The sequence below is a fragment of the Microcoleus sp. PH2017_12_PCY_D_A genome (genome assembly GCF_020738565.1).
Classification (GTDB): Bacteria; Cyanobacteriota; Cyanobacteriia; order Cyanobacteriales; family Microcoleaceae; genus Microcoleus.
Window position 1 is genome coordinate 70,111 of sequence record NZ_JAEQCI010000044.1, and the last position, 50,657, is coordinate 120,767.

At 46.4% G+C, this 50,657-nt stretch carries 34 protein-coding genes and 1 pseudogene; 16 read left to right on the plus strand and 19 right to left on the minus strand.

Going from position 1 to position 50,657, the window contains the following annotated elements; genetic code table 11:
• Positions 1 to 365: 365 nt before the first annotated feature.
• The 7 genes and pseudogenes from JGK39_RS14245 (at position 366) to JGK39_RS14270 (ending at position 13,959) form a co-directional block, all read left to right on the plus strand.
• Positions 366 to 1,370 carry a protochlorophyllide reductase gene (locus tag JGK39_RS14245; RefSeq protein ID WP_293296641.1) on the plus strand — a complete coding sequence of 335 codons (1,005 nt, stop codon included), beginning with the start codon at positions 366 to 368 and terminating at the stop codon, positions 1,368 to 1,370.
• Positions 1,371 to 1,940: 570 nt separating this feature from the next.
• A complete protein-coding gene (locus tag JGK39_RS14250) occupies positions 1,941 to 3,947 on the plus strand; it encodes a ShlB/FhaC/HecB family hemolysin secretion/activation protein (protein ID WP_293245811.1) in 2,007 nt (668 codons plus the stop codon).
• A 111-nt stretch (positions 3,948 to 4,058) separates the two neighbouring features.
• Positions 4,059 to 4,676, plus strand: a complete 618-nt coding sequence (locus JGK39_RS14255) for a Uma2 family endonuclease (protein WP_293245809.1) — start codon at positions 4,059 to 4,061, stop codon at positions 4,674 to 4,676.
• Positions 4,677 to 4,888: 212 nt separating this feature from the next.
• Positions 4,889 to 7,661, plus strand: a pseudogene (locus JGK39_RS14260) (filamentous hemagglutinin N-terminal domain-containing protein); the annotation flags it as partial.
• Positions 7,662 to 8,081: 420 nt separating this feature from the next.
• A complete protein-coding gene (locus JGK39_RS33590) occupies positions 8,082 to 9,059 on the plus strand; it encodes a filamentous hemagglutinin N-terminal domain-containing protein (protein ID WP_366515973.1) in 978 nt (325 codons plus the stop codon).
• 2 nt (positions 9,060 to 9,061) lie between these two features.
• A complete protein-coding gene (locus JGK39_RS14265) occupies positions 9,062 to 10,930 on the plus strand; it encodes a hypothetical protein (RefSeq protein ID WP_366515975.1) in 1,869 nt (622 codons plus the stop codon).
• A 413-nt stretch (positions 10,931 to 11,343) separates the two neighbouring features.
• Positions 11,344 to 13,959, plus strand: coding sequence for a CHAT domain-containing protein (locus JGK39_RS14270; RefSeq protein WP_293245807.1), 2,616 nt, complete (start codon positions 11,344 to 11,346; stop codon positions 13,957 to 13,959).
• Between the two features lie 316 nt (positions 13,960 to 14,275).
• Here JGK39_RS14270 and JGK39_RS14275 read toward each other — a convergent pair whose 3' ends face one another.
• A complete protein-coding gene (locus tag JGK39_RS14275) occupies positions 14,276 to 15,490 on the minus strand; it encodes a transposase (protein WP_293245805.1) in 1,215 nt (404 codons plus the stop codon).
• A 166-nt stretch (positions 15,491 to 15,656) separates the two neighbouring features.
• Between JGK39_RS14275 and cruF the strand changes: the two genes are divergently transcribed.
• Complete coding sequence (gene cruF / locus JGK39_RS14280) at positions 15,657 to 16,595, plus strand: gamma-carotene 1'-hydroxylase CruF (RefSeq protein ID WP_293245803.1); 939 nt, start codon at positions 15,657 to 15,659, stop codon at positions 16,593 to 16,595.
• A gap of 502 nt (positions 16,596 to 17,097) precedes the next feature.
• A complete protein-coding gene (gene cruG, locus JGK39_RS14285) occupies positions 17,098 to 18,297 on the plus strand; it encodes a 2'-O-glycosyltransferase CruG (RefSeq protein WP_293245801.1) in 1,200 nt (399 codons plus the stop codon).
• 177 nt (positions 18,298 to 18,474) lie between these two features.
• Here cruG and JGK39_RS14290 read toward each other — a convergent pair whose 3' ends face one another.
• The 4 genes from JGK39_RS14290 to JGK39_RS14305 form a co-directional block, all read right to left on the minus strand.
• Positions 18,475 to 20,151 (minus strand): hypothetical protein, encoded by a 1,677-nt coding sequence (locus tag JGK39_RS14290; RefSeq protein WP_293296644.1) that lies wholly within the window; start codon positions 20,149 to 20,151, stop codon positions 18,475 to 18,477.
• A gap of 163 nt (positions 20,152 to 20,314) precedes the next feature.
• Entirely contained in the window at positions 20,315 to 21,265 is a 951-nt protein-coding gene (locus tag JGK39_RS14295; RefSeq protein WP_293296646.1) for an ABC transporter ATP-binding protein, read from the minus strand.
• A gap of 309 nt (positions 21,266 to 21,574) precedes the next feature.
• Positions 21,575 to 22,018, minus strand: coding sequence for an MAPEG family protein (locus JGK39_RS14300; protein WP_293308609.1), 444 nt, complete (start codon positions 22,016 to 22,018; stop codon positions 21,575 to 21,577).
• A gap of 74 nt (positions 22,019 to 22,092) precedes the next feature.
• Positions 22,093 to 22,635: a PadR family transcriptional regulator gene (locus JGK39_RS14305; RefSeq protein WP_293245793.1), complete on the minus strand. Its 543-nt coding sequence runs from the start codon at positions 22,633 to 22,635 to the stop codon at positions 22,093 to 22,095.
• A gap of 121 nt (positions 22,636 to 22,756) precedes the next feature.
• Here JGK39_RS14305 and JGK39_RS14310 point away from each other — a divergent pair, with 121 nt between their 5' ends.
• Positions 22,757 to 23,161, plus strand: coding sequence for a DUF4188 domain-containing protein (locus JGK39_RS14310; protein ID WP_293245791.1), 405 nt, complete (start codon positions 22,757 to 22,759; stop codon positions 23,159 to 23,161).
• Positions 23,162 to 23,196: 35 nt separating this feature from the next.
• Here the strand turns inward: JGK39_RS14310 and JGK39_RS14315 are convergent, their stop codons facing one another.
• Positions 23,197 to 24,108: an AraC family transcriptional regulator gene (locus JGK39_RS14315; RefSeq protein WP_293245789.1), complete on the minus strand. Its 912-nt coding sequence runs from the start codon at positions 24,106 to 24,108 to the stop codon at positions 23,197 to 23,199.
• 286 nt (positions 24,109 to 24,394) lie between these two features.
• Here JGK39_RS14315 and JGK39_RS14320 point away from each other — a divergent pair, with 286 nt between their 5' ends.
• On the plus strand, positions 24,395 to 25,252 hold the full coding sequence (locus JGK39_RS14320; RefSeq protein WP_293245787.1) for an RNA methyltransferase: 858 nt from the start codon (positions 24,395 to 24,397) through the stop codon (positions 25,250 to 25,252).
• 217 nt (positions 25,253 to 25,469) lie between these two features.
• Here the strand turns inward: JGK39_RS14320 and JGK39_RS14325 are convergent, their stop codons facing one another.
• Positions 25,470 to 26,609 (minus strand): helix-turn-helix transcriptional regulator, encoded by a 1,140-nt coding sequence (locus JGK39_RS14325; protein WP_293245785.1) that lies wholly within the window; start codon positions 26,607 to 26,609, stop codon positions 25,470 to 25,472.
• 468 nt (positions 26,610 to 27,077) lie between these two features.
• Here JGK39_RS14325 and JGK39_RS14330 point away from each other — a divergent pair, with 468 nt between their 5' ends.
• Positions 27,078 to 30,614, plus strand: a complete 3,537-nt coding sequence (locus JGK39_RS14330; RefSeq protein ID WP_293245783.1) for an NACHT domain-containing protein — start codon at positions 27,078 to 27,080, stop codon at positions 30,612 to 30,614.
• Between the two features lie 347 nt (positions 30,615 to 30,961).
• Here JGK39_RS14330 and JGK39_RS14335 read toward each other — a convergent pair whose 3' ends face one another.
• The 6 genes from JGK39_RS14335 to JGK39_RS14360 form a co-directional block, all read right to left on the minus strand.
• Positions 30,962 to 31,744 (minus strand): calcium-binding protein, encoded by a 783-nt coding sequence (locus tag JGK39_RS14335; RefSeq protein WP_293245777.1) that lies wholly within the window; start codon positions 31,742 to 31,744, stop codon positions 30,962 to 30,964.
• A 466-nt stretch (positions 31,745 to 32,210) separates the two neighbouring features.
• On the minus strand, positions 32,211 to 33,428 hold the full coding sequence (locus JGK39_RS14340) for a Fic family protein (RefSeq protein WP_293245775.1): 1,218 nt from the start codon (positions 33,426 to 33,428) through the stop codon (positions 32,211 to 32,213).
• 145 nt (positions 33,429 to 33,573) lie between these two features.
• Complete coding sequence (locus JGK39_RS14345; protein WP_293145588.1) at positions 33,574 to 33,816, minus strand: helix-turn-helix domain-containing protein; 243 nt, start codon at positions 33,814 to 33,816, stop codon at positions 33,574 to 33,576.
• A gap of 645 nt (positions 33,817 to 34,461) precedes the next feature.
• Positions 34,462 to 35,184 (minus strand): calcium-binding protein, encoded by a 723-nt coding sequence (locus tag JGK39_RS14350; RefSeq protein WP_293245773.1) that lies wholly within the window; start codon positions 35,182 to 35,184, stop codon positions 34,462 to 34,464.
• 87 nt (positions 35,185 to 35,271) lie between these two features.
• Positions 35,272 to 35,403: a hypothetical protein gene (locus JGK39_RS14355; RefSeq protein ID WP_293245771.1), complete on the minus strand. Its 132-nt coding sequence runs from the start codon at positions 35,401 to 35,403 to the stop codon at positions 35,272 to 35,274.
• A gap of 794 nt (positions 35,404 to 36,197) precedes the next feature.
• The gene (locus JGK39_RS14360) at positions 36,198 to 37,418 is read right to left on the minus strand and encodes a calcium-binding protein (RefSeq protein ID WP_293296648.1); all 1,221 of its coding nucleotides are present in this window, start codon (positions 37,416 to 37,418) and stop codon (positions 36,198 to 36,200) included.
• A 723-nt stretch (positions 37,419 to 38,141) separates the two neighbouring features.
• Here JGK39_RS14360 and JGK39_RS14365 point away from each other — a divergent pair.
• Complete coding sequence (locus JGK39_RS14365; protein ID WP_293245767.1) at positions 38,142 to 38,720, plus strand: protein phosphatase; 579 nt, start codon at positions 38,142 to 38,144, stop codon at positions 38,718 to 38,720.
• A 69-nt stretch (positions 38,721 to 38,789) separates the two neighbouring features.
• On the opposite strand, the gene JGK39_RS14370 is transcribed toward JGK39_RS14365, so the two are convergent.
• From JGK39_RS14370 to rnhA, 3 genes are all read right to left on the minus strand, one after another.
• Positions 38,790 to 39,614, minus strand: coding sequence for an alpha/beta hydrolase (locus tag JGK39_RS14370; protein WP_293245765.1), 825 nt, complete (start codon positions 39,612 to 39,614; stop codon positions 38,790 to 38,792).
• 121 nt (positions 39,615 to 39,735) lie between these two features.
• Positions 39,736 to 40,374, minus strand: coding sequence for a pentapeptide repeat-containing protein (locus tag JGK39_RS14375; RefSeq protein WP_293245763.1), 639 nt, complete (start codon positions 40,372 to 40,374; stop codon positions 39,736 to 39,738).
• 182 nt (positions 40,375 to 40,556) lie between these two features.
• Positions 40,557 to 41,462, minus strand: a complete 906-nt coding sequence (rnhA, locus tag JGK39_RS14380) for a ribonuclease HI (RefSeq protein ID WP_293245761.1) — start codon at positions 41,460 to 41,462, stop codon at positions 40,557 to 40,559.
• Positions 41,463 to 41,542: 80 nt separating this feature from the next.
• Here rnhA and JGK39_RS14385 point away from each other — a divergent pair, with 80 nt between their 5' ends.
• Entirely contained in the window at positions 41,543 to 46,714 is a 5,172-nt protein-coding gene (locus JGK39_RS14385; RefSeq protein ID WP_293296650.1) for a CHAT domain-containing protein, read from the plus strand.
• A gap of 218 nt (positions 46,715 to 46,932) precedes the next feature.
• Positions 46,933 to 48,009 (plus strand): acyltransferase family protein, encoded by a 1,077-nt coding sequence (locus tag JGK39_RS14390; protein ID WP_293296652.1) that lies wholly within the window; start codon positions 46,933 to 46,935, stop codon positions 48,007 to 48,009.
• 45 nt (positions 48,010 to 48,054) lie between these two features.
• Here the strand turns inward: JGK39_RS14390 and JGK39_RS14395 are convergent, their stop codons facing one another.
• The 3 genes from JGK39_RS14395 to JGK39_RS14405 are packed head-to-tail and all read right to left on the minus strand — an operon-like array spanning position 48,055 to position 49,516.
• Positions 48,055 to 48,231 (minus strand): hypothetical protein, encoded by a 177-nt coding sequence (locus JGK39_RS14395; protein WP_293296654.1) that lies wholly within the window; start codon positions 48,229 to 48,231, stop codon positions 48,055 to 48,057.
• Positions 48,232 to 48,247: 16 nt separating this feature from the next.
• Positions 48,248 to 49,198, minus strand: a complete 951-nt coding sequence (locus JGK39_RS14400) for a ricin-type beta-trefoil lectin domain protein (RefSeq protein ID WP_293296656.1) — start codon at positions 49,196 to 49,198, stop codon at positions 48,248 to 48,250.
• A 12-nt stretch (positions 49,199 to 49,210) separates the two neighbouring features.
• The gene (locus JGK39_RS14405; RefSeq protein WP_293296658.1) at positions 49,211 to 49,516 is read right to left on the minus strand and encodes a hypothetical protein; all 306 of its coding nucleotides are present in this window, start codon (positions 49,514 to 49,516) and stop codon (positions 49,211 to 49,213) included.
• Positions 49,517 to 50,024: 508 nt separating this feature from the next.
• Here JGK39_RS14405 and JGK39_RS14410 point away from each other — a divergent pair.
• Positions 50,025 to 50,594 carry an ATP-binding protein gene (locus JGK39_RS14410; RefSeq protein ID WP_293296660.1) on the plus strand — a complete coding sequence of 190 codons (570 nt, stop codon included), beginning with the start codon at positions 50,025 to 50,027 and terminating at the stop codon, positions 50,592 to 50,594.
• Positions 50,595 to 50,657 lie beyond the last annotated feature (63 nt).

Below are 50,657 nucleotides of genomic sequence, written 5' to 3' on the forward strand. Positions count from 1 at the left end.
AAAACGGTTTGTAGTGCGGACTTAAGTCCGCAAAAACGGTTTGTAGTGCGGACTTAAGTCCGCAAAAACGGTTTGTAGTGCGGACTTAAGTCCGCAAAATGCACTCCGGCTGCGACTGAAGTCGGCACTACGAAATTTTTTCCCGACTGAAGTCGGCACTACGAAATTTTTTCCCGACTGAAGTCGGCACTACGAACTCATCTCTCGAATTTCGGAAAATGTGCCAAGTATCGGCAATCTAGAAAGTTGAGATCCAGAACATTTGGGCCTATCCTATTAACCTGAAGGGATCTCAAAAAATCCGAGCCACTAGCTCAGCTTTTGAGATGCCCCAAAATAATCAATAGCCAAGCATTTTTAAGAAAATGGCACAAAATCACAAGTCAACGGTTATCATCACCGGCGCATCCTCCGGCGTCGGCTTGTACGGCGCCAAAGCCCTTGCAGACAAAGGATGGCAGGTAGTCATGGCCTGTCGCGACGTGCGTAAGGCCGGAGACGCCGCCCAAGAGTTGGGCATACCTCAAGGCAGTTTCACAATTATGCACATTGACTTGGGCGATTTGGAAAGCGTGCGCCGCTTTGCTCGGGAATTCAAATCAAGCGGCAGGCCTCTAGACGCTTTGGTGTGCAACGCAGCTATCTATATGCCTTTGATTAAGGAACCGCTGCGGAGCCCTGAAGGTTACGAGTTGACGATGACTACCAATCACCTCGGTCATTTTCTGCTGTGCAATCTAATGATGGAGTGCATGAAACCTTCGTATTATCAAGATGCGAGAATCGTGATTTTGGGAACAGTGACTCACAATCCAGACGAGTTGGGCGGGAAGATTCCGCCGCGCCCGGATTTGGGCAAATTTGAGGGTTTTGAAGCGGGTTTCAAAGACCCGGTTTCGATGGTTGACGGCAAGCAGTTTGAACCTGTCAAGGCTTACAAAGATAGCAAAGTTTGCAACGTGCTGACGATGCGGGAATTGCACCGCCGCTTTCACGAATCGACGGGGATTAATTTCACTTCGCTGTATCCGGGATGCGTGGCGGATACGCCGCTTTTCCGCAATCACTATCCTTTATTTCAGAAACTGTTCCCGCTATTTCAGAAGAATATCACCGGCGGTTACGTATCGCAGGAGTTGGCGGGGGAAAGGCTGGCGATGGTGGTTGCGGATCCAGAATACAAGCAATCTGGCGCTTATTGGAGTTGGGGAAACCGCCAGAAAAAAGATGGTAAGTCTTTTGTGCAGAAGGTTTCGCCCCAGGCGCGCGATGATGAGAAAGGTGAGCGGATGTGGGAGTTGAGCGCTAAGTTGGTGGGTTTGGCTGACGGAGCTGCAATGGGTGCTGCGAGTGCAGGGCGTTCTGCATAATTCAAAATCAGGTTCGTAGTGAGGACTTCAGTCCTTCTTCTTGCGGACTAAAGTCCTCACTACAAACCTGTAGTTTGTGGGATGGGCGTCCCGCCCGTCTTTAAAGGACGGGCGGGACGCCCATCCCACAATAATTAAAATTCTAAGTTATTTAATTCGCGCTCCTAAGTTATTTAATTCTCATTCCTTACCAGGAAAAATTGGTTTAAATCCCCAAGCCTTGTAGGGAGAAATTAAAAAAAGACGATTGATTGCTCGACTCCTCTTCCTTTCCGGTAGAGGTCTCCCTCCTTTCGTCAAGTCAACTGTCAACCTGTATGCTGTCAACTGTCAACTGTCAACTGTCAACTGTCAACTGTCAAAGATATTTTTGCGGATCTGCATCCGGTTGCTGCGTAAGTTTTGGCGGATGAACCAAAAGGTCGATCGACTTTTTGGTTTTTAGCCGTTGGGAAATTCTTGGCAGCGCCCGGTGTTGCCTTTTTTTCGGTTAAGATTAATTGTTAGTTTAGGGTGCGCGGGTTCCTTAAAATATTTTCCCCCAATCCAGCGAGATAATAATTATATCCTATGAACTGTCGATCGCAAAAAATATTTTTAATTGCTGGAATCTTTGGCTTAGTTTGGTTGGGAAAACCGGCGAAAACATCCGCGAGCAACGTTGAAATTTTGACTTCAAATGTTGAGAATTTGGCAACAGTCAATAGCGGAGCCGATCGCGCTTTGCGAACCAACGACACGAATCTCGAGACCCCCGAAGACTTGCCCGCCACTGAGTCAGATCGATCGACTTTGGCACCTATTCTACCTGCGGAAACTCCCGAATTGCAGCCAGAAGTTGCCAATAGGGTCGATCGGACATTTGACACAAAAACTCAAGCAACCGAGCTTTCTAACCCGGGTAAAAAGCTAGAAGAAAATACCGGCACAAATCGAGATTCGCAACTGAGCCAACTGCCCAACCCAATTCAACCCAGAGAGCCAGAATTACCTGCACCAACACTCCCGCAACCTCCTCCGCCGTCTCCCCTCCAACCAACTCCCCCAACACCCGTTCCCGGCGATGCCAGACCGGGGATTCCGGGTACAATTAGGGTCTCGCGCTTTGAATTTGAGGGAAACACAGCTTTTAGCGATCGCGAACTCGCAGAAGTTACGCAACAGTTTGCGGGGCGCCCCATCACCTTTGCCGAACTGATCGCAGCAGAAGCGGCAGTGACTCAAAAATACGTAGCAGCAGGATACATCAATTCCGGCGCTGTAATCCCCGCCAACCAAACCTTTCCCAGAGAAGGAGGCGTCGTGAAAATTCGGATTGTCGAAGGCGGATTAGATGAAATTCAGATTAGTGGAAACAGGCGTTTAAATGCAAGTTACGTGCGATCGCGCCTAGAACGTGTCACCAGGCGGCCGCTGAATCGCGATCGCCTGCTAGAAGCCTTGCAAATGCTGCAACTCGACCCCTTAATTGCCAATATTTCCGCCGAATTGCAAGCCGGAAGCCGCCCGGAAAACAGCCGTTTGGAAGTGCGGATCAAAGAAGCAGACAGCCTCAGCGGCGAAGTTTTTCTAGACAACAACCGATCGCCCAGCGTCGGCAGTTTTCGGCGCGGCGTGCGGATAAATCAAGCAGATTTGCTCGGTTTGGGCGACGGATTAGAGCTATCCTACGCTAACACCGACGGCAGCAACGAATTCAACGGCAGCTACACAGTCCCCGTCAACGCGCGCAACGGCACGATTCGGTTTGCTGCGAGTGCTGCGAACACTAATGTCATCGAGGAACCGTTTGATCCTGCCGAAATCGAGGGGAAATCGCGGACTTACGAGTTAACTTACCGCCAGCCGATCGTCGAAAAGCCCGATCGCACTTTAGCTGCGGGAGTAACTATTTCGCGGCAAGAAAGCGACACATTCCTTTTGGGAGAAAGATTTGCGCTGTCAGCGGGAGCAAACGATCGCGGTGAAACGCGGGTTTCGGCGGTGCGGTTTTTTCAGGAATACGTGCAGCGAAATACCCGACAAGTGATCGCAGCGCGATCGCAATTTTCCCTCGGTACCAATTTTTTGGGCGCTACTGCGAACGATAGCGGCCCTGACAGCCGCTTCCTCGCGTGGCGCGGACAAGCGCAGTACGTGCGGCTGCTAGGGCCGGAAACCTTGCTGATAGTGCGTTCCGACATTCAATTCGCCGATCGCCCGCTGCTTTCCCTCGAACAAATCGGGATCGGCGGCGTGCAAAGCGTGCGCGGATACCGGCAAGATTTGCTGTTAACTGATAGCGGTGCGATCGCCAGTGCTGAAGTGCGAATCCCGGTGTGGCGCGTGCCGAAAGTCAATGGATTGTTGCAAGTCGCTCCGTTTGTGGATTTTGGGGTAGGCTGGAACAATTCAGGAGAAAAAGCGAATGCTGATTCTGACAAACTGCTGGGTGCGGGTGTGGGCGTAATTTGGCAAATGGGCGATCGGTTGAATGTGCGTCTCGACTACGGTATTCCTTTGATAAATGCTCGAGGAGGCGATCGAACTTTCCAAGAAAAAGGCCTTTACTTCCGGATTAATTACTTTGCTTTCTAACCATAAAATAAGTTCGTAGTGAGGACTTCAGTCCTCTCCAAATGCGGACTAAAGTCCTCACTACGAACCATGTCTCAAATATCACCTAGTTAATACAAGAGGGCTTGTCTTATGGTTCAGACAAAAACTAAACTAACATTTGCAGACTTTCTGCAAAACTACCCAGACGGATCGGGCATCTACGAACTTGTAAATGGAGAGATTGTCAAAGTCGAATCAACTAGAGCCGATAAAAATGTGTCACGATATCTAGTGCAGTCTTTTTACAGAGAAAGCGATCGTTTGGGACTTGACTATATTGTTGACAAAGATATAGTTATCAGAACCGTAAAAGCTTCAGGACAAGAGCAAGGCAGGAATCCCGATGTAGGCGTAGTTAAGGCGTCAGTATGGAACAGCAATGCACTCGGTTGCGGAGCTCTAATCGAACCTATCCAATTAGCAGTAGAAGTTACCTCAACCAACTGGGAAGACGACTATGTGGACAAGCTAGATGAGTATCAACGGCTCGGCATTGCTGAGTATTGGATTGTGGACTATTTGGCGATCGCTTCTCGGGCGTATCTCGGCAATCCCAAAGTTCCTACAGTTTTTGTTTACTCTTTGGAAAATGACCGCTATGCAGTTCAAAGTTTTAGAAATAATGAACGGATTATCTCTAAAACTTTTCCAGAATTGGAAATTACTGTAGAGCAAATTGTACTCAGCAGCCAAGTTCAAACACTTTAGATGAATTAGATGAGCTGATACCGATAATCTTTATCCTCTCGATTACAATAAAAAAAACAGTTTGTAGTGCGGACTTAAGTCCGCAAAAAGCTGCGGACTTAAGTCCGCTTTTGCAGACGAATCTTATTGGGGTTAATCGAGCGTCGCGCACAAAATCGCTCGCTGTTTGACTGCTTGTGTATTTTCCCACTCAGCTACTTAGGAGTTTTTTTATGCCTCGCTTCCATTCCTCCCTACTGTTTGCCTTTTTGTGGCTTTATCCCGTTAGCGCGATCGCCCAAATCATCCCCGACAGCACTTTAGGCGCCGAAAGTTCGCGCCTTGTACCCGATACAATCAACAACTTACCATCAGATCGAATCACTGGCGGCGCCACTCGCGGCTCAAATCTATTTCACAGTTTCCGAGAATTTAACATCAGTGAAGGCAGAGGAGCATATTTTGTCAACCCTAACGGGATTGCTAATATTTTCACCCGCGTCACGGGCGGACAACCCTCAAATATTTTAGGAACCTTGGGCGTGCAAGGCAATGCCAATTTATTTTTAATCAATCCCAGAGGACTTATTTTTGGTCAGAATGCGCGGTTAGATTTACGCGGTTCATTTATTGGTTCCAGTGCTGACAGTATTGTGTTTAATAATGGTTTTGAATTTAGTGCTGCTAATTCTAATGCAGTCCCATTGTTAGCGATTAACATTCCCGTCGGCCTCAGATTTAGAGACAATCCCGGTACAATTGTCAATCAATCCACAGCTACAGGAACAGTCAATCTCCCAGCAGCAACTCCCGTACCGATTCCGATTACAGAGCGAGTTGGTTTAGCAGTAGACAAGGGTCAAACTTTAGCACTGATTGGCGGCGACATCCAAATTCCCGGCGGCAATTTAACCGCCAGCGGCGGACAAATTTTGCTCGGTAGCACAGCCAGTCCCGGTTTAGTAGATTTGGCACTAACCCCCGGTGTTTCCCAGCCTGGTAATCTTACTTTAAATTATGGCAATATTCAAAACTTTGGAAATATTCAAATATCCAATGGAACGCTGATTAATACCAGTGGAACAGGTGGCGGTAGAGTACAAATTAAAGGTGGAAATGTCGGCCTGGGCGCGGCGCGAATATATGCGCTTACCTTCGGAAATATTGATGGTAAAGGTATCGATATAGACGCCCAAAAGTTGCGAGTGCAAAACGGCACGCAACTATCAACAAATTGTAATTAAATATCTGGTATCGGGAACTACAGACCCGTTTGACCCGCTATTTACGTTCTTTAATGCTAGTGCTGGTGCTGGTTCGGGGGGGAATATGACGATCGACACTCCTACTCTGCTGTTCAATAATGGGGTAGTTGGTAGCGGGATTACTTTTGGCGGTGGTAGGGGCGGAAATTTAATCATTCGCGCCAATACTTTTGAGATGGTGGGTTCTGGAGTCAACAACGGGACTGCAAAAGAAAGTACCGGTGCAGGAGGAAGCATGACTATTGATGTCAATCGATTAATCATGGGCGACGGTTCTCTTCTGGGGACGACAAGCTACAGCAGCGGCCCGTCGGGGAATATTAACGTTAAAGCTGCGGAATCAGTGGAATTATCTAACAGGGGCCCGAGAACAGTTGTATCCACTGGAATTAGCACGCTGAGTATCGGCTCTACCGGCCCTGCGGGAAATATTAATATTGATACGAAGCGGTTGAGTCTTTCTGGGGGTTCTGCGTTTACTTTAGGAACGGGTGTATTGATTGGCAGGCTTTTGTTTTCCCAGGAGGGAGGGCCTGCTGGAAACTTAACGGTTAAAGCTACTGAATCAGTAGAAATTTCAGGCATTTCTCCACTTTTGACCAGCGGAGTTCAGAATGCTAGCGGGCTGACTTCTGGAACTTTGAGCTCTAGTCGGGGCGGGGATATTCGGATTGATACGCCCAGCCTAACTGTGCGGGATGGGGGGATAGTTTCTACGAGTTCTTTGGGTAGGGGAGATGTGGGGAATATTACTGTGAATGCCGATCGCATTTTAGTCAGCGGCAGCGGCAATAACGGTCTGTTTGTCAGTACGATCGATGCTTCGGTTGGCAAGACATTCGGCACTAATCCTAATGCTACAGCAAATGCGGGTTCGTTGAATTTGACGGCGCGCGATCGGCTAACTGTCAGAAATGGAGCTACAGTCACGGTACAGGCTACAGGAACCGGGCGCGCCGGTAATATCAATATTGTCGCAGATGCGATCGCCCTCGACAACAAAGCCAGAATTGACGGCACAACAGTATCGGGTACAGGAGCAAATATTAACCTGCAAGCACAAAACATCCAATTGCGCCGCGGGAGTCGAATTACCACCGATGCAGGCAATTCTGACGGCGGCAATATCAACATCAACAGCGGCATTCTTCTCGCCCTCCCGCAAGAAAACAGCGATATTACTGCCAACGCCCGCACCGCAGCCGGCGGCCGCGTGAATGTGAATGTCCCGAATGTTTTTGGCTTTAGTGCAACTAGCCGCGAACAAGTCAGAAGCAGGTTAAATCTCAGTGACGCGCAATTTGCAGCCCTGCAAGTAAGTCCGACTTCTCTGCTTGAGAGTAGCGACATCGCCGCGATTTCCCAAAGTGGTGGCCCGGCTTTGCAAGGTACTGTTACTTTTAGTTCTTCTGGAGTGAATCCCGCTCAAGGTTTAGTAGAATTGCCGCAAAATGTGGTGAATCCGGCTGCATTAATTGCGGCTAATCCCTGCATCGAAGGGGCCGAAAACGAGTTTACCGTTACTGGTCGAGGGGGAGTGCCGCCCAGCCCCAATGACTCTCTGGCTAGCGCAGAAACACCGTTTCCGTGGATAGAAATAGAAGAGGAAGGAAGAAGGAAGAAGGAAGAAGGAAGAAGGGAAGAGGAAGGAAGAAGGGAAGAAGGGGAAAAAACTACTCGGGAAGTTGTTGCCGCGATCGGTTGGGTGGTGAATGAGAAAGGGGAAGTTACGCTGGTGGCTGCGGAAGCTGCGGGTCAATTTCCACAGCGCACGAGGCGTCCTGATTCTGTTTGTCAGCCTCGATAACCTAAACACAGCTTATGTTTCAAAATTTCTTGCCGAATGTCAGCTAACAAAAGGTTAATTATGCTGTTCCAATATCTCTACTTCGGGCAATTATGTAAGATTAACGAACTCAAAGACCGAGACAAATACTATACTTCAAGAGCGATTTACCTTTGCGATCGTTTCGGGTCGATTACTATAACAAAAACGGTTCGTAGTGCGGACTTTAGTCCGCAGAACAAGAGCGGACTAAAGTCCGCACTACGAACTTTGCTTGTTGCAAAAACGGTTCGTAGTGCGGACTTTAGTCCGCAGAACAAGAGCGGACTAAAGTCCGCACTACGAACCTTGCTTGTTGCGGTAAATCGACCGAACATGATATTATTTTCTATTTTTTACTTGTGTCTGTTTCCCGTTAGTGTACTGGGTCAAATCATCCCCGACAGCACTTTAGGCGCCGAAAGTTCGCGTACAGTTTCCGATACAATCAACAATTTACCCTCAGATAGGATCGCTGGCGGCGCCACTCGCGGCTCTAATCTATTTCACAGTTTTCGAGAATTTAACATCGGTGAAGGGCGAGGAGCTTATTTTGAAAATCCCAGCGCAGTTTCTAACATTTTTACCCGCGTTACTGGCGGCAATCCTTCCAAGATTTTAGGAACCTTGGGAGTGCAAGGCAATGCTAATTTATTTTTAATTAATCCCAGAGGACTTGTGTTTGGTCCCAACGCTCAGTTAGATTTGCGCGGTTCATTTGTCGCTTCAACTGCTGATAGTGTTGTATTTAATAACGGCTTTGAATTCAGCAGCACCACAGGGCAAACAGCCCCGCTGTTAACAGTTAATATTCCCGTCGGTCTCAGATTTAGAGACAATCCCGGTGCAATTGTCAATCAATCCACAGCTACAGGAACAGTCAATCTCCCAGCAGCAACTCCCGTAGCGATTCCAATTACAGAGCGAGTTGGTTTAGCCGTAGACAAGGGTCAAACTTTAGCACTAATTGGCGGCGACATCCAAATTCCCGGCGGCAATTTAACCGCCAGCGGCGGACAAATTTTGCTCGGTAGCACAGCCAGTCCCGGTTTAGTAAATTTGGCACAAACATCGAGTCCACAGCAGGGGAGTTTAAGTTTAAATTATGGCAATATTCAAAATTATGGCAATATTCAAATATCCAATGGCACGCTGATTAACACCAGTGGAACTGGTGGCGGTAGAGTAGAGATAAAAGGTGGAAATGTCGGTCTGGGCGCGGCGCGAATATATGCGCTTACCTTCGGAAATATTGATGGTAAAGGTATCGATATAGACGCCCAAAAGTTGCGAGTGCAAAACGGCACGCAATAGAAATGAGCGGGCTGGGAATTGAGGGCTTTCAACAAATTGTAATTAAATATCTGGCATCGGGACTAATTGACCCATTAAATCCGCAATTTGTCTTGCTTAATGCTACTGCTGGCGCTGGAGCAGCCGGAGACATTAAAATCGATACTGGACGCCTGCTGATGCGGGATGGGGCAGTATTTGGCGGCCTAGCTTTTGGTGCTGGAAATGGTGGAAATTTAAGCATCCGTGCGAATACTTTTGAGATGCAGGGTTCTGGGAGCAACAACGCAACAACGAAAGGGAGTACCGGTGCTGCAGGAAATATCACTGTTGATGTCCAAAGATTGATCCTGCGCGATGGTGCTATTCTCGCCAGCACTAGCTACAACGCTGCCCGATCGGGAAATATAACAATTAAAGCTGCTGAATCGGTACAATTGTCCAACACCATTTCTCGAACTGCTGTCGCAAGCGGGATCAGCACGCTTACCATCGGTTCTAGCGGAAAGGCGGGAGATATCACTATCGATACAAAACGGCTGAGTCTTTCTGGGGGCTCCGCGTTCACATTGGGCAGCGGTGTTTCAGTTGGCGGAGTTATCTTCTCTACCAATGGGGGGCCCGGAGGAAACTTAACTGTTAGGGCTAGCGAATCAGTCGAAATTGCAGGTATTTCTGAAGTTTTGAGCAATGGGAATCAAGTTGCTAGTGCTTTTTCTTCGGGAACAATTAGTTCTAGCCGGGCCGGGGATATCCGCATTGACACGCGAAACCTGATTCTGCGGGATGGGGGCTTCATTTCTTCTAATTCTTCGGGTAAAGGAAACGTGGGGGATATTACGATTAATGCCGATCGCATCGAAATAAATGGTAGTTTAGGTAATCCTCGTTTTAACAGTTCTATTGATGCTTCCGTTGGCAAGGCGACGGGTGATAATCCCAATGCTACGGCAAATGCAGGTTCGGTGAACCTGAATGTCAATAGATTGATTGTCCGCAATGAAGGCAATGTGACGGTGCAAGCTTTGGGAACCGGGCGGGCTGGTAATATTAATGTTGTCGCAAATTCGATCGCCCTTGACAACAAAGCGAGCATTGATGGCAGAAGTGCATCCGGTGTCGGAGCAAATATTAACCTGCAAGCACAAGACATCCAATTGCGTCGCGGGAGCCGAATTACCACCGATGCGGGCAATTCTGAAGGTGGCAATATCAATATTAATAGCAATACTTTGCTCGCCCTCCCGCAAGAAAACAGCGACATCACAGCCAACGCCCGCACCGCAGCCGGCGGCCGCGTCAATGTCAATGTCCCGAATGTCTTGGGCTTTGCAGCAGTCGGCCGCGAACAAGTCAGAAGCCGGTTGAATCTCAGTGACGCGCAATTTGCAGCCCTGCAAGTCAGTCCTACTTCTCTGCTTAAAAGTAGCGATATCGCCGCCATTTCCCAAAGTGGGGGCCCGGCTTTGCAAGGTACTGTTACTTTTCGTTCTTCTGGGGTGAATCCCGCTCAAGGTTTGGTAGAATTGCCGCAAAATGTGGTGAATCCGGCGGCGTTAATTGCGGCTAATCCCTGCATCGAAGGGGCCGAAAACGAGTTTACCGTTACTGGTCGGGGGGGAGTGCCGCCCAGCCCCAATGACTCTCTGGGCACCGCAGAAACGCCGTTTCCGTGGGTGGAAGGCAGTTCGGCAACGGATTCTGGAACGGATTTAACGGATGTAATGGATAGAAGCAAGAGGGATGAAAGGGAAAAAAAAGCTCGGGAAGTTATTCCGGCGCGCGGTTGGGTGGTGAATGCGAATGGGGAGGTGACGCTGGTTGGATACAATCCGGGTAATGCTGCTGACTCTCGCAATCCTCGATCGAATTCTGTTTGTCCGCCGCGCTGAGAAGATATTTTTTACGGCGGATAAAGCCGGATTAATTGGTAATTGGTAATAAGGATCGTTCCTGTCAATAACTTACAATTTTAATGGTTATTGTGGCATGGGCGGGAGAGCCCGTGCAAAAAGGACGGGCTCTCCCGCCCATCCCACTTTCGTTGTGGAAGTTATTAAATTTTCATTCCTAAGTGATGTAAAGTGTACTGAATTTAAATTGTCTATTTTAATGCAATACAATTCAGAGCAGACCGCCCAGAGAGTAAAAGCCATGTGAAAAATAGATTCGGCGATTGCTTTCCTACGGATCGCGAAAGAAGAGCGTTCCTCGCAATGACAATTATCACCCAAGCGTATTGTATTTTAATGCCCTATTTCCCACTCGCCAAATCTTCTCCCTCTCTTCCTACAAGTGCTTTAATATGAAATTTACCCGATCGCTCCGACAAGCAATTCTATTATTTCTGATATCCTGTCTGCTAGCCGTGGCGGTTCCTCCCGCAGTTGCTCAGATGCAGTCACCACAGGGAGTGCAGCTTGTCCGACAAGCTCGAACTCTGTACGCTGCGGAACGTTTTGCGGAAGCTGTACCGCTGTTACAGCAAGCGGCGGCGCAATTTGAGGCAAAAGGTCAAAATCTCGATCGCGCTACGGCTTTGAGCAATTTAGCTGCAACCTACGGGCAATTGGCGCTTTGGGAACCAGCAGAACAAGCTGTGAATTCGAGTTTGTCCGTAGTGCGGGCGCAACCCAAAACTCCCGAACAGCAGCGGATTTGGGCGGAAATTCTCAACATTCAAGGACAGATTAAACTCGAAAGGGGGCAGACTCCTGATGCGATCGACATTTGGACGCAAGCTGCTAAAATCTTCGAGCAAATTGATAGCAAAAAGCAACTTGTGCAAGTTCAAATCAATCAAAGTCGAGCTTGGGAAACTCTCGGACTTTACCCCAGAGCTTGCAAAATTTTGTTAGGTTCTTTGAACCTGGAAAACAAAACTTGCGAAGTTTTGCCCGCAGGTTTGGCAAGCTTGAAAAATCAATCATTTTCTTCGGAAAACATTCGGGTAATTAATGCTTTAGGCAGAGTGCTGCGGGTTTTGGGACAACTCGAACGTTCCAATGAATTGTTATTAACAGGACTGGAAGCGGCCCGCAATTTGGGTCTGAGACAAGAGGAAGCGGCAATTTATCTAAATCTAGGCAATACTCAACGGGCGAAAAGCAATAAACCGGGTTTGAAAACGCCACAGCGGGCTGATTTAGAACGCTCTGCCTTAGAATATTATGCTCGATCGGCAGAGGGGATGCCGGAGAAATCAACTATCGGGATGCAGGCGAAGTTGAATCAGTTGAGTATGTTGGCAGACAGCCAAAATGCTTCGGAAGCCAAGGTTTTGTGGCGTTCTCTTGAACCTCAAGTCGCTCAATTTACCTCCAATCGTGCTGGGCTTTATGCTCAAATTAATCTAGCACAAACTTTGATTAAATTGGATAAATTACTAATCGGTACTCCTGGTTTGAGCGATATCGATAGAATGCTTTCCTTGGCTGTGGAATCGGCAAACCGTTTGGGCGACAAGCGCATACAAGCTTATATTCTAGGAGCTAGGGGCAAGGTTTACGAACTCAAACAACAGTATTCTGTGGCTGAAACTTTGACTGTTGAGGCTTTGAGTTTGGCACCGGCGTTTCAATCTCCCGATATTGCCTATCAATTATTGTGGCAACTCGGACGGATTCGGAAAGCTCAGGGGAATACAGAAGGGGCGATCGCTCAATATACTCAAGCTGTAAATGTACTGTCTTCTCTGCGCGGCGATTTGGTGACAGTCAATCCCGAAGTGCAATTTTCGTTTCGGGAAAGTGCCGAACCGGTTTATCGGGAATTAGTCGGGCTGCTGTTGCAAGATGAATCCCCGAGTCAAGATAAGTTAAAGCTGGCTCGCCAAACGGTGGAATCTTTGCAGTTGGCGGAATTGGATAACTTTTTTCGCGATGCTTGTGCTGATGCTAAACCAAAGTCGATCGAGGAAATCGATCCGGCGGCGGCGGTGATTTATCCAATTATTTTGAGCGATCGTTTGGAGGTAATTTTGTCAATTCCCGGCAAGCCCCTGCGCCGCTATACGACTAAGAAGTCTCAAGCCGAGTTAGAAACTGCCTTCAGAGTAGCCAAAAATACCATCAGACCTTCTGCTTTTGTGCGCGACAGGTTCCCACCTATTCAACAGGTTTACGACTGGTTAATCCGCCCCGCAGAAGCCGATTTGACTGCCAGCGGGATTAAAACGCTGGTATTTGTACTCGACGGTTACTTGCGAAATCTGCCGATGGGGGTGCTCCACGATGGCGAAAAGTTTTTGGTAGAAAAATACAGTATTGCTTTGGCGCCGGGATTGCAATTGCTGGCACCGAAACCGCTGAGTCAAGTAAAGTTAAAAGTGCTGACTGGTGGCTTGTCGGAATCGCGTCAAGGCTTCTCGGCTTTGCCGGGGGTGAAACAGGAACTCGAACAAATTTCAGCCCAGATGCCGGCGAGTGGGCTGCTGAATCAAGATTTTGTCAGCGCGCAGTTGCACGATCGCATTAAAGCTTTGTCTTACCCGATCGTCCATTTGGCAACTCACGGTCAGTTTAGCTCGAATGCGGCGGATACTTTTATTGTGACTTGGGATCAGAAAGTGAATGTTAAGGAGTTCGATCGACTTTTGCGATCGCGCACTGGGGAAAAACAACAGCCGATCGAGCTTTTGGTACTGAGTGCTTGCGAAACTGCTTCCGGCGATAACCGGGCGGCATTGGGTTTAGCAGGCGCCGCAATTCGATCGGGCGCCCGCAGCACAGTCGCCACCCTTTGGCAAGTCAACGACGAATCTACAGCTATTTTTATGACTGAGTTTTACCGGCAGCTTGCTGCTTCTAAAGCCAGCAAAGCTGAAGCCCTCCGCAACGCTCAATTAAGCCTGCTGCAAAACCCAGACTATCAAAATCCCTATTTCTGGGCGCCTTTCGTACTGGTGGGGAATTGGCAATAAGTTGACAATTGACTGTTGACAGTTGACAGGGAAGCAGTCAACTGTCATTGGTTCTTCGCCTGGACACCAGTATCTATAAGCTTTCCCTCGCCTAGGAACAACTTTTCGGACGGGCCGGAAAGCCCGTCCCACAAGCAAGAATAAATCTTGGTGGGATGGGCCGGAAAGCCCGTCCCAAGCAGAAAACACAACCTTTGTGAGATGGGCCGGAAAGCCCGTCCCAATCAATCAGCAACCAGGTTTCTCGGGCTTGGGCGCAAATCTTGGGAAAATGCCGATGCCGAGTTCGTGTTGGTTTTTTTTGACACTCCCCGTCCTATAAGGACGAGGATTCTTTCGTCACGGGGATTCCAACGAATTTACCCTCAGAAAGCATCTTGACCGTATGCCCTACGGCTGCAAGTCCTCTAATTAGAACTACTTGCGCTGCTGCCACATCTCTATCCGTCGTATAGCCGCAACTCGAACACGAGTGAACGCGCTCTGACAATTCTTTTTTACCTGTTTCAACGCCGCAATTAGGGCAAATCTGGCTTGTTTTGTGGGCGCTAACTTTCTGAAAAAATACGCCGTGCTTAAAACAAGCTTGCTCCAATATCGTGAAGAATTGCCCCCATCCCGCATCCAGGCAATGCTTACCTAACATTGCCTTAGATAGCCCAACTAGGTTTAAATCTTCAACAAATATCATGCCTGCGTCTTGGCAAATTTGGTGCGCCAATTTCCAGTGCCAATCCTTTCGGCTATTGGCTATATATTCGTGCAGCTTGGCGACTTTCTTCTGAGCTTTTTTACAATTGTTTGAGCCGAGCTTTTTTCGACTGACGCGCTGTTGCAGCAATTTAAGCTTGCGTTGCGCGTCAATAAAAAATCGCTGGCGTTTGATTAAAAGCCCATTAGAAATCGCAATAAAATTAGTCAACCCAACATCAATTCCCAGCCCTTCACCGTGAGGCAAAATACTTGGGATTGATACGTTCCATTGCAAGGTCAACATCACGCACCAACCGCTAGTTCTGCGAACTACCCTTGCTTGTTTGATGGTTGCACCATCAGGGAGCGGACGTGATTGATGGAATTTAACCACGCCAATTTTAGGAAGCTTTACTGTTTGATTTTGGATGGGGTTAGTCCCCATCTGTGGGAAGACAAACGAGCGCATATTTCCTGCTTTTTTAAAGCGAGGAAAACCGTGATTCTGCTCCCACATACTAACAAAAGCTTTTTCTAATCTTTTTAGTGTCTGCTGCAATACTTGCGATTGTACGGACTGCAACGTCTCGCTAGTTTTTCTATATGCAGTTAGTGCGTTGCACTGACTGGCATAGGTGGGGCGGGGTGTATCGGCGGGGATAATGTATTCAGAACGGATCGAACAAGCGTTAACCTGACAACTACGAGACTTAAACCAGTCTTTGCGCTCTGCCAGCGCGTAGTTATACACGCGACGGCATTGCTCTAGCCAGTTTTCAAATATGGCTAGTTGTTTTGCTGTTGGTTTAAGTTTGTATTCGTAGGTTAGGTTTAACATTTGTTTGCATCCTCCTGTTCCAGTATACAACATCCTTACCAAACGTCAAGACGCTTGTTAAAACAAAAGCCGTCCTATAAGGACGGGGCTTTAGACCCATTTTTTTGTAAAAAATTGTAAACTGTAACGAGTGCTTTCTGCATCTGATATTTTTTCGAGGAGTCCCATGAAGCAACTTTTGATGGCTGAGCGCTTTTGCTTGATAGCCCACGTCTTGTCAATGGCCTTTGGATTGGCAGGGTTGCTGCTGATTTTACCCCGTCCCGAATTGGTGATGAATTTACCGCCCGCCGGACAAACTTTGTTCCAGTGGGGGATGGCTGGGGGTGGAGTAGTTTATATCATTTTTGGCGCAGCGGCGGTTGCTCTCTATGCCTTTCGGACATTGGGCTCGGGTGCAACTCTGGCATTTTTGGTGCCTTCGGTGTTTTTATCTTTGAGTAGCGAGTTGTTGGGGACGAGTACGGGTTTTCCCTTCGGCCACTACCACTATTTGAGCGGTTTGGGCTATAAAGTTGCAGGGCTGGTGCCGTTTACAATTCCCCTGTCGTGGTTTTATCTAGGACTGGTTTCATATATAATTGCTCGCGCTGGAGTGGCGGGCGGTAAAGGCGAACTGAACTGGGTGCGCCAAATAGGCGCGATCGCCCTTGGCGCTTTATTATTGACAGCTTGGGATTTTGTACTAGATCCGGCGATGAGTCAAACTTCTGTGCCTTTTTGGGAGTTTGAGGAACTTGGCGCTTTCTTTGGGATGCCTTACCGCAATTTGGCCGGCTGGATGGGCACGGGGGCTGTGTTTATGTCTGTAGCAGCTTTCTTGTGGAGAAAAACTTCGATTAAATTAGAGCGATCCCAATTGAGTTTGCCGTTAATTGTTTATTTGGTAAACTTTGCTTTCGGAGCGATTATCACTGTCACTTCCTTGGATTCTCGGTTTTGGTTCCCAACATCCCTAGCTGTGCTTCTGGGTGTAGTTCCGGCGATCGTCCTAAGCTCGATCGCTAAACCCGCAGCAGATGACGTAACAGAAGCGATTCCGTCTTTAGAATCTGCTCTCAAAGCTGAAATTCCATCTCAGCGCGTAGGCGCTTTGCGGAAGTAAGCCGTTAATGATGAATCCTATCGTTTGCGATCGATTGACTGCAATAATCTTCGTCCGCAAAAGCGGACTTTAGTCCGCAACAATTGAGCGGACTAAAGTCCGCTTTTGCGGACCGTTTTTGTTGTGGCGATCGAGCGGACACGATATCGCGGCTGATTTGGCAAAAATTTACAGGAAATTTTGAGCTAATTTTAAAACCCGGTTTTGACAATAAACCGGGTTTTTCAGTAACTATATTTTCATGCCAAATTCCTGTAATATGTTTGAGGTCATATCGTGTCCTGTCAATTAACCGCAATAAGTAAGGTTCGTAGTGCGGACTTTAGTCCGCTCAATTGTTGCGGACTAAAGTCCGCTTTTGCGGACGATTTGTGTTGTGGTAATCGACAGGACATGATATCAAAAGTTGATTAAATTTTTTAAATTGACATCAATGGTTATTCCCAATTCTTCAATTTAAAATCTAAAATCTAAAATCTAAAATCTAAAATCTAAAATAGATATGATTTCTCCCAATATTTCAAATCTCCTGACAATCATCATCCCTGCCGCACTTTTGCTGCTACAATTACCCGCCGCCGCCCTTTTAATGTCGCGATTAATCAAAGGCCCCTCGCGCATCCCGCCCCTAGAACCGGATTCGCCGACGCTGGACTTGTTGGGTGCTTGTACTGCGGTGGTACCAACTTTGAACGAAGCAGAGAGAATTGCGCCTTGTTTGGAAGGATTGAGCCGCCAAAGTTACGAGCTCCGAGAAGTTGTGGTTGTTGATAGTTATTCGGTAGACGGAACCGGAGATTTAGTCAAAACTGCCGCCCAAAAAGACCCCCGGTTTCGCTTAATTAACGACGATCCGTTACCTGCTGGTTGGGTGGGGCGTCCGTGGGCGCTGAATTGGGGTTTTTTGGCAAGTTCCGAGAAATGCGAGTGGATTTTGGGCATCGATGCGGATACTCAGCCGCATCCGGGTTTGATCGCAAGTTTGCTCAAAACTGCTGCTGCGGGAAATTACGATTTGATTTCGCTATCGCCGCAGTTTATCCTCAAGTATCCGGGCGAGTTGTGGCTGCAACCTGCGCTGTTAATGACTTTGGTTTATCGCTTCGGCCCCACGGGAACTGGCGGCGATGTGCCGGAACGGGTGATGGCAAACGGTCAGTGTTTCCTCTGCAAGCGCGAGGTTTTGGTGGCTTTAGGGGGCTATGAAGTCGCAAAAGGTTCTTTTTGCGATGATGTGACCTTGGCTCGCTATGCTGCTGCTAAGGGCTTTAAAGTGGGCTTTTTGGACGGGGCGAAAGTGCTGAAGGTGCGGATGTATGAGGGGGCGATCGAGACTTGGAACGAATGGGGACGATCGCTCGATTTGAAAGATGCTGCTTCTAGCGCTCAAATTTGGGGCGATTTGTGGCTGTTATTGGCGGTTCAAGGTTTGCCGGTGCCGATCGTCCTGTGGTATTTGCTATCCGGTTCTGTGCCTGGGGTGGGCGTGTTTCCGCAGTTTGGGCTGTGGGGATTGAATGTATTTTTGGTTGCAGTGCGATCGGCTTTGTGTTTTGCGATCGCTCCGAGTTACGATCGAACTCAAGCATCGGGTAAATGGCTGTTTTGGCTATCACCTTTAGCCGATCCGCTGGCGTTTTTGCGAATTCTCATTTCTGCCTTAAATCAGCCTACCCAGTGGCGCGGCCGCAAGTATAGTTAGCTGATAAGTGCTTCAGAATATCAGAATAAAGGTACGTTGTTGCGCTTGAGCGCTCTTCATAAATATCAGGAAAGAGCGCTCAAGCGCAACAACGTACCTAAGTCTATAACCGAAATTGATATGAAACGTCCGACAATTTCCAAAATAGCAGGCGGTTTCAACCGCCTTTTTATTTTTTCAAGCCTTCAGCAAAGCTTTAGATGCCGATTCCCCTGCGATACGGAGTTGCCGCCTCAATTGCAAATTCAGCAGCACCAACACAGTCCACTGGCCCAGGATCGAGAGCAAAATAGTATGTATTGACTCGCTCAAACCAGATGATCCAAAGATAGGAAATACCACAGACATCCAAATGAAAGGAGCTTTTGCTGGGTAGAGGGAAAGCATAGATAAAATAAGTGGTGGTAAAAAGATAGCGCCTCCGACTGTACAAGTCGCCCAAACTGCCTGATTTCGGATTTTTGCAAACATGAATAGCTGGGTGATTGTGGCGTAAATCAAAATGATATTTACGAACAAAATCATGCAGCGAAAAGCGTTGGGATTCACCAGCAGCCAAGGTGTTAATATGACTGTCGAACTGAGGAGATTGATTGTTATTGCAACTAATGCTGGACTTTTTTCGCTCCAAATCAAATCGAGAATGGGGTATTTGCGCCACAACTTCTGACTCCTAGTGGGAACTATTTGTCTGCGATACCTCGCCCAATCATACAAAGCTTGTCTTTCCGGTGTTAAAGCTGCAATTAAAGCTAAAAACACCATCAAGTTTGGAATTAATAAAAAGGCGATAGTGTCCAGCGAGTACCTATTTGATTGGAGTGCAAATCCTAAAATTATTGACTGATAGCACATCACCAGCAAATAACTTTGCTTTTTGCTCAAAACAGTAGCGGTGGGATTGGGAAAGCGACGCTGCCATCCCTGCCACATCCAGTAGGTTGCCACTGCACAGATCAATAAAGATAAGGCGGTAGAAGACACAAAATTTTTGCCAATCTGCAAATGAAACCATTCCAGGCGATCGAACTCTCCAATTAACCAGTTAAGGTTAGAATGGGATGACTTATTAACTCGATCAATTACCTGTTTCAGGACAGCAGCCGGAGACAAAAATGTTAGTAAATCCGCAGAATTTCCGACTGAAGGTGCATTAAAAGCTGTGGTAATAAAACCCAAAACCGCAACACTAGCCAGCCAAGGTTGAAACCCTCCCAACCAACTGGTTGTTAAGCCAAATAGCATTGCGCCGCTGTAGAATAAAGCACAGCTAGCTAGCATTGCTATGTCGAAACATAAAATATGGTGCAGAGGTATTTGAGCTGCTAATCCGCTGTAAATGTGTAGCGGTAAAGCCAGAATTGCTGCGAGATACAGTAAGATTGGGACTCCGAGAATTTTGCCGAGAAAAATTGTGGTAGCAGATTGGGGGCTGAGGCGAATAAAGTTGAGTGTACCGCGGCGTTCCTCTTTGTCTAAATCGCTCACAAGCATATAAGTGCCGACTGCTAAAAGTGCGATCGCACTAAATAGGCTCAGGTAAGCGAATATTTCTAGCCACCAAGAGGGCCAGTTAATGATGAAATTTCCTGCCGCATCTTGGATGCACTTGGTTCCATCACCTGTGGCATTGCCAGCAAATCCAGTGCAGAATCTGTGATGAGTGGGGTACTTGTACTCACCGACAGGAGGAGCAACGGGTATCTGGCTGCTCCAAGACAAAAACAGCACCAGTTGACTGCTGAGGGAAAGGACGCTGGCGATCGCAATATGCCCAATTTTCAGGCGGCCTTTAAGTTCTCGAAATAACTGGGAATTCCAGTTACCGATTGTGTCTAGCAAGTTGAGAGTCATAGGTAATTGTTTTGAGTTGTGATTGAACAATTGGAACTCAGGAAATTTAATAGTCTGGGACGCATTTTGACCGCAGAAACCGGGTTTTTTGCTGAATCTGGTGGCTCGGATGAAAGATTTTGATAAAAACCAGGTTTCTGACCGCCCGTCCGTCCAGGACTATTTAAGATGCTTGTTTGTGTCCCATCTTCAGGAAGATGGTTTCTAAGTCTTCTTGGGTGCAGTGAAATTCTGTGAGGGGAATGTTGGCGTTGACGAGCGATCGCAGTAAATTCGCCGCATCTTCCCGGTTTCCTGAAAAATGAGCGCATACCTGCTGAGTTTCCGGCAATATTTCCCAACTTTCAACCCAAGGAAAGTTTTTGAGTTCGGATGTCAGCGCTTCTATATTGCCCAAAGTTGCCATGACAATTTGCTGTTTTCCGAGGCGTTTGTAAAGTTCTTGCAAAGGGGCACTTTCGACAAGATAGCCCAATTCCATAATCCCTACCCAGGTGCAAAGTTCCGCTAAATCGCTGAGAACGTGGGATGATATGACTACGGTCATGCCGCCTTGCTGCACAGCTTTGATGATTTCGCGAAATTGCGATCGCGCGATCGGATCTAAACCGGAAACTGGTTCATCTAACAGCAGCAACAGCGGTTCGTGAATAATAGTGCGGCCCAAACTCAGGCGCTGTTTCATCCCCCGCGACAGAGTAGAAATTAAGCTGTTGCGCTTGTTGGTTAATTGCACGAGTTCTAAAACTGCATAGATGCGTTCTCGGCGCTTGGGTTGCCGCAAGTTGTACAATCGGGCAAAGTAATCTAAATAATCCCAAACAGTCAGATCGTCGTAAAGGGGAAAGTCATCGGGAAGAAAGCCGATGTGCTGTTTGAGAGTGGGGTTAGATCGATCGCGCAACAAGGGACTGCCGTTGATGTAAATTTCCCCTGTAGTCGGTTCTTCGGCGGCGGCTAACATTCGCAGCAAGGTAGTTTTGCCGGCACCGTTGGGGCCGATCAGCCCGCAGATTTCCCCGGCGGCGACTTGCAAGTCGATGTCATTGACGGCTATATGGCGATCGAATTGTTTGGTAAGTCCGCGAGTGTCTATTGCTAATTCTTTTGCCATAGTTAAAAGGCGAGTGAAATTGGCTGCGGTTTGTCTCTAGAAAAGGAAGTTTAAGCTTGTAGCTAGCTTAGCCTTTTGATACAGCAGTTGTCAGCGGTATTGCGGAAAATTAACTGTTAAATATTAAAAAGATTACCATTTATGTTAAGAAATCAGCTCGCTCAATATTTAACACATCTGACGCAGGGGTGCCCAGAAAGCGATCGACGGACTTGCAAGGTGCGTCAGATTGAGACTTTGTGCCAACAATTAGAGTTTGCCTCTGACGCACCCTACAATATAATAGGTGCCAATTGCGTGATTCATCAACTACAAAACTGCCATCACAATTAAGGCTACCAAGCAACTTAACTGAATCCCTAAGCTCCATACCCTAAACATGGGATTGAGGCCGGCGATGTGAATCATTGAATGCACCAGCCGAAATACGATGTACGCGACAATCAGCGAATCTACGGCTGTTCCAGAGACGCCCCTAACTGTTAGCAGAAAAACAACTCCCAAATACAAAGGCAGATTTTCTATCAAGTTGGATTGTACTCGAAATAGTCGCCACAGCAAGCTTTCATCGTTTGGTGTGCCGAAATCTTTGGGAGATCCGCCCGCAGATAGATGCCGAATCCTGACTGCGATGAGGGCGATGACAATTGCGATCGTCCACAAAATGAAAATTACTAAACCCCAGAGAGGGAAAGTCATATTTGTCGGTTCAATTTGGATCATCTTTCTAGGTTGCGAAACTGCTGCTAACACTTTAGAAAATTTACCAGTCAGGAATCTAGGAGAAAGTTGCAGAATTTTAGTAAATTATTGCCTTCGCCTTGCACTTATTGCAGCAACAGCAGGATCTCGTCACACCAAGCTAGCCAGCCTGTTTCGTAGTGAATCCCGCGCAGTAACGTCATGTACTGAAATTTTAGGCTGTTTGACAACTTTTGGGGATTTGTAAATTCCTGGGTTTTAATTTGTTGATAAATCGTTAATCGCTGCTGATGTTGCTGGCGGTGCGCTTCGAGTTTTGCCGCGATTATCTGAGGAGACACCAAATACCCAGCATAGAGTTTGACGAGCAACTCATCCTTGATTGCGGCCATCTCTTCCGACTCAGCAATCCATTGACACAACTGCTGTTTGCCCAATCCCGTCACGGTATAGACACGTTTGTCTGGTCGATTTTCCTGCTGTACGGATTCGGCTTGCAGCCACTGCTTTTCTTCCAGGCGGTTCAATTCTCGGTAAATCTGCTGGAAGCTGGCACTCCAAAAAAAACCAACCGATCCTTCCACAGAGGGATTGAAGCGCTTGGCCAGGTCGTAGCCACTGCTGGGGGCGCTTACTAAGACTGACAGAATGGCATAGCTAAGAGACATAAGCTAGGGGTTGACATATTCACTAAATTGAATATACCATAGATTTTATATTCAATTTAGTGAATAGTCATGAGATTGAATAAACCAATTACAGATAGCAAGATTGTCAAGGAGTCTGAAGATGGCAAATGCAAACAGATATTCCATTTACGAGATCGATTTGCCCGATCGCCCGGAAGCAGTGGTGTTTGTCAACGGCTTTGTGGCACGCGATCGCGCGGGGTTTTTCTGGATGTGGAAAAATCTAGTGTGGATCGGCACTTCGACTGCTAAAGCTGAAGGCTGCGTGCAAATGAAAGCAGGAATTTGTGGGCCCAAGGAAGTGATTATGGTGAGTTACTGGCGCTCAGAAGCCGATCTGAAACAGTTTTTCCGAGGTGAAGCCCATCGGCGGATGATGCAGTTTGTGGTGAAAAATCCCGATAGCCTCTGTTTGTATAACGAGACATACACGCCTTCGCAAAGTGGGAAATACAGCCATGAACCGCAAGGGATGGCAACGCTTTATCCGAGTTTTGCCAAATAAACTAATTATCAGATTAATGAAGCTTGCCGCAGGTTTCAACCTTGCAGAAGTTGTTTCGGCGTCACCCCAACAATCCGCTTAAAATATCGAGTCAAATGACTTTGATCGCAAAAACCCACAGCGGCGGCAACTTCTGCAATACTGAGTTCGCTTTGCAGTAAAAGATACTTAGCTTTGGCAATCCGACGCTGCAAAATGTACTGATGCGGTGTCATGCCGAGACTGTTTTTAAACAAACGTAAAAAGTGATACGGACTGATTTGGGCGATCGCAGCAAGCTCAATTAACTTTACTTCTCGATCGAGATTTTCTGCGATATATTCCGTTACCTGTTGCAGCTTTGCTTTGGATAATCCACCCGCGTAGCTTCTGGGCTGCGGTGGCGCGGTGCAATATTTTCGTAACAGGTGAATCGCTAATGTGGTTTTGAGACTGTCAACGAACAAATAACCGCCAATTTTGGCTGATTCTACTTCGCCTCTCAAGGCCGCGATAATACCTTGGAGCAGAGGATCTTGCTCAGTCATATAATGGGGGATGAGTTCAATGCGATCGCGATCGACCAAATCTTGACCGACTTGTTCCAGGAGTGCTGGATCGATCGCCACAATCGTAAACTGAGATAAAATATTCCAGATACAGCGGTGGGAAATACCCGCCGGAACAATCGCAATGTCACCCTCATTCCGCGCTTCTGTTTTCAACTTTCCATCCAACCAGCGATCGCCCGATCGCGATTTTGATGTGCAAAAAGGCGGACAATGAGCAATAACGTGCCAAGTAGCTTGATGTTCGGGAGTGTCAAACTTGGGTTGTTCGTGCAATTCAAAATGGATATTTCCCCATCCCGAACTTTTCAGCAAAGCAGGCTGAGGTAGCAGAAAATCTGATGTCGGTTCTCGGCTAAAATCAATGAGCTTGACTTGCTTTTTCTCTTGTGTTCTCATCTTTAACTAAACAGATTGATATACGAATGGGCATGGGGTCTAGGGCATGGGGTCTAGGGTATGGGGCATACCTCACCACACTTGAGAACTGCTATACCTTTATTCTAAACAAGATTGTATAAATCGCTTTTCTATCCTAAAATTATCTGTTTTTAACAATTTATAGCTGAACTCAGCCCGACGTGTTATAACTAACAAAGTTGAGTTCTACAGAGATATTTCTGTAGCAATTTTATGTCAATTCAAATCTCGGTTGTAGAGAGCCAAATGGCTCCACAGAAGGAGGATGGCTGGAACCTTTAGTACCAGCCCCGCTCGGTCAGAGGTTGAGGCTGCCCTGGCTAGAGTAGAAAGGCTCCAATTCGATCGCACCTACCGCGATCGCCACAGCCTGTTTTATGTCGAAGGCGTTCGGAATTTTGTGCAGGTAATCGATCGCAAATTCGAGATTTCAGCAATTTTGTTCAGCGAAAAATTGCTGATCGCCCCGCTGGCCCGCAAAATGGTACGCAGCGCCCGCCGATGCGGAATTCCCACTATCTCTATCACTCCCGAACAATACCGGCGCGTTTGCAGAACAGATCGCGCTTCGGGTGTGGGCGCGATCGTCCGCCAGCAATGGTCTAAATTGGACGATATCTCGCCCCAAGCCGGCTTGTGCTGGATAGTTGTGGAAAACGTGCGATCGCCAGGTAATTTGGGGACATTGATCCGCACTTCGGAAGCAGTGGGCGGTGCTGGGTTCATATTCGTCGGAGGGCGGGGCGATCCGTTTGATGCGGATGCGGTGCGGGCCTCAATGGGCGCGCTGTTCGCCCAGAAGTTGGTCCGCACGGACTTTCGGGCCTTGGGCTGCTGGATGCGCCGTCACGGCTGCCGCGCCATCGGTGCGTCACCTGACGGAAGTGCGGATTTTCATTCCTTTGATTATCCTCGATCGACTGTACTTTTCCTGGGCGAAGAACGTCAGGGGCTGACTCAGCAGCAGCGGGATTTCTGCCAGGATTTGGTGCGGATTCCGATGCTAGGTGCAGCAGATTCTCTGAATCTCGGCGTAGCAGGAAGTTTATTGATGTATGAAGTTTATCGATCGCATAAATTATGCGGTTCTCCTGACATCTTGAAGACTTACGCACGCGACTAAAGAAACCCGGTTTCTGGCAAAAATATCGCGCTGAAACCTATATTTATTGTTCAGAAACCAGGTTTCTCTAACGTTTAGTCCCGGACGCACCACCATCAAATAAACCGGGTTTTTTACTCTTTATGTGCGCTACAGCGCGTCTTTTCGTAAAAAAACCAGTTTCTGGCAACTATTTTTGCGATTATTTTTGCGATGCCTAAAACTCAGGAGAGACTACTTATCCGATCGCTCCAAGATATTTCAAAGCACATACTACAGCCTCCGCACGAGTTTGTACTCCCAGCTTTGAGTAGATATGTTCTAAATACTTTCTGACAGTACCAATGCTCAGGCTCAGTGTTGCCGCAATTTCTGGATTAGTCTTACCTTGCGTCACCTCAAATAACACTTCTGTTTCCCGCTTTGTTAAGCCTAGCACTTCTAAAGATACGGATGATAGAGTCAAAAAATCCTCTTCTTCAAGCAACAATAGATATTTTTCCAGCGGTTGCTCAGTCAGAAAGCGCACAACTAATTGTTTTCCTGCCTGTTCTAATTTTAGCGGTAAATGAGGAGCAGGAATTTCATCACTGGGAATTACCAGCGATAACTGATATTTAACCCATCGCTGCAAATTATCTGGCAAACATTTGGTTGAAGATTGTGAGTCTTGAAAATAGTGTTTCAGCCAATGGAAAGCTCCTTCGCTCATGAATAAAACTTGCCCATCTCCGTTGAGAGAAATAATTCCCAACGCCTCCAGAGTATGACGCTGCTGTACCCACTCCTGTTCTATCTGGGTAAACTGATTCATGTTTTGTTGGGCTTGTAGCAGATGAGGGTGCAGTAAATTGAATAAATAGCGATCGCGCTCAGTAAAAATCCGGTCTCCCAAAAGAGTAATCGCAATAATATCATCTTGTCCAGAGTAGAGCTTGCTCGCAGATTTAGCAGCCAAAGCCAGAGGTAGTGAAACTGCGATCAGATCCTTGATTCCTCTAGGCTGCATCAGCTTTCCATACAATCCTTCCAAACGATGCAGTTGCTGCTCGTTTAAGAAGTCTGAAACCTTATGCGCTCGATGGTCGCGAGTTCGGAGATAATTACCGACTAGAGGGTTTTCGTAAAAATGCTGGTGTGCAACTTTCTCAAAATTTGCTGTATCAAGGCGATCGAACCCCGGGGCGGGTTTATAGTCGAGGGTGGTAGTCTTGCTGTTCTCGAAGGAGAGGGTGGTGTATGTATAATCTACTGCGGAAATAACCTTCGAGACGATCGCCAGCAGATGAGATGAGAAATCCTCAACACTACAAGTTTTGTATAATTCCTGCAGGCATCCTGAAAAAATTTGAAAATCATTCTGAGTTAAGTGTTGCATTGTCCCTGATAAATTAATCACCAATCATTCGGACTCGATATAGAGTAAGACGAGTTGCGAGGAGAAATAGATGCTTTTGTATCGGTTTCTTAACAATTGACTACGGCAAATGACGGGTTGAATCTGGATTTGAGATATGACAAGCTTTAAAAACAGTTGACAGTTGACAGTTGATAGTTGAGATCGTGTCCGGTCGATTACCAGAAAAAAACGGTTTGTAGTGCGGACTTCAGTCCGCTCCCTTTTGCGGACTCAAGTCCGCACTACGAACGGTTTGTAGTGCGGACTTCAGTCCGCTCCCTTTTGCGGACTCAAGTCCGCACTACAAACGAATCTTACTGTCCGCTCCCTTTTGCGGACTGAAGTCCGCACTACGAACGAACGAACGAATCTTACTGCGGTTAAATGAAACTACGAATGTAACAACAAGTCCTAAGTTCAAGTTGGAATAGTTGAAATAGTTAAGATATGACTAAACTGCCGCAAAAGCGCAAGCGCCGAGGCGTGATTCTATCAGATTGGGGTTTGCAGCGTCTACAGAATACCCAGGAACAATTAGCCATTGCTGAAAATGGCGGTTATGCTTACACATTAGAGCGATTAAGCAATTTGACAGGGCTCAGTGCTCGATCGATCGGACGGTTGCGAAGTGGCAAAGCAGCAGTCGATCGCCAAACCCTAGAAGAGCTATTTCGCGCCTTTAACCTGACTATAACCGAGCAAGACTACATCCAGCCAGAACCCGAAGCCCCACAGCGGCAGCCAGTGAAGTCGATCGCCCAAAATTGGGGAGAAGCCATAGATGTTTCTCGCTTTTACGGGCGCACCGCAGAACTTACCACCCTCACCCAATGGATTCTACAAGATAATTGTCGGTTGGTGGGTATTTTTGGGATTGGCGGTATTGGTAAAACTGCTTTATCTGTCAAATTAGCAGAACAGCTACACAACCAATTTACCTACGTCATTTGGCGAAGCCTCCGCAATGCCCCGTCGCCGGAAATTTTATTAGCAGAATTAGTCTCATTCCTCTCAGGACAACAGGATACAAAAGCAGAAATTAGCAGCTTGATTCAATGTTTGCGGAATCATCGCTGTCTGCTGGCGATCGATAATACCGAAAGCCTGTCACAACCTGGGAATCAGAGCGGACAATATCGTCCCGGTTATGAAGCTTACGGAGAAATGCTCCGCGCGGTGGCCGAAACTCCCCATCAAAGCTGTTTGGTGTTAACCAGCCGGGAAAAATGCTCTCTCTTCGCTCAATTGGAAGGAGGCGAATTAGCAATCCAAAGCTTGTCACTAGGCGGCTGTCCCGAAGCAGCAGCAGCAGCGATCGAAACCACCGGTTTAACTGGATTAGAAAGTCACAAACAGGAATTGTGCGATCGCTATCGGTGCAATCCTTTAGCAGTAAAAATTGTCGCGACTTCAATTCGCGATTTATTTGATGGCGAGATCCAACTGTTTCTGGAACAGGAAACCTTAGTATTTAATGGATTGCGCCGGCTGCTAGACAATCAATTCGATCGGCTCTCTGAATTAGAGCTAAATATCATGTACTGGCTGGCGATAAATCGAGATTGGACGAATATCTCGCAACTCCAAGAAGATATTATCCCCACTGTTTCTAACGCTCAAGTGTTAGAAGCACTAGAAAGATTATCTTGGCGATCGCTCATTGAAAAACGCTCGGGCAATTACACGCAACAGCCCGTAGTAATGGAATACGTAACCGAGCGATTCATTGAGCAAATTGTGACAGAATTGGCAGATGGCAAATTAAATTTGCTCGCCAGCCACGCCTTAACCAAAACCACCGTCAAAAATTATATCTGGGAAACTCAAAACCGACTGATTTTAGAGCAGATAGTTTCCAGATTAATCAATAAATTTGCCACATTCCAACTCTTAGAACAAAATCTGCGAGAACTGCTCGATCGACTGCGCCAAAACTCAGATACTTTCGTTCAATCCTATCGGTATGCTGGAGGAAATCTATTCAATCTGTATCGTTTCCTCAATATCGATCTCGCGGGCTATGACTTCTCAAATTTAGATTTGTGGCACGCTTGTTTGCAGGATCTGAATTTACATCGCGTCAATTTTCAAGGCGCAAACTTGACAAAATCAGTCTTCAATCAAACCTTTGCCCTGGTTTTTGCGGTAGCCTTCAGCCCTGACGGTCAAATTCTGGCAACAGGTGACAGTCACGGTGAAATTCGTTTGTGGCAAACTCACAACCAGCAACTCATCTCTATTTTAAAAGGGCATACCAATTGGATTTTTTCCCTTGCTTGGAGTCCAGACGGACAAACTCTAGCTAGCAGCAGTATCGATCGCACCGTGCGGTTGTGGGATATCAAAAGCGGGCAATGTTTGAACATTTGTCAAGGCCATCTCGACTCAGTTTGGAAGATTGCTTGGCATCCCACAAAACCGATCGTTGCTAGTGCCAGTGCAGATCGAACGATCCGACTTTGGGATACTGCGAGCGGTCAATGTTTGGAGACTTTGAACGGTCATCAAAACTGGATTTGGTCGCTGGCTTGGAGTCCAGACGGAGCATTTTTGGCAAGCGGTAGTGACGATGAAACGATCCGATTGTGGGAAGCGCCTAGCGGTAAGTTTCTGAGGGCGATCGAACTGCCAAACGATCGCATTCGATCGATCTCTTGGCATCCAGACGGCACGAAAATTGCCATTGGCGGCATCAATTTCTATGTCACAATTTGGGATATTGCCAGCAACCAATGCTCGCATATTTTGGCAGGACATCAAGATTGGCTGAGAATGGTTGCTTGGAGTCCCGACGGCAAAATTCTTGCTAGTGCAAGTGACGATCGAACTATTAGATTGTGGGATGTGAATAGCCAGCGTTGTTTAAAAATTCTCCAGGGTCACAGCGGCCCAGTTTGGTCTGTGGCGTGGAATGCAGACGGACGAAAACTGGTCAGCGGCGGTTTCGACAGAACCGTGCGATTTTGGGACACCGATAGCGGTCATTGTCTGAGCGTGCTTCGAGGACACACTCAGTGCATCTGGTCGGTAGCTTGGAGTCCCGACGGACAAACCCTCGCCAGCAGCGACGCTCGAAAAATACGCTTGTGGAATCTCGATCGTACCCAGCCCACCGGCGTGCTTCAAGGCCACAGTGACTGTATCTGGTCAGTAGCTTGGAGTCCGGACGGAAAAACCCTCGCAAGTAGCGGCGCCGATAAAACCCTACGGCTGTGGGATGTTAAAACCGGGCGCTGTTTGAAAGTGCTATCGGGACACCGCCATTGGGTGCGATTTGCAGCCTGGAGTCCCGACGGACAAATTCTCGCAAGTTGCGGTACGGATCTGACGATCGGGCTTTGGGACGCTCAGGGCGGTCAATGTTTGAAGATTTTGTCAGGACATACCGGTTGGGTTTGGTCGGTTGCTTGGAGTCCCGACGGCAAAATCTTAACAAGTTGCAGTACCGATCGAACGATCCGTTTTTGGGATGTCAATAGCGGTGAATGTTTGAATGTTTTGTCAGGACATACAGGTTGGGTTTGGTCAATTGCTTGGAGTCCCGATGGCAAAATCTTAGCAAGTTGCAGCGACGATCGAACCGTGTGTTTGTGGGATGCGATCGGCGGTAAGTGTTGGCAACAATTGACAGGACACGGTGATTCTGTGCGATCGATTTCCTGGAGTCCCGACGGGCAAATGCTTGCCAGCGGGGGAGCGGACAAAACTACGCGCATTTGGGATATTAATAGCAGTCAATGTATCAAGATTTTGCAAGGACATCGCAACTCTATTTGGTCAGTTATTTGGCATCCAAATGGTGAATTGCTTGCCAGTACGGGTGAGGATGAAACGATTAAGATTTGGGATTTCAACACAGGTGAATGTTGGAAAACTCTCAAAGCCGATCGACCCTATGAGGGTATGAATATTGCCGGAGTCACGGGAATTACAGAAGCTCAGAAAGCTACTTTGGAGGTCTTGGGGGCGATCGCAAACAGTTGATAGTTGACACTTGACAGTTAACAGTTGATACCAGAAACCCGGTTTCTTAAAGAAACCGGGTTTCTATGCAGGGCTTGCTGAATAAAGGTAGAAAGCTTACCAGATAAGGGGTTTAAACTTTTTTTGCTTGAAAAAGTGCAAGTTATAGGATTATAGAGACTCAAAACCCTTGCAATGAAAGTTGTTAATTTCTGGCGAAATTTGGAAATGCCAGCAATAAACCTACTATTTTTTAAGCTGTGTAGCCTCGTTTTTCCACTACGTACACTTTTTCAGCAAGTCCTATGTACCTCACGGGTTTCTATGTACCTCGCTTACCACCACACCGGATTTGGGATCGTGGAAAATTAAAATCCTTGAACCGATATAATATTGCCTTGAATCTGGGCGGGCGTTACACCATCAACAAAACCCAACATCTCGCCGGAATTTTTAACTCTGATTAAAGTTCCTGAAGTGACAATGGGCCCAGGATTGAGTATACCTGGCTGAACACTGTTTTTTAAGGCTTGCGGCCCGTCAAACTCCAAGACAATTGTCACATTTGTCAGGCGTTCCAAAACTATATCGCTAGCAGTCAAACCCCCTGCTAATCCAATTCGATCGCCAACTCCTAAAAAAGCGATCGTATCCGCATTATTGAGATTTGAAACTCCTGGTTCTGCTTGCAGGACATACAAGTTGCTGCCGATTTTAGGTAAAGAAAGATTGTCACTCGCGCCCATGAAAAAGTCTCGCCCCAAACCCCCAATTAAAGTATCATACCCGTCACCGCTAATTAAGATATCATTGCCTCTACCGCCCTGTAAAATATCGTTTCCCCCAAAGCCATAAATCAAATCTGTATCCTGTCCTCCGCTGAGATAGTCATTTCCAGCATTTCCACCCAGCATGTCTTTCCCCCTTCCTCCGAATAAGGAATCGTTACCCAAATTTCCCCTGAGAATGTCTTCTCCTTCATTGCCATAAACCAAATTGTTAGCTACTGAGGTGTCTACTGTATCGTCGCCTCCGAGCATTGAAACTCCCAAAGGGAAATTATTGGCATCTGCGATCGACAAAAAAACAGTTTCGGATGTATTGTCACCAATTAAGCGGCGCGGTTCGGATGGATCTGTTTGTAAAGCCATGATGTCTTACCTGATAAAAAGTTGTCATTAAAATGATGAAAATAGAATTGGTTTAACAATAAGTAAAGGTCAAATAATTACAGCGTAGTTAAACCAATAGGTAAGGTAGAATGGAATTTGCAAGCTGACTATTTATAGGTCGCAGTGCCTATAAACAGACTCAAGCTTTTGATTAAAGTTCTGACAAATTTAAACAGTGCTGCGACTTATCAGCACATCAACAAAATAACTCAACTCCCGGAATCATGTCCAGGACAGTTAGCCACTTAAGCTAGCCACTTAAGAAATGCTACTTTACCGTAATTGCTGCTGGGCTAAACCCCCACAGACGACTCAATATAAATTGCCCGTCTGCCGACATGGATTGACTACCGCCGGAGCTGCTGTTTCCCTGGTTGCCTGCTGAGTCAATGGTTAGGCAACTGGTTAGTAGGGAAAAGGACAACTATTCATCAGCTTCGCTCACTCAAGAATTACTGCTTTTATTCGGTAGTTCAGAAGTTCCATCATCCTGATTCAAAATATCAAGGTACTCCTGATAGAGGTACACCTTATTCCTGGGCTTGCCTGTTACTTCAGTCACGATACCAAGTTGTTGAAGGTCTTCTATTGCACGTTTAACAGTTGGCTTTGTTGTTCCACAAGCGTCTGCGGTTTCAGGAATTCGGATTGCTATCTTTTTCTTTAGGTAATCGTAGACTGTCAAGTTGGACTGCACCGCAACCGACTGGTAAATCGAGCCTTTCCGCGACTGCTCTACTACTTTCCGATCTCGCTCAAACAGCGCCATGAGAGCACGGATTTTCTCCGTAGCCTGATTAGCAATAGTGGTAACACCTTCAAGGAAAAATATCAGCCACTCTTCCCAATTCCCTTGGGTTCTTACTTCTTGAAGTAGACGATAATACTTGTCACGGTGCTTTTTAAAATGAAGGCTCACATAAAGCCACGGTCGTTCCAAAACTCCTTCTTCAACGAGCATGAGTGCTATGAGCATACGACCTACTCGACCGTTACCGTCAAGAAAAGGGTGAATTGTCTCAAATTGCCCGTGTGCAAGTCCGACCTTAAGCAAAACAGGATATTCTGCAGAGTGGAGAAATTTCTCGAACGCACTGAGTATATCTGGTAATTCATGGGGTGGTGGTGGTACAAACATTGCATCACTTGGTTTGCTTCCCCCAATCCAATTCTGGGAACGCCTGAACTCTCCAGGTGCCTTTCGATCGCCGCGAGTTCCACGAACGAGTCGCTCATGCGATTCACGAATTAGGCGTAAGCTGAGTGGCAGCGTTGAGAGCCGTTCAATACCATAGCTCAACGCACCGATATAGTTGGAAACCTCTTGAACATCTTCCAAGACAACTCCCGGTACTGCCTGATTCTCATGAAGAAGCAAATCAGCAATCGATGACTGAGTTCCCTCAATCTGGCTTGATAGCACTGCTTCCTTGCGAATGTAACTATATAGAAGTTCTTCTGGTCCTGGTAGTAGTCGCCCAATCCCATCAAGCCGTCCTAATGCAAACCCAGCGGCTTCCAGCCGTCGCTGAAGCGCTGAATCTACCATAATTGCCGGATCGGGAGGTAGGGGTGCAGGAATGAAGGCTTCATAAGAAGTTTCACCACTGCCCTGCCGCACCCACTGCCCTGCCCGTTCCGATTTCTTAGTAAAGGATGGCATACTTAAAGAATCTCTAGTAAAGTAAATCGATGTTTACTTTACTAGAAATCGTATTGAAAGGCAATTGCGCCTGTTGGTAACTTCGTCAGTTGTCCGACGCAGATGCCATTCATTAGAACTTTGAGGCGATCGACAGGTTTTGATGTTACCATTCTCGATCCCAGCTTGAGGATTTAGTGCCTCTAGGTACCACGTGAATTTCCAAGTTCAACGCGGACAGAATGCGGAATAGCGTGTCGAGTTTGGTGCGATCGGGTTGATTCTCAAAGGCGGAAATGGTTTCCTGGCGCAATCCTACGCGATCGGCGACATCTGCCTGACTGAGCCGATCGATTTTGCGATACTCTCGAACGGTAACGGCTAATTGATTTGCAGAGGTGACTACCATATTTATCCTTTTTATGTGCTATAGCGCATACATCTATTTCTATGTATTATAGCGCATAAAAAACGGGCGATCGATAGACCGAGGCACCTTGATGCGATGCGATATGATGTCGGCGATGGCTATTCTGCAAATCCTAATTTTTGCAAGTGCGATCGAATTGCCAGTGCTCTCTGAAATGTCTTAGCTATTTCGCTAATATCTTGACCGCTAGCATACTAAGGAATGAGAATTAAATAACTTACAATTTTATTATTCTTGTGGGATGGGCGTCCCGCCCGTCCAGAAAAGACGGGCGGGACGCCCATCCCACAAATATGTGTAAGTTATTAAATTTTCGTTCCTAACTATACTTCGGCCCGGCCTAAGCAACCGAACTAAAAAAACCGGGTTTTTTACAAAAACTGCCGCATAAGTGCCAAGCATTATCGTAAAAAACCCAGTTGCTAGCTACGGGTGCATCTCACGCAAGGCGAATATATCCGTAGGGGCTCTCGCATGACCGCAGTCAATATGAGATGATAACTAATAAGTTATATGCGGTCATGCTTCGCCCTCTTCCTTGCGCCAGATGCACCCCTAGCTACCCGTAAGTAAATGCCAAAAACATCAAAGTTTTCAAACAACTTCTAACCAGAAAGAAGAGTCCTAAGGAACGAAAACGATATCCGAACTGGGACGGAATCCACCCGGTATTTTGGCAAATTGCTGGTTTTTAAACGACAGCGCACCAGTGCTGTTGTTGTATTGGAAATCATTGATTGAAGACACTCCCATCCCACTCCTAGAAATTTGAACTTTATCACCTTCCCAGTAATGAAAGTCTTGGATTAAATCAATACCTTCATAGGCGGGGGTGGAGTAAAAAATGAAATTATCTGCTCCAGCACTACCGAAGAGAGTGTCATTTCCTGGTTCACCAGAAAGATTATCGTTGCCATAACCACCGTCGAGGTAGTCATTACCGAAGGAACCAAGTAAGAGGTCGTTGTCATATCCACCGTCAAGGGTGTCGTTACCAGTCCAACCATCTAAGGTGTCGTTACCCCACTCGCCGTAGAGTCGATCGGCAGAATCGTTATTATAGTTAAATAAACCATTGCTACCGTTGATGTAATCATTACCTGCGCCGCCCCAGACGGTATCCGCGCCTTCTTCGCCATAGAGATAGTCATTATCCTCTTCACCGAAGATCTTGTCATTGCCGAAGTATCCCCACAAGGTATCATGCCCAGATCCTCCATACATCGTATCGTTGCCCGCCCCGCCAGATGAGGAGTCGTTACCCGCTAAGGCATAGATAGTATCAGCCCCGCTAGTACCATCCAAATACGTATCGTTGAATGATGTACCGATAATTGGCTTTGCCATCGGAATTTCTCCTGAAATTTATAGTTTGTTTGGTTGTTTGCTCTGATTCTCAAAGTTCAGAACCAATCTGCCAATTGCGAATTAGATTCACAAGCGATCGATTTTGCGATCGAGCAGATACAAGCTGCCGCGATAGGTGAGTGTCGCACTAAACACATTGCTATGAATCTGAGTTAAATGCGAATTAGAACAATCGGAAATGCCACAATAATTAAACATTATTTAGGTAATTTCCTGATTGGTTGAAATCTAACGCTGCACGCTGATATATCTACTTTGTCCTTAGTGACAGCCAATGTCCAGGACATTTAGACAGTTAAGCTAGCCACTTAAGCTAATATCAAAAAACCACCTAGAGATTAAGATTGAAAGATAAATATTACTAATATTTAATTTGTTTTAGCAGGGTTAGATTCAGCTATTCAGTCAGTTATGCTGTCATCTAAACAAACAAAAGAGTGCCCAATGGGTACTCTTTTGTTTGCATCCAGTATTGTAACTAGCACGCTACTATAGACTTGTAGGGTGCGTCAGATTTTTATGTTTCCCAAAAGGTAGGTTGTTGCGCTTCAGCGCTCTTTCTAAATATAACACTGCGAGCTAAAGATTCGCGGACGCTGTTGGGATGAACTCACTCCTTAGAGTTATTGTGTAGCAAGGTATGCGCCTAACAACTCGATTTACAGTCATACCTCATCTATCGCTCGAAAGGCTATATAAAAGAGCGCTTAAGCGCAACAACATACCTGAAAAGAGCGCTTAAGCGCAACAACATACCTGAATTTTGAAAGAGCGCTTAAGCGCAACAACATACCTGAATTTTGAAAGAGCGCTTAAGCGCAACAACATACCTGAATTTTGAAAGAGCGCTCAAGCGCAACAACATACCTAAGATTTAGTGGGGGCAGAACATCCTGTCTGCCCCGTAAATTGCTGATTGAAAATGGTGTAATATCTGAGTTAAACGGACTTAATGTCAAGTCTGTTTAACTCAGATACAATTCAATTCATCCTCATGGTAATAGCACAATATCTCGGGATACTAAGAAGTCTGCTGGCTTATTCTCAAGAGTGGCAAACTTAACTTGACCGAAGAATAAATCACCAGTAGTCTTGCTATAGCTAAATTGGTCGAGGGAAGTAGCACCAAAACTGCGGTGAATTTCAATTTTGTCAACTTCACTCTTCTGGAAGTCTTTAATGGTGTCAATCCCTGTAGGAGCAAAATAGAATCTGAATCCATCTGCGCCTGCACCACCCCACAGAATGTTATTGCCGGCAAGGTCAATATCGCCACCACCAGCTAAGATATCGTTTCCATTACCCCCATAGAGGATGTCGTTGCCACCACCGCCGAAAAGTCGGTCATTATCATCGTTGCCGTAGAGGATATCGTTACCCTTTAAGCCAGAGATGAAGTCATTTCCACTATCACCTAAAAGTGTGTCATTTCCATCATCACCAAGAATGTTATCATTGCCGCCTCTACCATTGATTTTATCGTCTCCACCCTCACCTCTGATGAAGTTCTTGCCGGCGTTACCTAGAATATAATTATTCAATTCGTTACCGGTACCATCAGCAGCACCTGCATCAGTCAATGTCAGGTTTTCGACGTTTGCGCCTAAAGTATAGGTTTTGGCGGTGACTACTGTATCAATGCCTTCACCTGGTTTTTCGGTAACTAAATCGGCATCATTATCAACAAGAAATTGGTCATTACCTGTACCACCATACATTTCGTCGGCGCCAGAACCACCATAGAGTTGGTCATCTCCAGTACCACCATAGATTTGGTCGTCTCCATCGCCACCATTTAGGAAGTCGTTACCGCCTGCACCAAATAAGTAGTCGCGATCGCCCAAACCATACATCGAGTTGTTGGCATCGTTGCCTACCATAGCATTGTGGGCGTTGTTGCCCGTGCCGTCAATGGCTGCGGTTCCTTTCAAAAACAGGTCTTCGACATTTGCTCCCAAAGTGTAGCTGACGGTGGATTCTACTCGATCGATACCTTCGGCAGTATTTTCGACAACTACGTCAGCAATATTATCGACAAAGTAGGCGTCATTACCGCTACCACCATACATTTTGTCTGCACCAGAACCACCATCAAGCTCATCCTCTCCGGCTTTACCGTAGAGTGTGTCGTTACCTGCAAACCCTGTGAGGGTATCGTTGTCAGGTGTGCCATGTAGTAAGTCGTTATTGGGAGTACCTGGAATGTTAGCCATCTTAATTTTCTCCAAAACAATGATGAATTTGTCTGAACTGTATCGGGCGATAGAAAGTGTCGCGATACGTTAAGAACTTATCTGCAATTTGTGAATTAGAGTGGCAATTTGCAGATACAAGCTGCGGCGATAGGTGAGCGTCGCACTCAAAACTTTGCTGTGAATTTGAGTGAAATGCGAATGGGAACAATAGGAAATACTGCAATACTGAAACAGTATGAGGTAGATTTCCTGATTTGTTGAAATCTAACGCGGCACTCGATATATCAACTTTCTCCTGATTTATGGTGAACGTCCAGGACAGTTAGACATTTAAGCTAGCCACTTAATTTTTGCTGCACTAATTACTGAATCGTTAAGTCTGAAAGCTACGTCATGCAAGATTTTTGGTTTTTACAAAGATGGTCGTGTTTAACGATTCAGTCACTTAGGGTGTAATTCAAAATAATAAAAAATACTTATTGGGTGCAGGTGCATCTCAATGAATGTAAATTTATGAAAAAAGGGCTATAATGAAAAGGCAAGTAAGAACGAAAAAAAAATCAGATAAAAAATGATATGGTGGTTTTCAGAAAGATAAGGTAGGACTGACAGATTCTAGAACCTATAAACGTATAGGGCTAAAGCCCAACAACATACCTCATATTTTTGATAGAGGCTATAGCTTAACACTAAGAATATCTAAAATTTTTTAAGTTATTTTAGGAGTTAAATTGAGGGCTGATGTACAAGTTTGCGGCGGCTGCGGAGGATGAATTAGTTGTGTTTGGTGCTGCCAAACCGGGATACCGCGATCGCGAAGTTGCTGGCTGGATTGATTTTATGCGGCGCCAGAAGATCGATCGAGTTTGCTGCTTGCTTCCTGAGAGACAACTCATCGGCTATTCTGACTTGCTGGGAAGCTATGGAAATGTTTTTGGGTGCGATCGCGTTTGCTGGGCTCCGATCGCAGATTTTGAATTGGCCGATCGCGAAATTTTAGTCGATCGCATTTTACCGTTTTTGGCATCGGCAAATCGATCGGGCGATCGCGCGGTGGTTCACTGCGGTGGCGGAATTGGGCGCACAGGACAGGTTTTGGCTGCTTGGTTGGTTAGCGGGCGGGGTTTTTCTAACCAAAAGGCGATCGCGGCTGTGAAAAAAACTGGCAGAAATCCCTATGAAGCTGCGATCGCTGCTGTTTTCAAAGGTAGAAATCCGTGGAAAGTCGCTGCTGAACTTGATGCTTTGTTGGATGATTGCCGTTGTGCTTTTGATACGGTTGGTAGTGCGGACTTCAGTCCGCATAATGCTGCGGACTGAAGTCCGCACTACGAACCAATCTGATTGTGGTCAATCCACCGGACATGACTAATGACTAATGAGTGATGACTAATCACTAATCAGTGCCGCCGCCACCGCTTCCGCGAAGGGAACCGGCGCATCGAGCTGCAACCAGTGGCTGGTTTCTGGTATCACGGTGGTGGCAATTTGGGGGCGGAGTAGGTGGAGGCTGAAGGGCCAGGAGTTGGCCGGCGCGAGGACTGCTGAGATTTGAGTGCCCGGAGTTGCAAGGATGCGATCGATCGCACCAACTGCATTGTAAGCAAACATACCTTTGTACATACCGATGAGGCGATCGCGCGGCGTGGCCCGGAGGCGGGCGATCGTGGTTTCGCGCGTCGCAGTTGTACCGCCTTCGAGGGCTTGGACGAACTTTTCCTCTGCTGCTGCGCGGTAGCCGTCGCCCGCTAGGGCTGCGAGGAAGGGAACCATCTGTTCTTCGTATACGGAGGGTGGCAGGTAGTTAAAGTCACCGGGAGGATCGGCTAGGATGACGCGGGTGATGCGGGTTGGGGCGGTGGATGCGGTGGCGAGGACGACGAGGGCCCCGAAGCTGTGCCCGATGAGGGCTACTTGGGGGATGTTCAGTGCGTCGAGGACGGCGATGATGTCGGCGGCGCAGCTATCGGGGGTGTAGTCCCCGTCTGCGGGCGGATCGGATGCGCCGTGGCCCCGGAGGTCGATCGCCAGAATGCGCTGGTTTTCTGGTAAATTGGCGCGCAAAAGTGCGATCGTCTCGTCCCAGACTCCGAGGTGGTATGCCATACCGTGTACTAACACGACGGGGATGGGTTGTGGTTCTGCGCTGCTTGCTGCGATCGTATCGGTGAGATTGAGTCGCCCCGCTGGGCCGGTGACAGTTGCAATGTGCATAAAATACTTGGACTTTAACGTTGTTCGGATTGGTCCGCAAAAGCGGACTTCAGTCCGCAGCATTATGCGGACTGAAGTCCGCTTTTGCGGACCTTAATCTGCTGTCGCCCAGCCACTTATTTTACTCAACGATCGCCTCATTTAAGCTTGTTTTTCTTAAGTCGGCTCTCCCTAAATTTGCACCTCTTAAATCGGCATTTTTAAAGTTAGTATTGCTTAAATCTGCCCAACTCAAATCTGCACCTCTTAAATCGGCGTCTGATAAATTAGCACCAGCTAAATTAGCCCTCACAAGTTGCGCTCCACTCAAATTGCTGCCGCTCAAATTTGCTCCTGGCAACTGTGCTGCTGTTAAGTTGGCTTTGCTTAAATTAGTGCTGCCCAGGTCAGCTATATTCAATTTGGCATAACTCAAATCAATATTTTCCAAGCAAACTTCACGCAATTGGGCGCATCTCAAGTTGGCATTAATAAAAAATCTTTCTCCAACAGCGTAACGGCGCAGAAATTCGTCAACTCCCAGTCGAATTAAAATTGTTTCGCAAGCATTTTGGTAGCACCACGATGTCTCCACCAAACTAGCGGCTGCTTCAATTGCCACCTTGTCAGATTTAGGTATAACCAAGCTATTGCAGCCATCCCAGTCACCGTTGAGCATGAATGCCATGTCAGAAGCTGCTGCAATTGAGTCGCACAGCAAAACGGTTTCTTGCTTGGGTTGCAGCCAGTTCATTAAACCGAGCAAACTCTGGTTTTTCACTGTTTATTCATGATTTATTTATCTTTCTTAATTATAGGTGAAATTATTTTTAATGTCTTGAAATGGGTAAGGTGCGCCTAGCGCACCTACCCTTAGAGTTCTGGAAATTAGTCTTAGATATCGCAGCAGCCAGAAGGCACTTGTCAGTATCTGACTGATGGCTGACGACTGAGGACTGATGATTAATCAGTTGTACTAACGTGGTCGATGCGTTCTAATTGCCAGAGAATTTGGTTGCCCTCGCGGCGCACGCGAGAAACTACCCAGTTGCGCCACACCCAGTTGTCTCCGCGGCTGGTGACAGCGCTGGCATTTACATCCATCAAATCAGCCAGTTCAGAACTGGTAATCAAGTAGCCTTTGGTGGCAACTTCGTCAGCTATGTGCAACGTCTCGATCAGGTTGCGGAGTTCCTGAACCCTCACCTCGCGGGGTAAGTTCTCCAGGGTATCGGCTGTTGAATCCATCATGGTAGAGTTGGAGATCGGAAGGTCAGAAGTTATGACATAGGATTCTATCGTTTTGTTACCAGTTGTGTCCGTTTCTTCCAAAACAATTGGGTTTTCAATGTCTGGGGGCGATGCCTCCCTGTTCGCCCCAGCCTCATCTGCTGTTGGTTTGTGCTGTTGCAGTTGGGGGGTGCGATTGTGCGAGAAGCTGCGGGCGATTTCGTCGCACCTGTCGTTGTAAAAGTCGCCGGAGTGGCCGCGGACGTGTTCCCATTTGATTTGGCGCGAGTTCAGCTTGTCTAGCAGGTGCCAGAGGTCTTGGTTGACGACATCTTTGCCGGTTGAGGTTTTCCAGCCTTTGTTTTTCCAGCCTTGAATCCATTTGGTGATGCCGTTTTTAACGTATTCGCTGTCGGTGTAAACGGTGACTGGTTCGGTTTGACCGGAATTGGCAAAAAATTCGAGTGCAGCGACGGCAGCCTGCATTTCCATGCGGTTGTTGGTGGTTTGAGGGTCTCCCCCTCCGAGTTCGTGACATTTGCCGTCGGCGAAGCAAACTACTGCACCCCAACCGCCGGGGCCTGGGTTGCCGGAACAAGCGCCGTCTGTGTACAAGCTTTTGATTGTGGGAGTTGTCATGGGTTAATTAATTTGTTATTTACGATTATTTTGTTCGCGGGTGCGATAATTGAGGGAAATTGCGATCGACTGTAGCTGTTATGAAAAACGCCAACTTAAAGATTAAAAAGGTCGGGCTATTTATTTGTCCGTTTTCTTTGTTAATTTTTAATACTTTCGCACAGGCGCAAACAGTCGTGCCTGCTGCTGACGGTACTGGCACTGCTGTCACCCGCAGCGGCAACCGCTACGATATTAACGGTGGCAGTTTGTCGGGAGACGGGGCGAATCTTTTTCACAGTTTTGGACAGTTCGGCTTGAATGAAGGTCAAGTTGCTAATTTTCTGACTAATTCGGCTATTCAAAATATATTAGCTCGCATTGCTGGCTCGAACCCTTCGCTAATTAATGGTTTAATTACTGTCACGGGCGGCAATTCTAATCTGTTTTTAATTAATCCGGCGGGGATGATGTTTGGCCCGAACGCGAGTTTGAATGTGCCGGGTGCTTTCACTGCAACTACTGCGACGAATGTCGGTTTTGGTTCTAATTGGTTTAATGCGGCAGGTACCAATAATTTTAGTGCCTTAGTTGGTGCGCCAAATGCTTTTTATTTTGGGGGGAATCAACCGGGAAGTATTGTTAATGCTGGCAATTTGGCTGTGACTCCGGGGCAGAGTTTGACTTTGCTGGGCGGTACTGTTGTGAGTACGGGGCAGTTGTCGGCACCGGGCGGGCAAATTACTGTGGCTGCTGTTGGGGGCGAGAATGTTTTACGCATCACTCAACCGGGGCTTTTGTTGAATTTGGAAATAGCAACTAATCCTAATTTAGGGAATTCTCCACAAGGTTTAAATGCTGTTTCTTTGCCGCAGTTGCTGACAGGTTCTGGCCAAAATCAGGCGGCGGGTGTTGCGGTTGCTGCGGATGGTAGCGTGCGGCTTGTGGACTCTGGTTTGCAGGTGAATTCTGGGGATGTGGCGATCGCTGCTGGGACTACAGCAGATTTCAGCGTGGAGGGCGGGCACGGGGGCACCGCCCCTACGGAAACCGGCTTGTCTGTACTTCCGCAGGTGAATGCGGGAAGTGCGACTGTTTCGGCTGCGGGAAATCTGACGTTAGCGGGGGCTAGGCTGCAAACTGCGGGGGATTTGAACTTGCTGGCACGGGATGCGGTGCGGGTTCGCGATCGCGTGCAGAATCCTTTTTTGGCACAAGCTGGGGGGAATTTAGAGATTCGGGCCGATCGCGCGATCGACATTCTCACCTTAAACGCTACGGGCGGCTTATCTCTTCCCCCGCAATTCCAAAGCGGCGGCAATTTGAGTTTAGTCAGCAACGGTGTAATTTCTGGGGATGCTCACTTTGCTTCGAGGGGCAATTTTTCGGTGCGGAATCTGTCGGGAATGCCGGGAAATTTTGTCAGTTTATTTGACCCGATTATCAGTTCCGAAGGTGATGTTTTCTTTGGAGATTATACGGGGGTTTCGCTGAAAGTTGAGGCGAGGGGCAGCATTGTGGGCGAGGAAATTACAATTACTGGCCCGGATGTTGCATTGCGGACTGAAAATGCGAATCCCGACGATCCAGATATTGCTATTTTAACCAGGAGTCCGGCTTTGATTCTGCGGGCGGGAGTAGCAAATTTGGCAAATCCGGTGAATGTTTCTCCTGACAGTTTGGGCGAGGATGCCAGTTTTACTCCCGGGCCTGTTTTAGGCAGTAATTTGATTGCTGTGGAAAATATTGTAGCAGGCGGGCCGGTGATTTTGTCGGCGACGGGAAATGTGGCAACTAGAGATATTAATGGCGGTCAAATTAATCTCGAAAGCAGGCAAGGGGCGGTGATAGTTGGAGGTAGATTAACGTCTGGTTCGACGATTAATATTCAAGCTGTTAATAATATTATATTGAGAAATGACATCGCTCCGGCTGATATCAACGGCAATATTACTGTGAATTCGACTGCGGGTAATATTGTAACGGGTGCGATCGACACTGGGAATTCTGGGGCGATCGCACTTACAGCATCCGGCAATGTCAATTTTGGGACTTTGCGGGGTTCTCAAGTTAATGTTACCAGCAACTCCGGCGCTCTGGGAACGTTGAACGAACCCAATACAATTGTGCCGAATACTTCACCTGCCAGCGTTACAGCCACCGAGAATCTCAGTTTGACAGCTCCTGGAGGCTTAAACGTGGGGAACCTCACGGGTGCGACTGTTACCGCCACCAGCAGCACCGGAAGTGTCGCTACGGGTGCGATCGCCTCTGCGGGAGATGTCAGAGTTGTAGCGGGAGGGCAAATCAGTACAGCGCCCATCACTGTTAATCCGGCCGCCACAAATCCCGTTAATCCTACTACTCCCACAGTCAATCTGGACGCGAACACTAATATTAATGTAGCCTCGGTTAATGCTCCCACTGCCACCGTTGCTTTGAGAGCAACCAACAACTTAACTGCCGGAAATTTGCAGGGGGGAACCGTGGATGTTTCCAGCACTGCGGGGAATATTACAACTGCTAATACTGCATCAACAGGAAATATCAATGTCAGAGGTGCGGGGAATGTAATTTCAGGAAATTTGCAGGGTATTGGAGTTAATGTCACCAGCAATTCGGGAACTGTTACTACTGGTAATACCAACGCAACAGGTAATGTTGATTTGACGGCTTCGGGCAATTTAACTGCGGAAAATTTGCAGGGAGTTGGAATTAATCTTAACAGCACTGCGGGAAATGTCACCGCTGGTAATATAACCGCTTCCGAACAAGTTGGGATTTCGGCGGGGCAGCAAATTCAAACCGGGACTGTTAATATTACTCGCCCTACCGCACAGCCTGTTAATCCCCTGGCGGCGGTAAATCTCAATGCTCAAAATAATATTAGCGCGGCCGGGATAAATGCTCCTGCTGCGAGCATTGTTTCGAGAACACCTACTAATTTTACTGCGGGGAATTTGCAAGGAAATACTGTTGATGTTATTAGCGGTGGCAATATTGCGATCGGCAATACTGTGTCAACGGGAAATGTCAATTTACAAGCTGCGGGAAATGTGACTGCGGGTAATTTGCAGGGAGTTGCTGTTGATGTTAATAGCCGCCGGGGAAATGTTATCACTGGGAATATTAATGCTGCGGAAATTGTGGAAATTTTAGCGGCAGGGCAAATCAGAACTGAGGCAATAAATGTTAATGTTTTGGGACGCGATCGCAATCCCGCAGTCAATATTAACGCTCAAAATGATATTAGCATTGCATCAATCAATGCTCCGGGCGGTACGGTGAATATCGAGACTCCGGGTTTGGTGCGAGTGACGGGTACTTTTGACCAAAACGGCACTCCTGTGAGTATCTCGACTGTTGGCGGCACTCAACCGGGTACTGTGAGGATCGCCCACGGGGGCGGGGATGTCAATCCGCCGACGCCCTTTGCGGTGGGAAATCCGACGACTAACGGGACTGCTGGGGCGATCGCGAGCAATGCTTCTGGTACGATTACTGAGGGACAATCTTTCATCAATTCTTACACTCAGGGCAATAGTGCGATCGTCACTACCAACCAACCAATTAATCCCGACAATCCCAACAATCCCAACAATCCCAACAATCCAAATAATCCCAACAATCCACTGAATCCACTGAATCCAAATAATCCCAACAATCCAAATAATCCCAACAATCCGAATAATCAGAATAATCAGAATAATCCACTCAATCTCAACAATCAGAATAATCAGAATAATCCACTCAATCCAAATAATCCACTCAATCCCATCGATCGCAATAACCCAAATTCGCCGCCACCATCCCCAAGCGGTAGATTTCCCTTAGATAAATCGCGAGCGATTTTTCCCGATTCCAACCAACCCTTTAACCCCGAACAGCGGCAGAACCAAAATAGAATATCCCGAGATTTAGGAAAACCCGGAGAAAGGATACCACCGGAAAGAATGCAATCTCCGAGAGGACTCAGAAATTTCCTCAGTGGAAATCCCAGAGAACCCGTTTTTGGGCCACCATTTCGCAGTGACATCAGCAGGAACTTGGATGCCGGCCAAATATCCGCAGCTTTACCTCTGCTGGAAAAATCTTTTGGTCAAGAATTCGAGCAATATTTCGGTCTTAACATCAGCAAGGATTTACTATCGGCAGACGACATCAAGAAAAAATTAGTATCGGTGGGCGCAGAAACGAAAACGAAACCCAGCTTAATTTATCTGTTTTCGCGATCGGAAAAATTAGATTTAATGTTAGTAGATTCTTGCGGTGCAGTGGTTCACAAAACTGTGCCGGAAGCGCACCGGGAAGAACTGCTGAAACTTGTAACTACGTTCAGGAATGAGATTACTAATCCAGCCAGACGTAATACTACGAGTTATCTATCATCTGCCCAAAAGCTTTATAAGTGGATGGTTGAGCCTTTGGAGGAGAATTTGAAAAAGTGCGAAACTGATACTATTTCTTTTGTAGTCGATCGCGGTTTGAGAGGTATGCCCTTTGCTGCTTTGCACGACGGAAAGCAATTTTTGATCGAAAAGTACAATCTCAGCCTCATGCCCAGCATTAACTTAACAGATACTCGCTACGTAGATATCAGAAAATCTCAAGTTTTAGCAATGGGTGCGGATCAATTTTCGGAGTTGAATCCTTTACCGGCGGTTCCTGCGGAAATAGCGGCTATTTCGCGAGAATGGCCGGGAGTTAGTTTTCTGAATGAGGGTTTCACCTTCGATAATTTGAAGCGACAGCATCAAAGCCGACCTTTTGGGATTATTCACTTAGCTACTCACGGCGAATTTCGTCCGGGGCTGCCGAATAATTCTTTTATTCAGTTGTGGGATAGTCGGTTAAGACTGAACCAATTGCGTGATTTAAGATTGAATAATCCGCAGGTAAATCTATTAGTTTTAAGTGCTTGTCGGACTGCGGTGGGTGATGAAAGTGCGGAGTTGGGTTTTGGGGGTTTGGCGCTGCAAGCGGGGGTGCAAACGGCTTTGGGGAGTTTGTGGTATGTTTCGGATGAGGGTACTTTGGGATTGATGGCTGAGTTTTACCAGCATTTGAAGACTGCGCCAATTAAGGCGGCGGCACTGCGAGAAGCGCAAATTGCGATGTTGCGGGGAGATGTGCGTTTGGAGGGCGGCAGGTTGCGGGGTTCGAGTCGGGGTGAGGGAGTGGAGTTGCCGCAATCTTTGCAAGGGTTTGCGGATTTGCAGTTGTCGCATCCTTATTATTGGTCGGCTTTTGTAATGATTGGGAGCCCGTGGTGAAGCAGGATTAAAAATTAATGTAAGGTAGAAATTTGCACCGGACTTTCAGGATTAATTAATTGACAATATTGGTAAAGTAAAGTAAGATGGAAAACTAGATAGTTAACTATAAGATATTAGACAGAAAATGACAAGGAAGAAAGTCATAAAGGCATCATAAGTAGATTGGTTCAATCAAAGACAAAATATTCGATAGTGTAGGAATCAATTAAAATAAAATGAGTAACCTAGCTGAGCAAAAATCAAGTAGCAGTCGAATTTCTTGGATAGACAATTTAAGAGCTTTTGGTATGTTATCGATCATCTTGGTGCATACAGGGCGTCTAGATAGTAAATTTGATTTATATGTAAGTGCATTGGTTATGCCTTTATTTTTTTTAATTTCTGGATTTTTTGTCAAAGAATCTATTAAACAACAAAAATTTATTGATTTTGTCAAAATCCGGGCTCAGCGGCTACTAATTCCTTATCTAAGTTTTGGCATTTTTAGCTACATCATGTGGTTTTTCATAATAGGAAAAATCAAAAAAGATGTGCTACCTATAAATCCAATAGTACACTTTTTGACTAATATTTTTTACGGGGTTGGAGGTTGGGGATGGCTAGATTTTAACATTACGCTTTGGTTTTTTCCATGTTTGTTTGTCACGGAAATACTCTTCTTTTTCCTAATTCGTTTACCGTCTCGTAAAAGCCTAGGAGTTGCGCTGTTTAGTTTATCTGTTATTGGCTACTTTTTGTTTGAAGTAGTCGATAGCGAAAAATTTAGACTGCCCTTTGGCCTTGACATTGCCTTAACAGCAGTAGTTTTCTACGGTTTAGGCTATTTAGTTAAACCTCATGTTTTGAATGATGGCTTTAAAGCGTGGTATCAATGGCCATTTTTGCTACTGGGAACATTAGCTTATATCGTGTTTTCAAATCTCAATGAGCCAAGTGCTTTTATTATTGGAAATTTTGGTAAAAACTATTTCTATTTTTACTTAGCTGCACTGTCGGGAATATTATTTTGGGCACAGATTTCTCGATTGATTAAGCCGAATAAGCTTTTTACAGAAATCGGTAAAAATACTCTGGTAATTTTTCCGTTGCATCTGTTGCTATTTCCATTTTTTACAGGTGTTTTAGTCTATGTGTTTAAAGTACCTAAGAGTGCGATAGAACACTCAAATATTGTTGCCTTAGCTTACACGATATTATCTGCATTGATCCTGATTCCGATCGCTTGGGGTTTGAATCGCTATGTGCCATTTTTACTGGGATACAGCCCTCAGAGAAAAAGTATCAATCAGTGAATGCTCGCACTTGTGCTGAAGACATTTATAGTGAAGTTAACTGGTTTAACTGATTTTATCGGGAAAGGTCGATCGCCCGTATGTTGCAGTTAGCAGGGGCGATCGACCTTTTGAGCTATTTTTTCGGTTTTGTGCGCCACCAGGTGATGCTGGCTGAGAAAAGGGCGATCGCGCTTTTTGAGAATTTGGGGTAAAAGAGCGATCGCTTGACTCAATCTTCACCAAGAAGATTTATTTATTATTGACTGGATCTGAAAGAGCTGGGAAGGGATGAAGGTGTTAGGTTATAGCCATCAATGCTAAAGTTTTTGCTAGGAAATCCCATGTGAAGATGAACTCCCGTCCATACAGCGCACTTCGGGTTTAAAGGGGCTAAAGAAGCAACAACACCAATTTGATCTCCTTGATTATAGGTTTTACCCCTCGAAATACTACTAGCAGCGACGTGAATTAATGAGTAATATTGCCCATTAGAAGCTTGTAATTGGATCGCCCAATGATTATTGCCAGCATTGCAAGCGGATATAACTGTTGACTTAATAGGAGCAAGAACTGCTTGACCACCGTTTAATCCGAAATCCAAACTGCTCAAACCATAGCCATCAGTATGCCAAGTTTGATTGCGCGAAACCGGCCCTCCACGCCAAGGCAGTTTCCATGTTGTTGCTACAACATTAGCACTGCTTTTCCAGCGTTGGTTTGCATTATTACGCTCGCACTTAATTAGATGAATTCTGCCATTATTACTACGACTAGGAGAATCAACACAGAAATCACTTTTTCCACTATTTCCCGCACTACGGCGGATCAAAAACTCTCCATTGCCAACATTTTCTAAATGCCAGTTTTGATCGACATCGTTACCATTGCAAGGCCAGACATTAATTTCCCTATTATCGGCAAGATAATGAGCATTTAAGCACTTTCCTGTAGAACGATGACGTAACAGTGTTCCCCATTTACCATTCGATGAGATGTCAAATTGTTGGTCTGGATCGTTACTATTATGTTGATAGATAGACATCCGAGGATTACCCTCAATTAACCGAAAAGAGTTATTTGTATTCAGTGCATATCCGCCATTTACCTGAAAAGTTTCCCAGGCTTGAGCTGCTGCTTGTGCGGTAACAGCTAAAAAAAGACTAGCAATGGCGATTGCAGCAATTTTTTGAATTTTATTGAAATTCATTGTCATACTCCTTTAATGCTGAGTAATTGGATTAGTTACGACGGGAATATTCCAGCCCATTTTTTTTGCAGTATCAGAGCTAAAACAGGCAATATCACCACCTTTTTCCCGACAGACTTGGGCATTCAACCAATAAGGTTTACTCCATTTATCCCATTTAATATTGGCAGTAGCATTGATTGTTTTTGGTTGAGCTTCTGATTCTACATCAACCGGATCTCCACCTCCTGCTTTGGCTGTATCACCTGAAAACACAATAGCTAATTCCAGAATCAGTAAAACAGTCAATCGCAATACAATATTTAGTGATTTTGACATTTTGTTTTGTCTAGCGAGTTTTGGGTTGACTAGGAAAACAGCGAGGATGAAATCAAAATTACCAACTTAGAGTTTTCACTTAGGTGATTCATACTTGAATTGCCTAATAAAACTATATTGCAATGGCTATTCAAAAAAGGCAATACATAAAGTTCACCATCTTTTACCCTCTGTTCAGTGATAAAGTTCATAAATTTCATAAAGTTAATAAATTTTTTGGTATAATTTTTATAAGAAATCTGGAGTTGGCTAAATTATGGATATTGAAGAAGTGTTAAGATGGTTAAATCTGTCGGTAGAGGAGTACACAGGAGAGGAGCTAAGCGTACTGCGAAGGGAGATTATTACCCAATTCTGGGAGGGTAAGACATATGAGGAGATGAAGGTTTCTAACTATAAGGTTAGCTATATAGAAACAAATTTAGGTCCCAAGTTATTGAAACTACTTTCAGAGGTGACAGGAAAAAAGATAACTAAAAAAAACCTTCGCATAGTTCTGGAAGAGGCCATGAAGGAACGATCGCACGCCTCACCTCCACAGACACCGCCGCCGCAAGTGGCGATCGCTCACCCCAGTCAAGCTCAACACGATCAAAGCTTTGCACTCCCTGAAAAAATCGCACCTGTCAAGAATTGGGTAGGGCGATCGCGCGAACTCGATACCCTAAAATCCCAGATTTTCGATCCAGATACCAGGGCTATTACAATCACCGCCGTTTGTCTCGTTGGTTTAGCTGGGATTGGCAAAACCACTCTCACCAGTCAGCTAGTCCGCGAGCTACAAGCTGAAAACGCCCCTTTTACCGTTGCAGCTTGGGAAACTTTGCGATCGCCCACTGGCAAAGCCCCTGGATTTGATAGCATTATTGATTCTCTATTGTTCACCCTTTCAAATGGCGAAATTTCTGCCGCTACTACTCAAAATGACTGTCGTCAAAAGACAGAGATGTTGATAAGATTATTGAAAAAACAATCTTGTCTAATTGTGCTGGATAATGTCGAAACTGTCTTGCAAACGGGGCAAGCTTCCAGAACAGGGTATTTTGGCTCTTCTGGGTTTGCGGTGAAAACTGTATAATATAGGAACTTTACGCTAGAGGCTAAGCTTATGGATTTTCATCTTGACGGATTACTCAATTTG

Excerpts from the sequence above, each read along its gene's own strand:
- JGK39_RS33590 (WP_366515973.1), top strand. The coding sequence starts at position 8,082 with ATGATATTATTTTCTATTTTTTACTTGTGTCTGTTTCCCGTTAGTGTA.
- JGK39_RS14255 (WP_293245809.1), top strand. The coding sequence starts at position 4,059 with ATGGTTCAGACAAAAACTAAACTAACATTTGCAGACTTTCTGCAAAAC.
- cruG (WP_293245801.1), top strand. The coding sequence starts at position 17,098 with ATGATTTCTCCCAATATTTCAAATCTCCTGACAATCATCATCCCTGCC.
- JGK39_RS14390 (WP_293296652.1), top strand. The coding sequence starts at position 46,933 with ATGAGTAACCTAGCTGAGCAAAAATCAAGTAGCAGTCGAATTTCTTGG.
- JGK39_RS14410 (WP_293296660.1), top strand. The coding sequence starts at position 50,025 with ATGAAGGAACGATCGCACGCCTCACCTCCACAGACACCGCCGCCGCAA.
- JGK39_RS14360 (WP_293296648.1), bottom strand. The coding sequence starts at position 37,418 with ATGGCTAACATTCCAGGTACTCCCAATAACGACTTACTACATGGCACA.
- JGK39_RS14385 (WP_293296650.1), top strand. The coding sequence starts at position 41,543 with ATGAAAAACGCCAACTTAAAGATTAAAAAGGTCGGGCTATTTATTTGT.
- JGK39_RS14325 (WP_293245785.1), bottom strand. The coding sequence starts at position 26,609 with ATGCAACACTTAACTCAGAATGATTTTCAAATTTTTTCAGGATGCCTG.
- JGK39_RS14330 (WP_293245783.1), top strand. The coding sequence starts at position 27,078 with ATGACTAAACTGCCGCAAAAGCGCAAGCGCCGAGGCGTGATTCTATCA.
- JGK39_RS14275 (WP_293245805.1), bottom strand. The coding sequence starts at position 15,490 with ATGTTAAACCTAACCTACGAATACAAACTTAAACCAACAGCAAAACAA.
- JGK39_RS14270 (WP_293245807.1), top strand. The coding sequence starts at position 11,344 with ATGAAATTTACCCGATCGCTCCGACAAGCAATTCTATTATTTCTGATA.
- JGK39_RS14345 (WP_293145588.1), bottom strand. The coding sequence starts at position 33,816 with ATGGTAGTCACCTCTGCAAATCAATTAGCCGTTACCGTTCGAGAGTAT.
- JGK39_RS14320 (WP_293245787.1), top strand. The coding sequence starts at position 24,395 with ATGGCTGGAACCTTTAGTACCAGCCCCGCTCGGTCAGAGGTTGAGGCT.
- JGK39_RS14400 (WP_293296656.1), bottom strand. The coding sequence starts at position 49,198 with ATGAATTTCAATAAAATTCAAAAAATTGCTGCAATCGCCATTGCTAGT.
- JGK39_RS14370 (WP_293245765.1), bottom strand. The coding sequence starts at position 39,614 with ATGCACATTGCAACTGTCACCGGCCCAGCGGGGCGACTCAATCTCACC.
- JGK39_RS14245 (WP_293296641.1), top strand. The coding sequence starts at position 366 with ATGGCACAAAATCACAAGTCAACGGTTATCATCACCGGCGCATCCTCC.
- JGK39_RS14310 (WP_293245791.1), top strand. The coding sequence starts at position 22,757 with ATGGCAAATGCAAACAGATATTCCATTTACGAGATCGATTTGCCCGAT.
- JGK39_RS14355 (WP_293245771.1), bottom strand. The coding sequence starts at position 35,403 with ATGTTTAATTATTGTGGCATTTCCGATTGTTCTAATTCGCATTTAACT.
- JGK39_RS14265 (WP_366515975.1), top strand. The coding sequence starts at position 9,062 with ATGAGCGGGCTGGGAATTGAGGGCTTTCAACAAATTGTAATTAAATAT.
- JGK39_RS14340 (WP_293245775.1), bottom strand. The coding sequence starts at position 33,428 with ATGCCATCCTTTACTAAGAAATCGGAACGGGCAGGGCAGTGGGTGCGG.
- JGK39_RS14295 (WP_293296646.1), bottom strand. The coding sequence starts at position 21,265 with ATGGCAAAAGAATTAGCAATAGACACTCGCGGACTTACCAAACAATTC.
- JGK39_RS14405 (WP_293296658.1), bottom strand. The coding sequence starts at position 49,516 with ATGTCAAAATCACTAAATATTGTATTGCGATTGACTGTTTTACTGATT.
- JGK39_RS14350 (WP_293245773.1), bottom strand. The coding sequence starts at position 35,184 with ATGGCAAAGCCAATTATCGGTACATCATTCAACGATACGTATTTGGAT.
- JGK39_RS14305 (WP_293245793.1), bottom strand. The coding sequence starts at position 22,635 with ATGTCTCTTAGCTATGCCATTCTGTCAGTCTTAGTAAGCGCCCCCAGC.
- cruF (WP_293245803.1), top strand. The coding sequence starts at position 15,657 with ATGAAGCAACTTTTGATGGCTGAGCGCTTTTGCTTGATAGCCCACGTC.
- JGK39_RS14290 (WP_293296644.1), bottom strand. The coding sequence starts at position 20,151 with ATGACTCTCAACTTGCTAGACACAATCGGTAACTGGAATTCCCAGTTA.
- JGK39_RS14315 (WP_293245789.1), bottom strand. The coding sequence starts at position 24,108 with ATGAGAACACAAGAGAAAAAGCAAGTCAAGCTCATTGATTTTAGCCGA.
- JGK39_RS14335 (WP_293245777.1), bottom strand. The coding sequence starts at position 31,744 with ATGGCTTTACAAACAGATCCATCCGAACCGCGCCGCTTAATTGGTGAC.
- JGK39_RS14250 (WP_293245811.1), top strand. The coding sequence starts at position 1,941 with ATGAACTGTCGATCGCAAAAAATATTTTTAATTGCTGGAATCTTTGGC.
- JGK39_RS14365 (WP_293245767.1), top strand. The coding sequence starts at position 38,142 with ATGTACAAGTTTGCGGCGGCTGCGGAGGATGAATTAGTTGTGTTTGGT.
- rnhA (WP_293245761.1), bottom strand. The coding sequence starts at position 41,462 with ATGACAACTCCCACAATCAAAAGCTTGTACACAGACGGCGCTTGTTCC.